The organism is Thalassospira lucentensis, from assembly GCF_001613805.1.
Classification (GTDB): Bacteria; Pseudomonadota; Alphaproteobacteria; order Rhodospirillales; family Thalassospiraceae; genus Thalassospira; species Thalassospira lucentensis_A.
In genome coordinates this window covers 1-56,331 of sequence record NZ_LPVY01000021.1, presented here as the reverse complement: position 1 = coordinate 56,331, position 56,331 = coordinate 1, and the positions used below count along the sequence as shown (strand labels likewise).

Annotated in this window: 57 protein-coding genes and 3 tRNA genes (1 of these 60 only partly in view); 36 read left to right on the top strand and 24 right to left on the bottom strand. The window is 55.4% G+C overall.

Annotated features, from left to right (window positions below; genetic code table 11):
• Together AUP42_RS15885 and AUP42_RS15880 are read left to right on the top strand one after the other, a co-directional pair.
• On the top strand, positions 1–294 hold the final stretch of the coding sequence (locus AUP42_RS15885; protein ID WP_062952580.1) for a carbohydrate ABC transporter permease. The gene continues 534 nt to the left of window position 1, outside the view; the window shows 294 of its 828 coding nt (coding positions 535–828); the start codon falls outside the window, past its left edge; its stop codon occupies positions 292–294.
• An 88-nt stretch (positions 295–382) separates the two neighbouring features.
• Positions 383–1,306 (top strand): ArsR/SmtB family transcription factor, encoded by a 924-nt coding sequence (locus AUP42_RS15880; RefSeq protein ID WP_062952579.1) that lies wholly within the window; start codon positions 383–385, stop codon positions 1,304–1,306.
• 129 nt (positions 1,307–1,435) lie between these two features.
• On the opposite strand, the gene AUP42_RS15875 is transcribed toward AUP42_RS15880, so the two are convergent.
• The gene (locus tag AUP42_RS15875; RefSeq protein WP_062952578.1) at positions 1,436–1,900 is read right to left on the bottom strand and encodes a c-type cytochrome; all 465 of its coding nucleotides are present in this window, start codon (positions 1,898–1,900) and stop codon (positions 1,436–1,438) included.
• Between the two features lie 216 nt (positions 1,901–2,116).
• Here AUP42_RS15875 and AUP42_RS15870 point away from each other — a divergent pair, with 216 nt between their 5' ends.
• The 5 genes from AUP42_RS15870 to AUP42_RS15855 all read left to right on the top strand — a co-directional run bounded on the left by AUP42_RS15870 (position 2,117) and on the right by AUP42_RS15855 (position 6,652).
• On the top strand, positions 2,117–3,631 hold the full coding sequence (locus tag AUP42_RS15870; RefSeq protein WP_231858313.1) for an NAD-dependent succinate-semialdehyde dehydrogenase: 1,515 nt from the start codon (positions 2,117–2,119) through the stop codon (positions 3,629–3,631).
• A gap of 524 nt (positions 3,632–4,155) precedes the next feature.
• Positions 4,156–4,314: an RSP_7527 family protein gene (locus tag AUP42_RS21430; RefSeq protein WP_156484639.1), complete on the top strand. Its 159-nt coding sequence runs from the start codon at positions 4,156–4,158 to the stop codon at positions 4,312–4,314.
• A gap of 167 nt (positions 4,315–4,481) precedes the next feature.
• Entirely contained in the window at positions 4,482–5,267 is a 786-nt protein-coding gene (locus AUP42_RS15865) for an alpha/beta fold hydrolase (RefSeq protein WP_062952577.1), read from the top strand.
• Between the two features lie 13 nt (positions 5,268–5,280).
• Positions 5,281–5,895: an NUDIX domain-containing protein gene (locus tag AUP42_RS15860; RefSeq protein WP_062952576.1), complete on the top strand. Its 615-nt coding sequence runs from the start codon at positions 5,281–5,283 to the stop codon at positions 5,893–5,895.
• Between the two features lie 28 nt (positions 5,896–5,923).
• Positions 5,924–6,652 (top strand): class I SAM-dependent methyltransferase, encoded by a 729-nt coding sequence (locus AUP42_RS15855; protein ID WP_062952575.1) that lies wholly within the window; start codon positions 5,924–5,926, stop codon positions 6,650–6,652.
• A 10-nt stretch (positions 6,653–6,662) separates the two neighbouring features.
• Here AUP42_RS15855 and AUP42_RS15850 read toward each other — a convergent pair whose 3' ends face one another.
• Positions 6,663–7,403 carry an SDR family NAD(P)-dependent oxidoreductase gene (locus tag AUP42_RS15850; RefSeq protein ID WP_062952574.1) on the bottom strand — a complete coding sequence of 247 codons (741 nt, stop codon included), beginning with the start codon at positions 7,401–7,403 and terminating at the stop codon, positions 6,663–6,665.
• A 142-nt stretch (positions 7,404–7,545) separates the two neighbouring features.
• Between AUP42_RS15850 and AUP42_RS15845 the strand changes: the two genes are divergently transcribed.
• On the top strand, positions 7,546–7,929 hold the full coding sequence (locus tag AUP42_RS15845; RefSeq protein ID WP_062952573.1) for a hypothetical protein: 384 nt from the start codon (positions 7,546–7,548) through the stop codon (positions 7,927–7,929).
• A 95-nt stretch (positions 7,930–8,024) separates the two neighbouring features.
• On the opposite strand, the gene AUP42_RS15840 is transcribed toward AUP42_RS15845, so the two are convergent.
• The 3 genes from AUP42_RS15840 to AUP42_RS15835 all read right to left on the bottom strand — a co-directional run bounded on the left by AUP42_RS15840 (position 8,025) and on the right by AUP42_RS15835 (position 11,390).
• Positions 8,025–9,314 (bottom strand): polyhydroxyalkanoate depolymerase, encoded by a 1,290-nt coding sequence (locus AUP42_RS15840; RefSeq protein WP_062952572.1) that lies wholly within the window; start codon positions 9,312–9,314, stop codon positions 8,025–8,027.
• A gap of 654 nt (positions 9,315–9,968) precedes the next feature.
• Positions 9,969–10,100 (bottom strand): hypothetical protein, encoded by a 132-nt coding sequence (locus AUP42_RS21980; protein ID WP_255356831.1) that lies wholly within the window; start codon positions 10,098–10,100, stop codon positions 9,969–9,971.
• 306 nt (positions 10,101–10,406) lie between these two features.
• On the bottom strand, positions 10,407–11,390 hold the full coding sequence (locus AUP42_RS15835) for an AraC family transcriptional regulator (RefSeq protein ID WP_062952571.1): 984 nt from the start codon (positions 11,388–11,390) through the stop codon (positions 10,407–10,409).
• 274 nt (positions 11,391–11,664) lie between these two features.
• Between AUP42_RS15835 and AUP42_RS15830 the strand changes: the two genes are divergently transcribed.
• The 10 genes from AUP42_RS15830 to AUP42_RS15785 all read left to right on the top strand — a co-directional run bounded on the left by AUP42_RS15830 (position 11,665) and on the right by AUP42_RS15785 (position 23,557).
• The gene (locus AUP42_RS15830) at positions 11,665–12,939 is read left to right on the top strand and encodes an ABC transporter substrate-binding protein (RefSeq protein WP_197468297.1); all 1,275 of its coding nucleotides are present in this window, start codon (positions 11,665–11,667) and stop codon (positions 12,937–12,939) included.
• Positions 12,940–13,073: 134 nt separating this feature from the next.
• The gene (locus AUP42_RS15825; protein WP_062952570.1) at positions 13,074–13,997 is read left to right on the top strand and encodes a carbohydrate ABC transporter permease; all 924 of its coding nucleotides are present in this window, start codon (positions 13,074–13,076) and stop codon (positions 13,995–13,997) included.
• A gap of 1 nt (position 13,998) precedes the next feature.
• Complete coding sequence (locus tag AUP42_RS15820) at positions 13,999–14,838, top strand: carbohydrate ABC transporter permease (protein WP_062952569.1); 840 nt, start codon at positions 13,999–14,001, stop codon at positions 14,836–14,838.
• A gap of 37 nt (positions 14,839–14,875) precedes the next feature.
• Positions 14,876–16,504 carry an alpha-glucosidase gene (locus AUP42_RS15815; RefSeq protein ID WP_062952568.1) on the top strand — a complete coding sequence of 543 codons (1,629 nt, stop codon included), beginning with the start codon at positions 14,876–14,878 and terminating at the stop codon, positions 16,502–16,504.
• 26 nt (positions 16,505–16,530) lie between these two features.
• A complete protein-coding gene (locus tag AUP42_RS15810) occupies positions 16,531–17,661 on the top strand; it encodes an ABC transporter ATP-binding protein (protein WP_062952567.1) in 1,131 nt (376 codons plus the stop codon).
• 146 nt (positions 17,662–17,807) lie between these two features.
• Positions 17,808–19,313 (top strand): glucose-6-phosphate dehydrogenase, encoded by a 1,506-nt coding sequence (gene zwf, locus AUP42_RS15805; protein WP_062952566.1) that lies wholly within the window; start codon positions 17,808–17,810, stop codon positions 19,311–19,313.
• A 4-nt stretch (positions 19,314–19,317) separates the two neighbouring features.
• Positions 19,318–20,112: a 6-phosphogluconolactonase gene (gene pgl, locus AUP42_RS15800; protein ID WP_062952565.1), complete on the top strand. Its 795-nt coding sequence runs from the start codon at positions 19,318–19,320 to the stop codon at positions 20,110–20,112.
• Between the two features lie 5 nt (positions 20,113–20,117).
• On the top strand, positions 20,118–21,956 hold the full coding sequence (gene edd / locus AUP42_RS15795; protein ID WP_062952564.1) for a phosphogluconate dehydratase: 1,839 nt from the start codon (positions 20,118–20,120) through the stop codon (positions 21,954–21,956).
• On the top strand, positions 21,956–22,894 hold the full coding sequence (glk, locus tag AUP42_RS15790) for a glucokinase (protein WP_062952563.1): 939 nt from the start codon (positions 21,956–21,958) through the stop codon (positions 22,892–22,894). Before edd ends, glk begins: the two co-directional genes overlap by 1 nt.
• Before the next feature lie 21 nt (positions 22,895–22,915).
• Positions 22,916–23,557, top strand: coding sequence for a bifunctional 4-hydroxy-2-oxoglutarate aldolase/2-dehydro-3-deoxy-phosphogluconate aldolase (locus AUP42_RS15785; protein ID WP_062952562.1), 642 nt, complete (start codon positions 22,916–22,918; stop codon positions 23,555–23,557).
• Positions 23,558–23,632: 75 nt separating this feature from the next.
• On the opposite strand, the gene AUP42_RS15780 is transcribed toward AUP42_RS15785, so the two are convergent.
• The gene (locus AUP42_RS15780; protein WP_062952561.1) at positions 23,633–23,866 is read right to left on the bottom strand and encodes a hypothetical protein; all 234 of its coding nucleotides are present in this window, start codon (positions 23,864–23,866) and stop codon (positions 23,633–23,635) included.
• A 150-nt stretch (positions 23,867–24,016) separates the two neighbouring features.
• Between AUP42_RS15780 and AUP42_RS15775 the strand changes: the two genes are divergently transcribed.
• Positions 24,017–24,886 (top strand): LysR family transcriptional regulator, encoded by an 870-nt coding sequence (locus tag AUP42_RS15775; protein WP_062952971.1) that lies wholly within the window; start codon positions 24,017–24,019, stop codon positions 24,884–24,886.
• Positions 24,887–25,017: 131 nt separating this feature from the next.
• On the opposite strand, the gene AUP42_RS15770 is transcribed toward AUP42_RS15775, so the two are convergent.
• Positions 25,018–25,239, bottom strand: coding sequence for a DUF1127 domain-containing protein (locus tag AUP42_RS15770; RefSeq protein WP_062952560.1), 222 nt, complete (start codon positions 25,237–25,239; stop codon positions 25,018–25,020).
• A gap of 124 nt (positions 25,240–25,363) precedes the next feature.
• On the opposite strand from AUP42_RS15770, the gene AUP42_RS15765 reads away from it, so the two are divergent.
• The 4 genes from AUP42_RS15765 (at position 25,364) to AUP42_RS15750 (ending at position 28,207) form a co-directional block, all read left to right on the top strand.
• On the top strand, positions 25,364–26,233 hold the full coding sequence (locus tag AUP42_RS15765) for a LysR family transcriptional regulator (protein ID WP_062952559.1): 870 nt from the start codon (positions 25,364–25,366) through the stop codon (positions 26,231–26,233).
• Positions 26,234–26,372: 139 nt separating this feature from the next.
• Complete coding sequence (locus AUP42_RS15760) at positions 26,373–26,927, top strand: sigma-70 family RNA polymerase sigma factor (RefSeq protein ID WP_062952970.1); 555 nt, start codon at positions 26,373–26,375, stop codon at positions 26,925–26,927.
• The gene (locus AUP42_RS15755) at positions 26,924–27,640 is read left to right on the top strand and encodes an anti-sigma factor (protein ID WP_062952558.1); all 717 of its coding nucleotides are present in this window, start codon (positions 26,924–26,926) and stop codon (positions 27,638–27,640) included. Before AUP42_RS15760 ends, AUP42_RS15755 begins: the two co-directional genes overlap by 4 nt.
• Before the next feature lie 132 nt (positions 27,641–27,772).
• Positions 27,773–28,207 (top strand): DUF7282 domain-containing protein, encoded by a 435-nt coding sequence (locus AUP42_RS15750; RefSeq protein ID WP_156484638.1) that lies wholly within the window; start codon positions 27,773–27,775, stop codon positions 28,205–28,207.
• Positions 28,208–28,263: 56 nt separating this feature from the next.
• Here the strand turns inward: AUP42_RS15750 and AUP42_RS15745 are convergent, their stop codons facing one another.
• The 4 genes from AUP42_RS15745 to AUP42_RS15730 form a co-directional block, all read right to left on the bottom strand.
• Entirely contained in the window at positions 28,264–29,268 is a 1,005-nt protein-coding gene (locus AUP42_RS15745) for a nickel/cobalt transporter (RefSeq protein ID WP_231858312.1), read from the bottom strand.
• Positions 29,192–29,854: a DUF1007 family protein gene (locus tag AUP42_RS15740; protein ID WP_062952967.1), complete on the bottom strand. Its 663-nt coding sequence runs from the start codon at positions 29,852–29,854 to the stop codon at positions 29,192–29,194. The genes AUP42_RS15745 and AUP42_RS15740 overlap by 77 nt, the downstream gene beginning before the upstream one ends.
• A 16-nt stretch (positions 29,855–29,870) precedes the next feature.
• Entirely contained in the window at positions 29,871–30,983 is a 1,113-nt protein-coding gene (locus AUP42_RS15735; RefSeq protein ID WP_062952557.1) for a zinc ABC transporter substrate-binding protein, read from the bottom strand.
• A 265-nt stretch (positions 30,984–31,248) separates the two neighbouring features.
• Positions 31,249–32,220, bottom strand: a complete 972-nt coding sequence (locus tag AUP42_RS15730) for an amino acid ABC transporter permease (RefSeq protein ID WP_231858311.1) — start codon at positions 32,218–32,220, stop codon at positions 31,249–31,251.
• A gap of 68 nt (positions 32,221–32,288) precedes the next feature.
• Here AUP42_RS15730 and AUP42_RS15725 point away from each other — a divergent pair, with 68 nt between their 5' ends.
• Positions 32,289–33,125, top strand: a complete 837-nt coding sequence (locus AUP42_RS15725; RefSeq protein ID WP_062952556.1) for a transporter substrate-binding domain-containing protein — start codon at positions 32,289–32,291, stop codon at positions 33,123–33,125.
• A gap of 69 nt (positions 33,126–33,194) precedes the next feature.
• On the opposite strand, the gene AUP42_RS15720 is transcribed toward AUP42_RS15725, so the two are convergent.
• The 8 genes from AUP42_RS15720 to AUP42_RS15685 all read right to left on the bottom strand — a co-directional run bounded on the left by AUP42_RS15720 (position 33,195) and on the right by AUP42_RS15685 (position 43,237).
• A complete protein-coding gene (locus AUP42_RS15720; RefSeq protein ID WP_062952555.1) occupies positions 33,195–33,806 on the bottom strand; it encodes a hypothetical protein in 612 nt (203 codons plus the stop codon).
• Positions 33,803–34,426 (bottom strand): hypothetical protein, encoded by a 624-nt coding sequence (locus AUP42_RS15715; RefSeq protein WP_062952554.1) that lies wholly within the window; start codon positions 34,424–34,426, stop codon positions 33,803–33,805. The genes AUP42_RS15720 and AUP42_RS15715 overlap by 4 nt, the downstream gene beginning before the upstream one ends.
• Before the next feature lie 68 nt (positions 34,427–34,494).
• A complete protein-coding gene (locus AUP42_RS15710) occupies positions 34,495–36,039 on the bottom strand; it encodes an ABC transporter substrate-binding protein (RefSeq protein ID WP_062952553.1) in 1,545 nt (514 codons plus the stop codon).
• A 10-nt stretch (positions 36,040–36,049) separates the two neighbouring features.
• On the bottom strand, positions 36,050–36,919 hold the full coding sequence (locus AUP42_RS15705) for an ABC transporter permease (RefSeq protein WP_062952552.1): 870 nt from the start codon (positions 36,917–36,919) through the stop codon (positions 36,050–36,052).
• Complete coding sequence (locus AUP42_RS15700; RefSeq protein ID WP_062952551.1) at positions 36,920–37,858, bottom strand: ABC transporter permease; 939 nt, start codon at positions 37,856–37,858, stop codon at positions 36,920–36,922. It abuts the gene before it with no gap.
• 333 nt (positions 37,859–38,191) lie between these two features.
• Positions 38,192–39,799 carry a SpoVR family protein gene (locus tag AUP42_RS15695; protein WP_404969443.1) on the bottom strand — a complete coding sequence of 536 codons (1,608 nt, stop codon included), beginning with the start codon at positions 39,797–39,799 and terminating at the stop codon, positions 38,192–38,194.
• Positions 39,796–41,145 (bottom strand): YeaH/YhbH family protein, encoded by a 1,350-nt coding sequence (locus tag AUP42_RS15690; RefSeq protein WP_062952550.1) that lies wholly within the window; start codon positions 41,143–41,145, stop codon positions 39,796–39,798. Before AUP42_RS15690 ends, AUP42_RS15695 begins: the two co-directional genes overlap by 4 nt.
• Before the next feature lie 145 nt (positions 41,146–41,290).
• On the bottom strand, positions 41,291–43,237 hold the full coding sequence (locus tag AUP42_RS15685; protein ID WP_062952549.1) for a PrkA family serine protein kinase: 1,947 nt from the start codon (positions 43,235–43,237) through the stop codon (positions 41,291–41,293).
• Between the two features lie 665 nt (positions 43,238–43,902).
• Between AUP42_RS15685 and AUP42_RS15680 the strand changes: the two genes are divergently transcribed.
• The 7 genes from AUP42_RS15680 to AUP42_RS15650 all read left to right on the top strand — a co-directional run bounded on the left by AUP42_RS15680 (position 43,903) and on the right by AUP42_RS15650 (position 49,755).
• Positions 43,903–44,238 carry a rhodanese-like domain-containing protein gene (locus AUP42_RS15680; protein ID WP_062952548.1) on the top strand — a complete coding sequence of 112 codons (336 nt, stop codon included), beginning with the start codon at positions 43,903–43,905 and terminating at the stop codon, positions 44,236–44,238.
• 308 nt (positions 44,239–44,546) lie between these two features.
• Positions 44,547–45,092, top strand: a complete 546-nt coding sequence (locus AUP42_RS15675) for a helix-turn-helix transcriptional regulator (protein ID WP_082824803.1) — start codon at positions 44,547–44,549, stop codon at positions 45,090–45,092.
• 22 nt (positions 45,093–45,114) lie between these two features.
• Entirely contained in the window at positions 45,115–45,654 is a 540-nt protein-coding gene (locus tag AUP42_RS15670; RefSeq protein ID WP_062952546.1) for a GNAT family N-acetyltransferase, read from the top strand.
• A gap of 296 nt (positions 45,655–45,950) precedes the next feature.
• Positions 45,951–46,949 carry a TRAP transporter substrate-binding protein DctP gene (gene dctP / locus AUP42_RS15665; protein WP_062952545.1) on the top strand — a complete coding sequence of 333 codons (999 nt, stop codon included), beginning with the start codon at positions 45,951–45,953 and terminating at the stop codon, positions 46,947–46,949.
• Between the two features lie 165 nt (positions 46,950–47,114).
• Positions 47,115–47,603: a TRAP transporter small permease gene (locus tag AUP42_RS15660; RefSeq protein WP_062952544.1), complete on the top strand. Its 489-nt coding sequence runs from the start codon at positions 47,115–47,117 to the stop codon at positions 47,601–47,603.
• Complete coding sequence (locus AUP42_RS15655) at positions 47,600–48,868, top strand: TRAP transporter large permease (RefSeq protein WP_007092235.1); 1,269 nt, start codon at positions 47,600–47,602, stop codon at positions 48,866–48,868. Before AUP42_RS15660 ends, AUP42_RS15655 begins: the two co-directional genes overlap by 4 nt.
• A gap of 5 nt (positions 48,869–48,873) precedes the next feature.
• On the top strand, positions 48,874–49,755 hold the full coding sequence (locus AUP42_RS15650; protein WP_062952964.1) for an isocitrate lyase/PEP mutase family protein: 882 nt from the start codon (positions 48,874–48,876) through the stop codon (positions 49,753–49,755).
• 83 nt (positions 49,756–49,838) lie between these two features.
• On the opposite strand, the gene AUP42_RS15645 is transcribed toward AUP42_RS15650, so the two are convergent.
• Together AUP42_RS15645 and AUP42_RS15640 are read right to left on the bottom strand one after the other, a co-directional pair.
• On the bottom strand, positions 49,839–50,231 hold the full coding sequence (locus AUP42_RS15645) for a RidA family protein (RefSeq protein ID WP_062952543.1): 393 nt from the start codon (positions 50,229–50,231) through the stop codon (positions 49,839–49,841).
• A gap of 76 nt (positions 50,232–50,307) precedes the next feature.
• Positions 50,308–50,700 (bottom strand): RidA family protein, encoded by a 393-nt coding sequence (locus AUP42_RS15640; RefSeq protein ID WP_062952542.1) that lies wholly within the window; start codon positions 50,698–50,700, stop codon positions 50,308–50,310.
• Between the two features lie 171 nt (positions 50,701–50,871).
• Between AUP42_RS15640 and AUP42_RS15635 the strand changes: the two genes are divergently transcribed.
• Both AUP42_RS15635 and AUP42_RS15630 read left to right on the top strand, forming a co-directional pair.
• The gene (locus AUP42_RS15635) at positions 50,872–51,468 is read left to right on the top strand and encodes a TetR/AcrR family transcriptional regulator (RefSeq protein WP_062952541.1); all 597 of its coding nucleotides are present in this window, start codon (positions 50,872–50,874) and stop codon (positions 51,466–51,468) included.
• A gap of 84 nt (positions 51,469–51,552) precedes the next feature.
• A complete protein-coding gene (locus tag AUP42_RS15630; RefSeq protein ID WP_062952540.1) occupies positions 51,553–52,371 on the top strand; it encodes a LysE family translocator in 819 nt (272 codons plus the stop codon).
• Between the two features lie 254 nt (positions 52,372–52,625).
• Here the strand turns inward: AUP42_RS15630 and AUP42_RS15625 are convergent, their stop codons facing one another.
• From AUP42_RS15625 to rlmB, 3 genes are all read right to left on the bottom strand, one after another.
• Entirely contained in the window at positions 52,626–54,443 is a 1,818-nt protein-coding gene (locus AUP42_RS15625; protein ID WP_062952539.1) for an acyltransferase family protein, read from the bottom strand.
• Positions 54,444–54,615: 172 nt separating this feature from the next.
• Positions 54,616–54,692: transfer RNA gene (locus tag AUP42_RS15620), tRNA-Thr, on the bottom strand.
• A 154-nt stretch (positions 54,693–54,846) separates the two neighbouring features.
• Entirely contained in the window at positions 54,847–55,725 is an 879-nt protein-coding gene (rlmB, locus tag AUP42_RS15615; RefSeq protein WP_062952538.1) for a 23S rRNA (guanosine(2251)-2'-O)-methyltransferase RlmB, read from the bottom strand.
• A gap of 193 nt (positions 55,726–55,918) precedes the next feature.
• Between rlmB and AUP42_RS15610 the strand changes: the two genes are divergently transcribed.
• The 3 genes from AUP42_RS15610 to AUP42_RS21240 form a co-directional block, all read left to right on the top strand.
• Positions 55,919–56,003: transfer RNA gene (locus AUP42_RS15610), tRNA-Tyr, on the top strand.
• A gap of 36 nt (positions 56,004–56,039) precedes the next feature.
• Positions 56,040–56,113: transfer RNA gene (locus tag AUP42_RS15605), tRNA-Gly, on the top strand.
• Between the two features lie 76 nt (positions 56,114–56,189).
• On the top strand, positions 56,190–56,331 hold a 142-nt coding region (locus tag AUP42_RS21240; RefSeq protein ID WP_231858298.1), incomplete at its 3' end, for a GTP-binding protein.

Sequence of the window (56,331 nt, the reverse complement as noted above, 5' to 3'; positions counted from 1 at the left end):
CAGATTCTGTTCAAGCTTTATCTGCCGTTGAATTGGGGGATTACAGCAGCACTTTCGATCATCACCTTTATCATGTCCTGGAACAACTTCCTGTGGCCGTTTCTTGTTACCACTTCCGAAGAAATGATGACGGTTACTGTCGGTATTACGCAGGTCGGTGATTCGTTTGGCGTCCAGTATGCGCGTGATATGGCGGTTGCCGTGATGGCAGCGATGCCAGTGGCTGCTGCATATCTGGTTTTCCAGCGCCGCGTGACGCAGGCGATCATGTTGTCATCGGGGATCAAGGGATAAGTTGGCCGTCGCCATTCCTGGCTATATGTACAGTCCGCATATGCATTGGCCGATGGATCGGAAAAGCTGAAGGGAACAATAAAAAGTCATGCAGACAAAATTACTGACAGTCGATCCGGTGAAAGACGCCGACATTGTTCAGGGGCTGGCATCGAAAACCAGGATTGATATCCTGTATCTTCTGCGCAAACACGGCCCGCAAAATGTCAATGAAATCGCCGACATGATGGGATTGCCGCAATCGACTGTTGCAACCAATATCAAGACGCTTGAAAAGGCCGGATTGGTTGAAACCCAGACCATGAAGGCCAAGAAGGGCAATCAGAAAGTCTGTTCGGCAGCTTACAGTGAAATCTATATCCGCTTTGATGCGGATAAAACCAGCTCGGACGATGATCGGGTTGTCGTGAGTATGCCAATTGGCCTGTTCACCGAATTTGATGTGGGGCCACCTTGTGGGATGTGTTCGATTGAACGGATTATTGGTGTGCTTGATGTGCCCAATGTGTTTCTGGAGCCGCAACGGATGCAGGCGGCCCTTCTATGGTTCACGCGCGGACACGTCGAATACAAATTCCCCAACAATGCCAAGGTCACCGGACGGTTGCCAAAGCGGATCGAGATCACTGCCGAGGTTAGTTCGGAAACCCCGGAAACCAACGCCGAATGGCCATCGGATATTTCGATCTGGATCAATGGGGTCAATGTCGGCATATGGACTTCACCCGGCGATTTCGGTGATCGGCGTGGCCTGTATTCCCCCGGTTGGTGGAAGCTGGAAGGATCGCAATATGGTCAGCTCAAGACCTGGGTGATCGATGAAAAGGGTACTTGGATCGACGGGCAGAAGATTTCTGATCAAACGATCCATACGCTGGAAATCATGGATCATCACTCGATCCGGTTCCGGATCGGGGTTGATGACAACGCCAAAAATCCGGGCGGGGTAAATATCTTTGGTCGCGGGTTTGGCGACCATGATCAGGATATTACCATGACCCTTTATTTTTAGGCTCGGCATCGCGGGTTAAAGAAATCCCCGAAAGGCTTTTTCTGTCGTGCTGCCGGGGGAGGGTAGCAGGGGGGGGGCAGGGCCTTTCGGGGATGTCCGAGCTTGCTCGTGCCCGGTATCTTCGATCTGTTACTTCGAACGGTATTCGTCGTGGCAGCCTTTGCAGGATTTGCCAAGTTCGCCAAGGGCGGCACCCATTGCGCCCTTGTCACCGGCTGCGGCCGCAAGGTTCATCGCTGCGGTTTTCATTTCCGGAAAACGGCCCGAAAAATCGTCCCAGTTTGTCCAGACATCCGGTTTGGCGGTTGTTTTTACCGATGCGTCGGCTGTATTGGGTTCGAACGCGGCCGGGGCGGCAGTGGCGGAAAACGCAATGCCATTGGCAAGGTTGCGGATCACGCCATCAGGCAGTTCGCACTGGCCCTTCATGTAGCAGCCAAGTGTCCCCATCGCTCCACCGATGCCATCCATCAGCATCTGACGGGTTTGAACGGTTTCGTTATCCATCGCCTCGTCGGCCTGTGCAGTATCAAATACCCCCAGACCAAGGGCAAGGGATGCGGTCATCAAACCGGCGGTCACAATATGCTTCATGGCTCTCTCGTTGGTTGTCTCTCTGAAACTCTCTGACGGATCGGGGTGTTGCGAGCGACCCCGGGTCTTTTATTTCTTATATTAAGGTCACAAGCATTGTTGCCTATGACTTGTCGGAGCGCTTAGTCTCCCAATTGCGCCCCGAAATTCGGAATCACAACCGCGTGATCACCGAATAAATTATTGTAAATGACGTGCACAAGGAAACGCCCCCAAATGTCCGCTGTGTCCAACGCCGCCCCCGATGCCAGCCAAACCGCCATTTCCAATGGCAGATCGCGCGCCCGCAGGCTGATCGCCGACTGGAACCTTGATAAGGCATTTATCAATGGCGAATGGGCACGTGCTGATTCGCGCGAAGCCATTGATGTGTATGATCCGGCAACCGGCAAGGTGATCGGCGATGTGCCCTTCATGCGGACATCCGAGGCACGGCGCGCGATTGATGCGGCGGATGCGGCGTTTCCGGCATGGTCGCGCATGCTGGCAAAGGAACGTTCCGGCTACCTCAAACGCTGGCGCGATCTTTTGGAACAGTATCAGGATGATCTGGCCGCCCTGATCACGCTTGAACAGGGTAAACCCTATGATCAGGCATTGCGCGAAGTGGTCGGCGCCATTGCCTATGCCGAATGGTATGCCGAGGAAGCCAAGCGCGCCTATGGCCAAACCATGCCCGCGACCCAGCGTGACCGGCGTGTGGTTGTGCAGAAACATCCCGTGGGTGTGGTGGCGGCGATCACGCCATGGAACTTCCCGCTGACCATGGTCGTGCGCAAATGTGCCCCGGCGCTGGCGGCGGGGTGCACAATTGTTGTCAAACCGGCCGAAGATACCCCGATTTCCGCCCTTGCCGCCGCCAAACTTGCCGAAATGGCCGGCTTCCCGGCGGGGGTGTTTAACGTCGTTACCGGCCAGCCCATGCCGATTGGCGAGGCCCTGACAGGGGATCCGCGCGTGCGGATGCTGTCCTTCACCGGCTCGACCGAGGTCGGCAAACGGTTGATGGTGCAATGTGCGCCGACGGTCAAGAAACTGTCGCTGGAACTGGGCGGCAATGCGCCCTTCATCGTGATGGATGATGCCGATATTGATGCCGCCGTGGCCGGGGCCATGATTTCCAAGTTCCGCAATAGCGGTCAGACCTGCGTCTGTGCCAACCGCATTTTCGTGCAGGACGAGGTTTATGAAAGCTTTGTCGAAAAATTCATCGCCGCAAGTCATGCGCAGACCATCGGCAACGGCTTCATTCCCGGTACGGATATTGGCCCGCTGATCAATCGTCAGGCGGTCGCAAAAGTTGAACGATTGATCGATGACGCGAAAAAACGTGGCGCGCCCCTGCATTACGGTGCTGACCGCCCCGAAGAAGGCCATTTCATCCGACCGCTGGTGATGACGGATGTGTCCCTTGATACTGACTGCTTTAACGAGGAACTGTTTGCCCCGGTTGCGCCGATCTATCGTTTCAGAACCGAGGCCGAGGTGATCGAACTTTCCAACCGGGTGCGTGCCGGTCTGTCGTCTTACCTTTTCAGTCGTGATATCGGCCGTATCCAGCGGATCGCCGATGGGCTTGAAACCGGGGTGGTTGGTATCAACGATGGCACCACGTCCCACGAAGGTGCGCCGTTTGGCGGTGTGAAGGAAAGCGGGCAGGGCCGCGAAGGCGGTCATTGGGGGCTGGAAGAATATCTTGAACCCAAATATCTGAATTATGCCCTGGGCTGAACCCGCGAATATTCGCTGACTTTCGTGCGATAATTCGAAGATCGCAGAGCGGCAATTATGCGCACCACTATTGCCGTTCTCCGATTTCTTAATCAGCCATGCAAAATTGAACGGTGTGCAGTTCCCGGAATCGAGTCTGCAATTTAAAACCGTTTTGTCGGCAAATTGCCATTTAAGACCCCGTCTGAAGCATCAGAATCGCCCTGTTTGATCTACCTCAATCCCTTTATATGCAAAGGATAGAGGTCTAATTGATCCGGCCTGTTCGGATTGTGTTTGATCTGTGTAAAACAGTGCCGGGAAAATTTCGTTCAAGTTGAATGGCTTATTTGTCATGAGACAATCATGCGTCTTTCGCATGAAATGATTGTGACGGACTTGTGTCTGGATATGCACCAAATGCATGGGTGAGGTGAAAAAACTCGTCTCGTAGGATCGAATAAACAGGCGTACACCGGCTTCAGAACAAATCAACGCGAAACCGGAGCGCACATAGCTCCGCCTGTTATGGAAAGGATAAAGCCATGCGTCGTTATGGTGATTACGATCTGACCACGCTGCAGCGCGAAGCCGAAAAACTCCGTGCTCAGGCGATCCGCAAAGCCGTTGTTACTTTGGCCCGCAAAATTGCTTCCCTGTTTGGCGGTAACCGCCTTCCGGGTGGCCGTCCGGCTGGTGCCTAAGCTTAACGCTTGGCGATGAATACCGGGTCGAATGACCCAAGAAACACCCCCGCATTCCTCCCATGCGGGGGTGTTTTGATTCCCATCCCCACCACAGGGCTTCACGCCACCGTCCGGTCCCGCTATTAAAGGGAATAACCAGATAACCCGATTGCGGAGCGTGCCTGATGAAACTTGCCCATTATGCCTTTGGCGAAGAAAACCGTGACAATGGCACGCTTGTGATCCTGCACGGCCTGTTCGGGCAGGCGCGTAACTGGACCGCCATCGCGCGCCGTCTGGCGGAAAAGTATCATGTGGTCACCGCTGATCTTCGCAATCATGGCCGGTCCGACTGGGACACGAACATGACCTATCCGGCGATGGCATCGGACATCGCCGAGCTGATCCGGGATGTTGCCAATGGCCCGGTCCACCTGATCGGACATTCGATGGGGGGCAAGGCATCAATGGTGCTGACCCTGTCACAGGATGCGGATCTGGTTGCCGATCTGGTTGTGGTTGATATTGCGCCTGTAACCTATGATCATGACTATACCGGCTATATCAGTGCCATGAAGTCGGTGGATTTCGATGCGGTATCGCGGCGCGCCGAAGTCGAAGACGCACTTGTCAGTGGCGTTTCGGAAAAGGGCGTGCGTCAGTTCCTGGCGCAGAATGTCGCGACCGACAAGGAAACCGGCAAAATGTCATGGCAGGTCAATATCGATGCCATGGACAACCACCTTTCCGACATTACCGGCTGGCCCGAAACGGTGGGGGGCAGTTTTGATCGCGATGTGCTGTTCATATCCGGTGCCAATTCGCATTATGTCGACCCCAAGGATCGCGATCATATCAAATCGCTGTTTCCCAAGGCCGCCTTTACCAGCATCAAGGGCGCAGGCCACTGGGTCCATGCCGAAAAACCCGATGCGGTATTGCTGACCCTGTCTGCTTTTCTGAACCGCTGACGGATATTTTGACATGACCGAGCTTCCCAAAGGTTGGAACTTGCCGGAAAACGACGATATACGCGTTCAGAATATCGAATGCCTGTCGGATAACTGGTATCACCTGTATCGCGTCAGCTTTGATCTGCGCCGAAGCAACGGCGAATGGCAGTCCCAGCAACGCGAAGCCTATGACCGGGGCAACGGGGCGGCCATCCTGCTTTATAACCGCGCGGCTGGCACCGTGATCCTGACACGGCAATTTCGTCTGCCATCCTTTGTGAATGGCAATGAAAACGGCATGCTGATCGAAGTTCCAGCAGGGTTGCTTGACGATCGTGATCCGGCATCCGCCGTAATTGCCGAGGTCGAAGAAGAAACCGGGTATAGGATCGGCAAACCGCAAAAGGTCTTCGATCTATTCATGAGCCCGGGTTCCGTCACTGAGCGCCTGCATCTGTTTGTGGCCGAAGTCACAAGCGATCATCGCGCGGGCGAGGGCGGTGGTTTGCATGAAGAGGGCGAGGACATCCACGTGCTTGAAGTGCCCTTCAGGGACGCACTGGCCATGATATCGGATGGCCGCATCCGGGACGCCAAAACCGTCATTCTGTTGCAGCATGCCGTGTTAAACGGCCTGTTTGACTGAGATTCCCGAGAAGCCAAAGGAGAAACAGATGTCCGGTTTTCGCAAGGATCATGTTCATTGGTCCGATATCGCTCAAAACTGGATCGCCTGGGCGCGTAAACCGGGGCATGATGCCTTTTGGCAATTCCGCAAAAATTTTGCTGACTTTGTCGGCCCGGGAACCGGCATTGCACTTGATGTCGGTTGTGGTGAAGGGCGCGGTTCACGGCTTCTGGCCGAACTTGGCTATGACGTCACGGGTATTGACCCGGTAGCTGACCTTGTTCTGGCGGCGCGTGAAGCTGCCACCGATAGCAGATCGTCCTATCATATTGCACCGGGCAATGATGTGCCCTTTGACAATGAAAGCTTCGATCTTGTGCTGGCCTATAACGTTCTGATGGATGTGGATGATCTTGCGGGGACGCTGGATGAAATTCGCCGTGTCTTGCGTAAGGACGGGGAATTGGTGATTTCGATTGTGCATCCATTCAGGGACCGTGGCCGCTTTGACGGGACGGCTCCTGATGCCCCCTTCGTCCTGACGGGCAGTTATTTCGGGGAACGCCGGTTTGAAGGCAGCGAAGAACGCGATGGCCTGATCATGCATTTTGCCGGATGGTCGCGGCCGCTTGAGTATTATATCAATGCGTTGGGCGAGGCCGGGTTTGGTGTCTCGGCCATGCGTGAACCGGCTCCCGATCAGGCCGATCGTGACATGCTCAAACAATGGTCGCGTGTGCCGCTGTTCATGTGGCTCAAGGCCCGTCCTCTTTGATCATTGCATCTCACCACGGCAACTCATTGCCATCATAGGCAAAGAAGCCGCCGCTTTGTGATGGCTGCAATCCGTCAATCACCATCAACATATTTGCTGTTGCCTGATCGGGGCTTTGTACATTGAGCCCCGATTTGGCAAACGGCCCCGAAAGACCGGTATCGACCGTGCCGGGATGAAGGGCGACGCAGATCGCATTGCGTTTGCTGCGTCCAAGCTCGATGGCGGTGCATTTTACCAGCTGGTTCAATGCGGCCTTTGCCGCCCGGTAACTGTACCAGCCGCCCATCCGGTTATCGCCAATGCTGCCGACCTTGGCCGACAGGGTGGCAAAGACCGATTTGCCCTTACGTGGCAAGAGTGGCGTGAAATGCCTCATCAGCAAGGCCGGACCTATGGCGTTGATCAGAAAAGATTTCGCCATGTAATCGGCATCGATCTGGCGCAATGATTTTTCCGGCTGAAATACCTCATCATGCAGATAGCCGGTGGCATCGATGATCAGACGCACGGATTGGTTCTGTGCGGATACCTGATCGCGAACAAAGGCAGCGGCATTTTCGATGCTGTCGGGATCGGTGAAATCAATGGCGGGTTCGGTGCCGCGCGACAGTTCAATCACACCATCAAACCGGCCACAATCGCGAAGATGTTTCACAAAGGCCCGGCCAATGCCCCCTGTCGCCCCGATGACGATTGCGATGCCGGCTGTATCGAAGTTTTGCAATTTGGGTGCTGGCGTTCCCGGCATGATCTGATCCCCGATCCGGTTTGATGTCCTGCCTGTTTTACGCGGGTAAAATTGCGTCGGTTCAGGGATTGTCACAGGGTCGGATACCACCCGTCTCTGATGCGTCAGTTATCTTTTATCTTTCGCAAATCAGGACAATCCAATGCCATATGTTTTCAGTCAGGCCGCCAACCCGCTAGCTATCGCCGAATGTGAATATGCAAGTGCCGCCGAAATCCGCTTCTCGACTTTCACAAGCTGTATCGGGATCGTTGGCATTCGCAATGGCGAGGTTTTCGGCATCCATTTGCCGCTTGCTGTCGACGATTTCGTCACCAACGCCGATATTGATGCCGCGCTGGTGCATTGCCAGGGCTTGGCACAGACAACAATTACCGGGGTGATCGGGGCGTGGACCTCCTCCCGTCCGACTGTATATGCCTATCTTGTTGCCCAGTTGGGCAATCCGGCAATTGGTGTGGATCATGACGAGGGCGTTTACGGCGCGCGCGTGAACAATGGCAATCTGGTTCTTTCCTATCCCTGATAACCCGCCATAATCACATAGCTGTCAAAGCCAAAAGCCGCCCCGGATAAGGGCGGCTTTTGAATGTTCTATTCATCCGGGGATCGGGGCGCTGCCTATTCGGCGGCTTCGATCCGGGTCATGTCAGGCGCGCTTTTGCGGCCCTTGCCCTGCTGATCGTGGCGACGGATGAAATCCTTGATCCGCGGACTGATCTGTTCGCGCCAGCGACGGCCGTTAAACACGCCGTAATGGCCAACACCCTTCTGGATGTGATGCATGCGCATATTATCGGGCAGATTGGCGCAAAGCTTATGGGCTGCGCGTGTCTGACCCATACCGGTGATATCGTCGCGTTCGCCTTCGACCGTCAGGAGGGCGGTCCTGGTGATGGCCGACGGTTCAACCGGAACCCCCTGCCAGCGCATCGTCCCTTCGGGCAACTGATGTTCGTGGAACACGGCTTTCAGCGTCTGAAGATAGAACTCGGCACTCATATCCATGACGGCCAGATATTCGTGATAGAAATTTCGCTTGGCATCGGCACTTTCGCCGTCCCCCTCGACAAGATGGGTGAACATCTCGTGATGGGCGGAAACGTGCTTGTCCCAGTTCATGCTCATGAAACCGGCAAGCTGCATGAAGCCCGGATAAACGCGGCGCATCACCCCGGCATGGGGCAATGGCACATGCGTAATGACATGGCGTTCAAACCAGTCGAGGCTGTGCTGCTTGGCAAAGTTGTTGACCTCGGTCGGGTTTTCACGTGTATCGACCGGGCCGCCCATAAGGGTCATCGATGCCGGCTGGCAGGGCTCGTTCCCGGCGGCCATCAGCGATGCGGCCGCAACCACCGGAACCGATGGCTGACACACCGCCATCAGGTGGGTGTTCGGGCCAAGCTTGCGCAGGAACTGCATGACATAGTCGATATAGCTATCAAGGTCGAAATGACCCTGATGCACCGGAACCATGCGGGCATCGATCCAGTCGGTGATGTAAACATCATGATCCGGCAGCAATGCCTCGACCGTGCCGCGCAGCAGCGTTGAAAAGTGACCCGACAGCGGGGCCACGATCAGAAGCCGCGGATCATCCGGCTGATTTTTAAGGTGATCGGTTTCGCGTTTGAAATGCAAAAGATTGCAGAACGGTTCGCTATGGACGATTTCCTCGGTCACGGCGACGGTTTCACCATTGATGACCGTGGTATCAAGGCCGAATTCCGGTTTGCCATAACGGTGCGTGATATGGGTGAACACATCAAACGCGGCGGCGGCCGCACGGCCCTGATGGGTATAGGATAGCGGGTTGACCGGATTGCGCAGCCACTTCTTGCTCGCATCCGCTGCCATGCGCAACGGGCTGATGGTGGCGTGCTGCAATTCATAGAGATGGTACAGCATTAATCTCTCACTCCCCGGCGATGCAAAGGTTCGGTGTGGGGTGCATCGACCGTGTTGGTCCCCGGCTGCATTTTTCCGAAAGAATTTCCGGTGGGCAGGCCTTCTGTTTTTCGTAAATCCCGGGCCGGCTCATGCGGGCGACCGGCGGGACGGGGTGATCATCGCGGGTTAACATCCCGCAATATCACGATAAACAGAAATCCTGCATTCATCAGAACCCTACGATACTTCAGGTTTCAATCAATAACCTAAAAGTATGATGAATTTCCAAACTTTCGTGTTTCACCTTGATTCAAACCAACATTCAGGGTGCTGTCGAGTGAAATTTTGCGATGCAGCGTAAGTTGTTGCGTTGCAACAATAGTTCGCGGTCCGAAAGGCGGGGGAAAAGTATTTCGACCTATACATAGGGTTAGTTTTTTAGGGACTCGGCCCGTTTGCGGGCCGAACAAAGAAAAACGCTGCCGTCGGGGAAACAGCAGCGTCAAGTAGCGCGGAATAGCGAAGGTAATATGCAAGTTACAATTCACGAAATCCGGATTGATGGATGAGGGACGACCGACAGACGGGACAGGGTATGGGTGCGGGGTTGCCTGCCGGTCGTCACCCTGGATGGGAAGTCCATCCGGGTCTCGTAAAAGGTATGAGCTTTGATCAGATCAGACCGCGAAGGGTTTGCGCCATTCCCAGTCCGATAACGAACAGGAAAAATCCGGTGCTTCCGACCACGGCAACCGTGCTGCAAAGCTCGTTCAGGCGGTTCGGATTTTCAAGCAACTTCATCATGGCTGTGTCCTCCTCAATCTGTCTGAAGAAACCATACTGATCCTGTTTTGTTCTCACAAGAACAAAATTAGAACAAAAGCCGATAAAATATTTAAGTTATTGATTTTTAACGAAATTTATATGGTCTCGATGTTCTTGTCTTTCGAAGGAAAATGAGAACATCGGCGGTGCATGACCGGTATCAGGTTGAATGAAACCCGCAGAAATCAGCGCTTTTGCGCGAGTCTTCCGAAGTGATGAACCGCAGGGGAATGAAAAACGGAACATCATCGCATTCCCGATGTTCTGTCGTGCGATGGCGGTGGACTATTCTGCGGCGGATGCCGGAATGGCGGTGCGTCGGTCCGGAACACCGTCTATCTCGCTTGGCAGCGGACGGGCCGGAACGGCACCGATACGGGCATCGGGCATTGGCGGGTGATCGGGGAACTGGCCGTGAATGCGAATATTCTCGCGATAGTCGCTGGCCGATTTCCCACGATACTGGCGAAAACGCCGGTTGAAGTTCGAAAGATTGCTAAAGCCGTTATTTTCGGCGATCTGATAGATCGGAAGATCAGTGCGCGACAGCTGCACACAGGCCCGCGAAATCCGGTATTCGTTCAGATATTCGACAACACTGCGCCCGGTATAACGTTTGAACAGCCGGTAAAAACTGCTTTCACTGACCCCTGCCACATCGGCAAGCGACGATACCCGAAGCGGTTCGGCGTAATGCGCGTGAATGAAAGCCAGTGCGCGATCCACCCGGATAGATTCACTGTTCTTCCCGGCTTCGCCGCCAAAATTGGCCGATGCCAGCGGTTTGTCGATCCCGGCAAGCAGGGCTTCAAGCAGTTCGATCATCAGGATAAAGCGCCGCCGCGGTTTGGCATCATCAAGGTGCGGGCAGATTTCCCGAACGCGTGCGACGGCGTCATCGGTAAAGGAAAGGCCGCGACGTGCACGGGCAAACAATTCGTGAAAATCGGCAAATTCAACAAAATCCCGCGTCAGGTTTTCCACCCATTCCTGCGACAGCCAAAGCACATAAACCTCGATCGGGCGGGACGGATCAATGCGTTTGCATTCCCAAAGATGGGGCAGGTTGGGGCCGACCATGGCGAAATCCAGCCCGTCAAACGCCTGCCGATGATCACCAATCAACCGCGATCCTTTGGCATTCAGCGTCAGGGTCATCTCATATTCGGGGTGCTGGTGCCAGTTGCAGCGAAAATCATCCCAGACATAGTGAAAATAACCCCAGCTATATCCCTGTGGATTCGTGATCCGTTCCTGGATGATCCGCATATCGTCCTACTATTCGTGTCGTGATTGCCGCGAATTTGCAGAATAGTATCATCCTTTGAAGGATATGACACTTTGAAAAGGTGCGATCAGGCGTATCCTTTTTCAATCGGGCGGCTCCGCGCCGGGAAGCAATCACCAAATCAGATTGCAGCCGGTGATTGCACCTGGGGTTCCGGTACGGGCGCCCGACCCGGACAAAAAGACTAATCAAAATGAATAAAAGCAGTTGCCAAAAGCTGCATGGGAAAACCGATAACATCCTAGGGAGGTCTATATGACCTTGATGAAAAAACTGCTCGCAACGGCGGGCGTTCTTGGCGCGACTTTTGCGATGGCCGGATCGGCCAATGCCGCAAAGATTTCTATTTCCTGTGGTGCCGTCGGACAGGAACTTGCGCTTTGCCAGGAAGGTGTCGATGCATGGGCAAAGCAGACCGGCAACGAAGTCGCGGTGATTTCCACCCCGAACTCCACCACCGAACGACTGGCCCTTTATCAGCAGATTCTGGCCGCCGGATCGTCCGATATCGATGTGTTCCAGATTGATGTGATCTGGCCGGGGATCCTGGGCAACCACTTCATTGATCTTAACGAATACATGGCGGACGAAGCCAAGCAGCATTTTGAGGCCATCGTCACCAACAACACCTTTGAAGACCGGCTGGTCGCCATGCCGTGGTACACGGATGCGGGCGTGCTTTATTACCGCAAGGATTTGCTGGAAAAGTATGGCGAAACTGTTCCTGAAACCTGGGAACAGCTGACAAAAACAGCGCAGAAAATTCAGGAAGGCGAACGCAAGGCCGGTAACGACAAAATGTGGGGCCATGTGTTTCAGGGCCGTGCCTATGAAGGCCTGACCTGCAATGCGCTGGAATGGGTGGTTTCGTTTAATGGTGGTTCGGTGGTCGAACCGAATGGCGATATTTCGATCAATAACGATCAGGCCAGAAAGGCGATTGAAACCGCTTCAAACTGGATCGGCACCATTTCCCCCGAAGGTGTTCTTGGCTATGCCGAGGAAGAAGCACGCGGTGTGTTCCAGTCTGGCAATTCGGTCTTCATGCGCAACTGGCCCTACGCCTGGGCGCTGGCCAATTCGGCAGACAGCCCGGTCAAGGGCAAGGTCGGTGTTGCTGCCCTGCCCAAAGGCGGTGAAGACGGCCGTTCTGCCGCAGCCCTTGGTGGCTGGCAGCTCTCGGTTTCGAAATATTCGGAAAATCCCGAACTTGCAGCCGATCTTGTGAAATTCCTGACCTCCTACGAAGAACAGAAACGCCGTGCGATCAAGGGTTCCTATAACCCGACCATTGCCGATCTCTACAAGGACGAGGAAGTCCTTTCTGCCAATCCGTTCTTTGGCGATCTGTACGAGACATTCACCAGTGCGGCACCGCGCCCGTCAACCGTGACCGGTTCGAAATACAATCAGGTATCAAGCGAGTTCTGGCAGGCGGTACATGCATCCTTGTCGGGATCGCAAACCGTCGATCAGGCGGTTGCCGGGCTTGAACGCAACCTGAAACGTGTAAAGCGTTCCGGCTGGTAAACGGACCTCGCAGTACCGGGGACGAGGGTCGCCCGGTACTGCCCCGATCCTGTTTTCGTACCGGTTTGCTTAGGCCGGTTTGATGGATGGCGGTCATAACCGAACATCCCCCTTCAAGATCAAGAGCGGTTCCCATGGCGCAAGCTTCGTCCCTGACGCGTGCAAGACGGCGTTCGGCATGGCTGTTTTTAACACCGATGCTGGTCATTCTTGCCGCAGTGGCCGGTTGGCCGTTGCTGCGGACTTTCATCTTTGGCTTTACCGATGCCAATCTGTCCGACCTTGGAAATTATGGCTTTATCGGCTTTGAAAACTTCTATGCGGTTTATGATGGCGAGACGTTCGGCCTTCTGGCCGATCCGGAATGGTGGCAGGCGGTCTGGAATACGATTTACTTCACCGTGATTTCTGTTTCGCTTGAAACGGTGCTGGGGATCATCGTGGCCCTTGTCCTTAATCAGGAATTCAAGGGGCGCGGTCTGGTGCGGGCGGCGGTTCTGATCCCGTGGGCGATCCCGACAATTGTATCGGCCAAAATGTGGAACTGGATGCTGCATGACCAGTTCGGCATCATCAATGATCTTCTGATGTCGCTGGGGCTGATTGCATCGCCGATCGCCTGGACGGCCAATCCGGATACGGCGATGGTCGCTGTGATCATGGTTGATGTCTGGAAAACCACACCGTTTATGGCGCTTTTGACACTGGCAGCCCTTCAGATGCTGCCAAGTGACTGTTACGAAGCCGCCCGTGTTGATGGCATCCATCCGGTCCGGGTGTTTTTCAAGGTAACCCTGCCGCTGATTAAACCGGCCCTGATGGTGGCCGTGATCTTCCGTGCCCTTGATGCATTGCGTGTGTTTGACGTGATTTATGTTCTTACGCCAAACAATCCGAATACCATGACCATGTCGGTCTATGCCCGGCAGCTTCTGGTCGATTTTCAGGAAGTCGGATATGGCTCGGCGGCATCAACGCTGCTGTTTCTGGTCATCGCCTTTTCGATCATGGCCTACATGATGATCGGCCGGGTCCGGCTTGACGAGGGGGGACATTAACATGAACCGCAATGTCAAATCCCTGATGATGAAGGCAGGGTTCTATCTTCTGGTGGCGGCGATCGTGATCTTTGCCGTCTTCCCGTTCTACTATGCGATCCTGACCGCGTTCGAAACCGGATCGGCGTTGTTTGACGTCAATTACCTGCCGGAAAGTTTCAGTTTCTCGAACTATCTGTCGGTGTTCGAAGGGCAGCCGTTCGGTCGCAATATCTTCAATTCGATCTTTGTCAGTGTGATGGTTGTGGCCCTGTCGCTTTTGATGGGGGTAACGGCATCCTATGCGCTTGCGCGGGTTAAATTCGCCGGGCGCGGATTGTTGCTGGTGACGATCCTGTCGGTGTCGATGTTCCCGCAGGTCGCGGTGCTGTCGGGCATGTTCGAACTGATCCGCGCCGTCGGGCTTTATAATTCGATGTTCGGGCTGGCGATTTCATACATGATGCTGACCCTGCCATTCACGGTCTGGATCCTGACCGCCTTCATGCGCGAACTGCCCCGTGAACTTGAAGAAGCCGCCGTGATGGACGGGGCCAGCCCGTGGACGGTGATAACGCGCGTGTTCCTGCCGGTTATGTGGCCTGCCATGGTCACCACCGGGCTTCTGGCCTTCATCATGGCCTGGAACGAATTCCTGTTTGCCCTGACCTTCACCCTGACCAATGAACAGCGCACCGTGCCGGTTGCCATCGCCCTGATTTCCGGGGCCAGCCAGTTTGAAATGCCATGGGGCAATATCATGGCGGCATCGGTGATCGTGACGGTTCCGTTGATTGTTCTGGTTCTGATTTTCCAGCGTCGCATCGTTTCCGGCCTGACCGCCGGGGCTGTCAAAGGCTGATGCGGCTTCTCGTCCCACATGACCTAAGGTGACTTAAATGGCTTTGGCCGGAAATCCTGACTGGTGGCGCGGTGGCGTCCTGTATCAAATCTATCCGCGCAGTTTCTTTGATTCCAATGGCGATGGCATTGGTGATCTGCCCGGCATTACCCAGAAACTCGATTACATTGCCGATCTGGGCGTCGATGGCATCTGGCTGTCGCCGTTCTTTACCTCGCCCATGAAGGATTTCGGCTATGATGTGGCGGATTACCGCGATGTCGATCCGATGTTCGGAACATTGGCCGATTTCGACCATCTGGTTGAAAAGGCCCATTCGCTTGGCCTGCGCGTCACCATAGATCAGGTTCTGTCGCACAGTTCCGATCAGCATGCCTGGTTCAAGGAAAGCCGGTCATCACGCGATAATCCCAAGGCCGACTGGTATGTCTGGGCTGATCCCAAGCCCGACGGCACGCCGCCCAATAACTGGCTGTCGATCTTTGGCGGTTCGGCATGGAAGTTCGATACCACCCGGCAGCAATATTACATGCACAACTTTCTGGTCAGTCAGCCAGACCTGAATTTCCATAACCCGGATGTACAGGCCCAGTTGCTTGACGATGTCGAATTCTGGCTGCGCCGCGGGGTGGATGGTTTCCGGCTTGATACCGCCAATTTCTATGTCCATGACGCGGAATTGCGCGATAACCCGCCATGGGTTCCGGGTACCCACCGGCCCGAAGGCGCGCCAAAGGAAAACCCCTATACCCGCCAGATGCATGTCTATGACAAAACGCGACCGGAAAATATCGCGTTCCTTAAAAAGCTGCGCGCGGTTCTCGATAAATATCCGGGGGCAACGACGGTCGGTGAAATCGGGTCGGACAATTCGCTGGCGACCATGGCGGAATATACCGCCGGGGGCGACAAGCTTCACATGGCCTATACGATCAATCTGCTGGAAAGCCCGCTTGAAACGCCTTTGATCCGCGGGATGTTGCGCAATGTGTTTGACGTTCTTGGTGATGGCTGGCCGTGCTGGGCGGTGTCGAACCATGACTTCGTCCGGGTTGCGACCCGCTGGGGCAGGGAAAAGGGCGGCGATAACGATGCGCGCCTTCGCATGATCCCGGCCCTTTACACCACATTGCGTGGCACGCCCTGCATCTATCAGGGGGAAGAACTTGGTCTTGAAGAGGCCGTCGTCCCCTATGAATTGCTGCAGGATCCTTACGGGATTGAAATGTGGCCGGAATTCAAGGGGCGCGATGGTTGCCGGACCCCGATGCCGTGGATGAATGCCAATATTCCGCATGGCGGTTTCACGGCAAGCGACGCGCCGTGGCTTCCGGTCCCACAGGATCACAGCGCGCTTGCGGTTGCCGAACAGATGGATGACCCCAATTCACTGCGCAGTTTCTATCGTGATCTTCTGGCGTGGCGCAAAATCCATCCGGAAATCATCGATGGCGATATCGAGATGCTCGATATCGATGACAATGTCATCGCCTATGCCAGGATGGCGGGCGTGGTCCGGACCATCTGCGTGTTCAATACGACACCCGATGCCCGAACCGTGACCTTGCCCGGGCGTTCGGATGCGAATTTCGCCCTTAACAGCGGATCGGTTACCGGCAATCAGCTTTCGCTGCCGGGTTGGGGCTTTTATTTCGGAACGATATAAATCGACAAGTCGAGGGAGGAACCCGCATGTCTGAAGTGGTTCTTAAGCAGGTTAAAAAACGTTTCGGTCCGATCGAAACCATTCATGGTGTCGATCTGAACATCCGCGATGGCGAATTTTGCGTGTTTGTCGGCCCTTCGGGGTGCGGCAAATCGACCTTGCTGCGCCTGATTGCCGGGCTCGAAGATATCAGCGACGGCGAACTTTCCATTGGTGGCGAGGTCGTCAATGACAGGGCGCCAAAGGATCGTGGTGTGGCCATGGTGTTTCAGTCCTATGCGCTTTATCCGCATATGACAGTCTATGAAAACATGGCGTTCGGCCTTGATCTTGCGAAAAAAACCAGGGACGAACAACGCGAACGTGTGATGGCTGCGGCCAGGGTGCTGCAACTTGAAGAATTGCTGGACCGCAAGCCAAAGGAACTTTCGGGCGGGCAGCGTCAGCGTGTTGCGATTGGCCGGGCGATTGTGCGCAAGCCGAAAGTCTTCCTGTTTGACGAGCCGCTGTCAAACCTTGATGCCGGTTTGCGCGTGCAGATGCGCATCGAATTGACAAAACTTCATGAAAAATTGAAGTCCACGATGATTTATGTGACGCATGATCAGGTCGAAGCCATGACAATGGCTGACAAGATCGTGGTTTTGCGGGCGGGTTCGGTCGAGCAGGTCGGGACCCCGCTTGAACTCTATCATCATCCGCAAAATCAATTTGTTGCGGGCTTCATCGGGTCGCCTAAAATGAACTTTGTTCCGGCGGTTGTGATGGGGGTTTCGCAACAAACTGTTACGGTTAAACTGGATTCCGGTAAAGAGGTGACGCTGCCTGTTGATGGCAGTGGTCTTGACGCTGGAGATCGTGTAACAGTGGGCATCAGACCGGAACATTGCAGCCTTGCCGATCAGGACACGGCATTGCTGTCAGGAACGGTCGAAGTGGTTGAACATCTGGGCGAGGCGGGTCTCGTCTATGTGCAGGCCGGTGGTGATGAACTGTTCGTTGCCCGTGTCACGGGTGACACGGCAATTGTAACAGGATCATCCATTGGCATTCATGCCCGGGTGGAAGATTGCTATCTGTTCGATCAGAACGGACAAGCCAGACGGCGCCTTGATGTGGATAACGAACCGCTCAGAGCCCAGCTGGCAACAGGATAGGCGGTGACGGGGCGAAAACCCGGCGCCGGCCAACACGGTAAATACCGTGGCCCGGTCGTTTGCCAGAGCCCTTCGGGCTCGGGATCCCACCTTTACGACGGGGAGGAAACGAGTGAGAGCAGTTCGCTTGGAAGGCTTAGGGCAAGATGACACAAACGACGACGCAGCGCCAACGGCTGAAGCATCGTATCGCTGATATCGTGATTTTCGGTGGGACCGGAGATTTGGCGTTACGCAAACTTTTCCCCGCACTTTACGAAATGGAACGTACCGGGCGTTTCGATGATTCCACCCGCATTTTCGGCGCCTCGCGCAGCGAACATTCCGATGACGAATTCCGCACCAAGCTGGAAGAAGCCGGAAAAAAGTACATTCCCAAAGGCGAATTTGACGCCAAGGTCTGGAAAAAGTTTGCAGCCCGCATCGCCTATGTTCAGGTTTCCGCCGGGGATGAAACTGGCTTCAAAATCCTGCATGAAAAGCTTGCCGATCAGCCGGATCGGGACCGCGTCTATTATTTCTCGACCAGCCCTTCGCTGTTTGCCGATATGGCCTTTAACCTTGAGAAAGCCGGTCTGGTAACGCCCAATTCGCGCGTTGTGCTTGAAAAGCCGCTGGGCCACGATCTTGAAAGCTGCCGTGAAATCAACGGCCAGATTGGTGAAGTCTTCGAAGAACACCAGATATTCCGTATCGACCATTATCTTGGCAAGGAAACGGTGCAGAACCTTTTGATCCTGCGCTTTGCCAATGCGATGTTCGAACCATTGTGGAACAGCGCGCATATTGATCACGTGCAGATCACGGTTGGCGAGGAAGTCGGCGTCGAAGGGCGCTGGTCCTATTATGACGATGCCGGTGCGATGCGCGACATGGTTCAGAACCATATGTTGCAGCTTCTCTGCCTTGTCGCGATGGAAGCCCCGCATGTTCTCGATCAGGACGCGGTGCGTGATGAAAAGGTCAAGGTGCTCAAGGCGCTCAAACCGATCAATGATTCCAATATCGACAGCGCAACCGTGCGCGGCCAGTACCGCAATGGTGCCGTCGGCGGCAAGGAAGTCCCGGGTTATCTTGAAGAAGAAGGTGCCAATATCGACAGCACCACCGAAACATTCGTTGCCATCCGGGCCGAACTGAATAACTGGCGCTGGGCTGGTGTGCCGTTCTATCTGCGGACCGGTAAACGCTTGCCGAAACGCCATTCGGAAATTGTCATCCAGTTCCGCGATGTGCCGCACCAGATTTTCCCGCTGGCAAAATCCATGACCAATTATCAGGCCAACCGCCTTGTTCTGCGTTTGCAGCCTGATGACGGCATCCATCTGGTTCTGAATACCAAGAATCCGGGGCCGGGTCTTGTGCGCCTGCGTCCGACGGCGCTTAACCTGTCCTTTGCCGAGGCGTTCGGCGGTCGCAGCCCGGATGCTTACGAGCGTCTTCTGCTGGATGCGATTGATGGCAATAACACGCTGTTCGTCCGCCGCGATGAACAGGACATTGCCTGGCAGTGGGTCGATGCCATTCAGGAAGCATGGCAAAGCAATCACATCACGCCCAAGGGGTATACCTCGGGCACGTGGGGGCCTTCGGCGGCCATCGCGCTGATCGAGCGTGACGGCCGGACCTGGAACGAAGAAGCCGGATTCTGATGACATGCGGGTCGCAACACCTTTTGGTGTGGCGGCCTTGCGTGACGATGAACCGGTTCCCAATTTTCTGGACGAAGACATGACAAACGAACGCATTTTCCAAAGCGGCGATGACATGCTTGCGGCCATGGTCAAGGAAACCGTGGAACGCCTTGAATTCGCCATTGCGACCCGCGGCCATGCCAGCATGGCGGTGGCCGGTGGCCGTTTCCCCAAACCGCTCTTTGAAAAACTCTCGACCGTCAAACTGGATTGGTCGAAAGTCACCGTCACCCTTGGCGATGATCGCTGGGTGGGGCTGGATGACGATCAGTCAAACGAAAAGCTGGTTCGCGATCATTTCCTGATCAATGAAGCCCAGCATGCGCGTTTTGTGTCGCTGAAAACCGGCGATGCCAATCCCGAAGACGCGATTTCAACGGTTTCAAGCCGCCTTCGCACCGATCTGAACTGGCCGCTTGATATCGTGTATCTGGGCATGGGTGATGATGGCCATACGGCATCCCTGTTCCCGTCATCCGCGCCCGATGCCCTGCAAAAGGGACTGTATCCCGCCCATGGCGAACTGGTTGCCGCCGCGCGCCCGACCGTATCCCCGGTCCCGCGCATCAGCATGACTTTGCCCGCCATCCTTAATGCCCGGTATATTGGCATCCATATTACCGGACAATCCAAATGGTCGACCTTTGAAACCGCGAAAAACGGCACCGAGATCGAAGAAATGCCGGTTCGCGCAATCTTGCAGCAGACTGACATCCCCGTCGATCTGTGGTGGAGCGCCGAGAACCCGAAAGGCTGAACCCCATGAAACGTGAATTAGAACAGATTACCAAACGCATCATCGAACGTTCCAAGCCGACCCGCGAGGCATATCTGGAACGCATCGAAGCTGCCGCGTCCGACCGTCCGCATCGCTCATCCCTGTCATGCGGCAACCTTGCCCATGCGTCTGCGGGCTGCAGTGCGGCAGACAAGGAACGCATCAATGGCGACGAAGGTGCCAATCTGGGCATCGTGACATCCTATAACGATATGCTGTCCGCCCATCAGCCTCTTGGTGTCTATCCCGACCGCATCAAAAAGGCCGTGTTCGAAGCCGGCGCAACCGCACAGGTTGCCGGCGGCGTGCCCGCCATGTGCGATGGCGTGACGCAAGGCCGCCCGGGCATGGAATTGTCCCTGTTTTCGCGGGATGTGATTGCGATGTCGACGGCGGTATCGCTGTCCCATGATGTGTTTGATGCCGCCCTTTATCTTGGTGTCTGCGATAAAATCGTACCGGGTCTGGTGATGGGCGCACTTGCCTATGGCCATATTCCGGCGGTGTTTGTCCCGGCCGGTCCGATGCCGTCCGGTTTGCCCAACAATGAAAAGGCCCGCATCCGGCAGCTTTACGCTCAAGGCAAGGTCGGCCGCAAGGAACTGCTCGAAGCGGAAACCGCGTCCTATCACAGCCCGGGGACCTGTACCTTCTATGGTACGGCGAACTCCAACCAGATGCTGATGGAAATCATGGGTCTGCATTTGCCCGGTGCGGCGTTCGTCAATCCGAACACCGATCTGCGTGATGCCCTGACCGAAGAAGCCGCCCGTCGTGCGCTTCAGATCACCAAACTTGGCAATGATTACCGTCCGGTTGGCAAAATTCTCGATGAAAAGGCATTCGTGAACGGCATTATCGGTCTGCTTGCGACCGGTGGGTCGACCAACCATACCCTGCATCTTCCGGCGATGGCACGTGCCGCAGGGATCGAACTTCGCTGGGAAGATTTCGATGAATTGTCGCGTCTGATCCCGCTTCTGTGCCGGGTTTATCCGAACGGGCAGGCCGATGTGAACCATTTCCACGCCGCGGGCGGCATGGGCTTTGTGATCAGCGACCTTCTGAAAAACGGTCTTCTGCATCCTGATCTTCAGACCATCCATACCGGCGGCATGGCGGCCTATGGCACCGAGCCGTATCTGGACAATGGCAAATTGTCGTGGCGTGATGCCCCGGCCACCAGCCATGACGAGGAAATCCTGCGTCCGGCCGAAAAGGCGTTCAGTGCCGATGGCGGCCTTCGGATGCTGTCGGGCAACCTCGGCCGTTCGGTGATCAAGGTATCGGCGGTGAAACCGGAAAACCGTGTGATCGAAGCCCCGGCTGCGGTCTTCACCTCGCAGGAAGAAATGATGCAGGCGTTCAAGGACGGTAAACTGCATCGCGATGTTGTCTGTGTTGTCCGTTTCCAGGGGGCCAAGGCCAATGGCATGCCGGAACTGCACAAACTGACCCCGCCGCTTGGCGTGTTGCAGGACCTTGGTTACAAGGTCGCCCTTGTCACCGATGGCCGCATGTCGGGCGCATCGGGCAAGGTCCCGGCGGCAATCCATGTCACCCCCGAAGCCATGATGAATGGTCCGATTGCCAAGGTGAAAGACGGCGATATCGTGCGTCTGGATGCCGAAACCGGCGAACTGATCCTGAACGTGACCGAGGCCGAACTGGCCAAGCGTGACTTCGCAACCTTTGATAACAAGGCCGAACATCAGACCGGTTTCGGTCGTGAATTGTTCGGTGTCTTCCGCGAACATGTCGGACTGGCCGAACTGGGAGCCAGTGCGGTGCTTCCGGGGGCAGCCGAGGTCGAGGTAGCATAATGCGGCTGGTTGGTGATATCGGCGGTACCAACGCCCGCTTTGCCTGGATTGACGAAAGTGGAAACCCGCAATCACCGATGACATTGCCGGTCCGCGATTATGCGACCATCGGCGATGCCATGCGGGATTTCATGGTGAAAACCGATTGTGCGGATCTGAATGAATTTGCGGTTGCCGTGGCCTGCCCGGCATCCGCAGACATCATCAAATTCACCAACAACCCGTGGGTGTTTTCCAAGGACGCGCTCAAGGCCGAATTTGGTCTTGATCGTCTGGTGGTGGTCAATGACTTTACCGGCCTTGCGATGTCCGTACCCTATCTTGGCGACGAAGACCTGATCACGCTGTTTGATGGTCCGGGGCGCCCGGGATTGCCATTGGCGGTGATCGGGGCGGGGACCGGGCTTGGCGTTTCGGGGCTTCTGCGCCATGACGATCACTGGATTCCGATCCAGGGCGAAGGCGGCCATGTGTCACTGCCCGCCGTCGATGATCTCGATTATGAAATCGTCAAGTTCCTGACGGCTGAACTGGGCCGCGTGTCGGCCGAACGTATCCTGTCGGGGATGGGGCTTGAAAACCTCTATCGCGCGCTTGCCGCCATTGACGGGATCGACGTGGCACCGCTCAGTGCCGCTGAAATCGTTGAAAATGCCATGCAGAAAAACGATCCGCTTTGCCTTAAGGTGCTGGATCGGTTCTGTCTGTTCATGGGCGGGGTGGCCGGTGATCTGGTCCTGACGCTTGGCGCATTCGACGGCGTATTTATCGGTGGCGGCATTGGTCCGCGCATTGCCGACTTTATGAAACAAAGCGGCCTTAAGGATCGTATGATCGCCAAGGGCCGTTTCCATGATTTGATGAATGATGTGCCGGTGCGCCTGATGACGGCGAAATACCCGGCCCTGATCGGTTGTGCCAAGATTTTGACGGCCTGACCGAAAACTGGAGGATACCCAATGAGCCTTTCGTCACGCGAAATTCTGTCCAAGGCCCCGGTCGTACCGGTTCTGGTGATCGAAGACGCCAATGATGCCGTTCCGCTTGCAAAGGCGCTGGTGGCCGGTGGCTTGCCGGTGCTTGAAATCACCCTGCGCAGTGCCGCAGCCGAAGAAAGCATCAAACGCATCATCGCCGAAGTGCCAGATGCCATTACCGGTGCGGGCACCGTGATCAATGCCAAGCAGATGGAACGCATGGCAAAAATCGGCTGTGCCTTTGCCGTGTCGCCCGGCCATACCAAAAGCCTTCTGAAGGCGGCCAAGGATACCGGCGTGCCGTTGCTTCCGGGGGCCGGAACCCCGTCAGAGATCATGTATCTGCTTGAACATGGTTACGACATGTTGAAATTCTTCCCCGCCGAACAGCAGGGCGGTGTTTCGATGCTCAAAGCCCTGTCCGGGCCGCTGCCGCAGGTCAAATTCTGCCCGACGGGTGGTGTGTCGCTGGCAAATCTTGGCGACTATCTGGCCCTGCCAAACATCATTACCGTCGGTGGTTCATGGGTGGCACCCAAGGATGCGGTCAAGGCCGGTGACTGGGCAACCATCACCCGCCTTGCACAGGAAGCCTCCGACAAGGTTGCCGAACTGCGCGGCTGATTGCCCCTGATAGACGACTGCAAAAAAGGAGCCCGTTACGGGCTCCTTTTTCATTGGTGGGGCGGGGGATCTTCATCAGACAATGCGCGTAACGCGCCATTGGTTGCCATCAAATGTGCGTTGCAGTCCGACATCGCGAAGCTGATCGTCGCTAAGATGCGCCATCACTTCGCGTTCGTTCTTGCGTTTGCGGGCGTCGGCCGAATAGTTGGTGATCTTGTCGATCAGACGGCCAAACGGCACGCGGTTGGCGATCGGGTCGGTACGGATGTCGAAGTCCTGTGCTTTGGTCGGGGGCCGATAGGTCATGGTGTCCTCCTGGTTTCCAAAAAACCGTATTCCGTCGATGAACTGATCCTCTCATATGCAAAATAAAACGGGAATTTGGTTGTTTCGCAGATTTAATGTGCAAAAATAAACGGAACTGATGATCCCCGATCATATGAACTGGTCATGCACATGAACTGGAACGACCTGCGCTATTTCCTGATCCTTGCCGAGGAAGGCAGCCTTTCGGGGGCTGCCCGACGGCTGCGCAAGGAACACACCACCGTCGCCCGCCGGATCGAGGCGCTTGAAGACGCGGTGGGAACCAAGCTGTTTGACCGTCTCCCGCGCGGCTGGCAATTGACCATCGCCGGGCAGAACCTTGTGCCGGTGGCCGAACGGGTCGAGGCCGAGGCGCTTGGCTTTGAAAGGCAGGCCAAAGGCGACGAAGCCGCCCACGGTGTGGTGCGCATATCGGTTCCCCCGGTGGCAGGGCGGGTTTTGTTTGCCCCGCGTCTGGCGCAATTGCTGACCGCGCACAAGGGGCTGGAATTTGAAATTATCGGGGCGTCCAATGTCGTCAATCTAGCCCGGCGCGAGGCCGATCTGGCGGTGCGCATGGTCACCCCGCGCGAACCCGGCCTGATCACCCGCAAGCTGGTCGAGCTTGGCGTCGGCCTTTATGCCGCACGGGGATATAGCGCGCGCGTGCCTGAACAGGATTGGGAATTTTGCGGCTACGAGGATACATCCTATGGGGCCGCCAAAAAGGAATGGGTGCGCAATATTATGGGGCGTGAACTGCCCTGCCGTTTCCGGGCCGATGATACGGAATCCGTGCGCCAGTTCATCGCCGCCGGGCACGGGGTGGGGGTGTTGCCACGCTATCTGGCGGACGGGGACGAACGGCTTGAACTGATCCGGGCCGATACGGCGGGCGAAAGCCGCGAAACCGCATGGCTGGTGGTGCATCCCGATATGCGCCGCTCCCCCGGTGTGCGGCTTGTCATGGATGCCCTGATCAAGGCCGCCGACAGCATTTCGGCAGAATTTCAGGTGTGAAAAACAAAAAGAGACCCCGTGCTGTGTATCTGCGCGGGATCTCTTTTGCTGCCTGAGGGAGGCATATCAAAGCGTGTCGATTGCCAGAATGAAAGGGTCAGGAACCCCGATCAGGCACCGCCTTGAATCTTTTAATAATTGTCACGCGGGGTGTAACCGCTTTCGCTGCGTTCCAGTCCGATATCGCACAGTTGATGATCCGACAGCCGGTGAAGTGCTGCGCGGCTTTGATGGCGTTTGTACGCGGCCAGCAGGACATCAATCGCAGTCGTCGCAATTTGCGAGACGGTGGGGCGCGAGGGGCGGTTCAACCGGACATTGGCATCGCATTCGATATGATGGGAGACGGCCATGTCGAAATCTCCTTGTTCGGGGGCTCGTTTGATATGGCGTGATCATGACATGCGCATAAATCTCATGTAATTCCGATAAAATGCGCTATGATTGTGCAAATTTGCGCAAGCGGGATAAGCCACCATGAACTGGAACGATCTGCGATATTTTGTCGTACTGGCAGGTGAAGGCACGCTTTCCGGTGCCGCCCGAAAGCTCGGCAAGGATCACACCACCGTTGCAAGACGGATCGAGGCCCTTGAACAGGATGTCGGGGCGCGGCTGTTTGATCGGCTGGGGACGGGATGGTCTCTGACCGATGCCGGTGAAAATCTTGTACCCGTCGCGGCAAAGATCGAGGAAGACGTTCTTGCCTTTGAACGTCAGGCACGTGGCGATGAAACCGCGCACGGTGTGGTGCGCATTGCCGTGCCACCAGTGGCAGGTCGCATATTGTTTGCGCCGCGCCTTGCCGAACTTCTGAAAGACCAGCGCGATCTGGAATATGAAATCCTTGGTTCCAGCGTGATTGCCAATCTGGCACGGCGGGAGGCCGACGTGGCGGTGCGTATGGCAACCCCGGATCAAAGCGGGCTGATCGCGCGCAAGCTGACCGATATACGATATGCGGTTTACGCCGTGCGCGGTTACACCGCCAATGTGCCGGAAAGGGATTGGGAATTTTGTGCCGACGGGCGCAATAGCTTTGGCGACTATCAGCAGGGCTGGGTATGGGATCAGCTTAACCGCAAATTGCCGATGCGGGTCAAATCCGACGATACCCAGACCGTGCTGGCCTTTGTTGCTGCGGGATACGGGCTTGGCCTTCTGCCGCGTTATCTGGCGGACGAGGATGACAGGCTGGAACTTGTCACCGATGACGTGACCAATGAACTCAGCAAACCGGTCTGGCTGGTCGTTCATCCCGATATTCGCCGCTCGCCCGCGGTACGGATGGTGATGGATGCCCTGATCAAGGCAACCGACGCCATCCCTGACCAGTATAAATGCTGATGGATACAGGTTTTTCTGATCGGATAACTGATCAACCTTGCCAATCTGCACGTATGAATTGATGGCTCGGGATCAAATATCCCGGAAAATGGTACATTGGTTCGTCGCAGGGTTGCGGCGGCGATATTTGGCGGATGGCATGGGGACATCAACCCGGGATCTGGAACAGTTTCTGGCACGTGCGGCCGACGGCGATATGGACGCCTTCGGACATCTTTATCATGCGACATCGGCGAAACTTTTCGGCATTGTCCTGCGTATCTTGAAAAACAGGGCCCAAAGCGAGGATATCCTGCAGGAAATCTATGTGCGGGTCTGGGAACGTGCCGGTGATTTCGAACCGGGCCGTGCGTCGATCATTACCTGGATGGCAACGATTGCGCGGAACCGGGCGATTGATGCGCTGCGTCGTGACAAACGTCATGACGCGGTGGTTGATGATTTCGATATCGATCAACTGGCCGATCATGACGATCTGTCGGTTGCCGATGATGCCGAACGCAATGATGACCTGCGCCAGCTTGAAATCTGCCTTGGCGGGCTTGATGATGATCGCCGCACAATGGTCAGGCTGGCCTATCTTGACGGATTTTCGCGTGCCGAACTGGCAGAACGGTTTGCCCAGCCGGTCGGCACGATCAAGACATGGCTGCATCGCAGCCTGAAACAATTAAGGGAATGCCTCGGATCATGACCGACCGGGAAGATATCGACATGCTGGCCGCGGAATATGTGTTGGGAACACTTGATCCCGACATGCGCCGCATTGTCGATGAACGCCGGTCGCACGAGGATGACCTGGAGGCCGCGATTGCCGATTGGGAAAAACGCCTGTCGCCATTAAACGCGCATTACCGCGATGAAATACCGTCGCGCGATCTGTTTCCCGGTATCCGTGCGCGGATAGAAGGGGCGCGTGTGCAGGCGGATAATATTGTCGAAATCGATCTGCTTAAACGCAAACTCGCCCGCTGGCGGATCGGGACATTTGCTACCGGCGCACTGGCGGCAAGCCTGATGGTGGCCGTTCTGGTATCAGATTTTGCCACCCCGGTTCAGGACCGGCAATTTGTCGCCGTCTTCCATCGTGACGATACCCAGCCCGCCTTTGTCATGAGCATCGATCTTGATACCCGTGCCGTGATCATCCGTCCGGTATCCGCGACCCTTCCCGAAGGCAAGACCTATCAGTTATGGATCGCATCCGATCAGTTGGGCCCGGCACCAAAATCGCTTGGGCTGCTTGAAAACGCGTCCGTGCCAACAATCCGGTCGCTGGGGGAATTTGATCCGGCCCTGCTGCGCAATGCGACCTTTGGCATCAGTCTGGAACCCGAAGGCGGATCGCCAACCGGGCGTCCGACGGGGCCTGCCATTCATGGCCGTCTGATCCCGGTCGAACACTGATTTCAAAAAAAAGTTTCCCGATCTGAAACCCGGCCGGTCTGGTCTGCGTAGCTTCGATGTGCGCAACAAAGCGCGACACGAGCGGACGGCAGACAAAAGCCTGTCCCGGTTCAACAGACAAGGAGACTTCAAATGCTGGTGACCAAAAAGATGTTCGGTATTCTCGGCGGGGCGCTGATGGCCGGTGCCCTGACTGCCGCCATTCCGACGGCTGCCAACGCCATGGGGCCGATGGTCGATGCGATGGATCAGGATGTTTCGGGCGGAACCGTCAGTGCATCAAAAATCATGGCTGACGAAAATGGCTGGCTGGTGGTGCATCGCACCGATTCCGCGATGAAGCCGGGCCCGGTTGTCGGTTATGCGCCGCTGAAAAAGGGCGAGAACATGGACGTTACCGCCATCCTTCAGGAACCGGTCAAATCCGGTGAAATGCTGATGCTGATGATCCATTCCGAACAGGGCGGTATGAAAACCGGCTATTTCGAATATACGCTGGGTGCCAAGGAAGACGGCCCGATCAAGCCGGATGGCAAACTGGTGATGAAAATCGTGACCGCCGAATAACCGGGGTGGTCCTTTAAATTAAACGGCCCGCAGGCAATCTTGCGGGCCGTTATCTTTTAGATCCAGCCAAGCTGCCGGGCCGCAGACAGCAATAACAACAGGCCAAACAGGGTAATCAACGCGGCCCCCGCCAAGCCAACCCCGCGGCGAAGCAAGCCCGATGTGCTTTCCGAAACACTGAAAAGATGCTGGGTGCCGGTCCGAATGCCGATGGCCGCCAGCCCGATCAGGCTGATGGTCAGCGCCACACCGGCCGCCATGGCAAAGGCCGAGGCAATCCCGATCAGGAACAATCCATTTGCCAGCGTAAACAGCAACACCAGTATCGACCCGGTACAGGGACGCAGGCCGACCACAATCCCGCCCGCAATCATCTGCCAGCGGGACTTGGTGATGGCGTGATCATGGTCATGATGATGTGAGTGATCATGTGAATGGTGGTGATGGTCATGCCCGCCGTGATCGCAACAATCATCGCGTCCCTGCAAAATACGGATACACATCAATCCGCCCAACCCGGCAATCAGGGCATAGGACACGGCTTCCAGAACCAGTCCGTTCTGCGTAATCGCCGCCGGGCCAAGATTAAGGATCAGGGTCAGCGACCCGACAAGAACGATGGCCGTTACTGCCTGAATGCCGGCAATCAGGCTGCCCATGGCAACACCCTGTTTCCATCCGGCATCACGCGACAGGAAATAGGTGGTTGTGACCATCTTGCCATGGCCGGGGCCCGCCGCATGAAACACGCCATAGGCGAATGAAAGCGCGATAATGGTCAGGCCCGGCCACCACGCATCGCCAGTTTTGGCACTGCGCAATGTTGCTGTCATCTGCCGGTTAAGCTGTGTCTGGATCACCACCACCTGACCGACAATATCCGATAGCCATCCCGGCAGGCTGATCAGGCTCTCGCCGTCATTTTGTGTCGTCTGATCGGGAGTATTCGGGGCCTGTTCGCTGCTTGTGCCGCGACCCAGAAGGTTACTGGCTTGTGCTGCGGCCTGATTGCTCGGCAGAAACGAAATCGCCAGCAGAAAGGCCATGATCAGAACCGGCATCCGCAACCTCGTTCTGGCAGGCAAGGTCGGCGCGTATTGGCGAAACCAGATCAAAATAGATGCGGTTCTTTTCATCTTCGCTCATTTCATAGTGGCATTTGAGATGGCGGTTGCCCTTGAACAGGATCGGATCAACCTGGGTAAAGGCAACATCAATATAGAATTCCGCATCATATACCGACAGGGCAACGGCATCTTTTATCGGGTCAAGCGGCTCTTTAAGCGTCAGGGTGAAATCGTAACTCACCCGACGGTCATCGGTAATATCGGCCTTGAAGTCCGTTGCCCCGGCAAAGGTCACAAGCTCCTCGTTCCGGCGCAGATGCGTCAACCATGAAACTTCGGAAAGCAATGCAAACGCATTGTCGTGAACATCGGTGTTTTCTTCATCAAAGAACCGCAAATCATGATTTTTGTCGAACTGGTCAATCAGCGTCAGACTGAACAGGTCATCAAACACCCAATGCAGCCGGATGGCGGTGATTTTGTCGTCTTCAAAAATCATCTGCGCATCGGCATCGATCCAGACATGCGGATGTGCCGATGCCGGCATGCCTGATCCGACCCAAAGGGCGGATGCAAGCATACCGGCAACAAACGTCTTAGGACTGCGACAGGCAGTCCGCCAACGCGCCAGCATTCTGGCGCAGGATGTTCTGATAGGCATCCGGTCCTGCCGGAATATCCGCGCCCAGCGGATCAAGCGTTCCGATATGCGCGCCGGTATCGGCAACCACGGCTTCGACAATCGCCGGGCGGAATTGCGGTTCGGCAAAGACACAGACAGCATTGCTGTCCCGGATTTTGTCTTCGATCTCATGCAGGCGCTTTGCTCCGGGCTTCTGTTCCGGTGAAACAGTAATCGAACCAACCGCATTCAGGCCAAATCCCGCTTCCAGATACTGATAGGCATCATGGAAAACGACAAACGGCTTGCTGCGGACCGGTTCCAGTTGACTGTCCAGATCATTCCCAAGTGCATCAAGGCTTGCAAGGAACTTTTTCAGATTGTCCTGATAGGTGCCTGCATGGTCCGGATCAATTTCACCCAGTTCAGCGGCAATCGCCTTTGCGATAGATGCGCCATTGGCCGGATCAAGCCAGAGATGGGCATCAATACCGTGTTCATCATGATGGTGACCTTCTTCACCTTCGTGCTCGTGCTCGTGCTCATGATCATGGTCATGGTCATGTTCTTCGGCATGGGCGTGATCTTCATGCCCGTCATGGTCATGGTCGTGGGCATCGTGATCATGGGCATCGTGATCATGTTCGTCATGATGTTCATCTTCGTGATCATGATCGTCGTGATCATGGCCGCCATGGTCATGGCTATGGGCTTCCCACGCGCCGCCTTCACGCATTGCCAGGATGGTCAGGCCTTCAACATCGGCCAGTTCAAGCTGATGGGCACCGCCCGACAGGGTTGCCAGCGGTTTTTTCAGAAACCCTTCAAGACTGTGCGACACATAAATCACCAGATCAGCTTCCTGAAGCGACCGGGCTTCGCTGGGACGCAGCGAATAGGCATGCGGTGATGAGGCACCATCAAGCAGCAGAACCGGTTCACCAACGCCTGCCATGATCGCGCTGGCAATGCCGTGGATCGGCTTGATCGATACAACGACCGACGGATTTTCGGCTGCCTGCACCCCATAGGGCAGGGCAAGCAACGGCAGGGCAAGCAGGGCGCGACGAAGGGCAGAAATTGGCATGACATCAATCCGGTTCGAAACGGGGGAATGGCTATTGGTGAGGTATTATTTGTTATGTTATATCATAACGATTCGTCAAGCGATAAATCCCCTCGTGATCCGGTTATGCCTGTTTGAGCCTAATAGGGTTTTCTGTTTGATCCCGATAAGCAAGTTTCGAGTTCGTAACAAAAAATCCGCATCCGTAGTTGAATGCGGATTTTGGGCGGATTTCGGCGCAAAACCAACGTTGGGGAATGGCAATGATATTAACGGGCGGGCCTGATCAGACCCGCACACCCTTGCCGAGCTTTTTCTCGATCCGGCTTTGGATGAATTCGAAAATCCCCGAAAGCGCCCAGTAAATCAGCGCTGCCGAAATCAGCATTTCCATATATTTGAACTCGGACCGGCCATGGGTCCGCGCCAGATACATCAGCTCCCACACGCCCATCACGGATACCAGGGACGAATCTTTCAGCATCGAAATGAACTGGTTACCGGTTGGCGGGATCACCAGCCGCAAGGCCTGTGGCAGGATCACCAGACGCATGACCTGATAGGGTTTAAGTCCGAGTGACAGGGCGGCCTCGGTCTGGCCTTCGGGAACGCCTTCGATACCCGCCCGGAAAATCTCGGCCATATAGGCCCCGTAACAAAGCGACAGGGCGATGATCCCGGCCGGGACAGCCGAAAGGACAATGCCGACCTGCGGCAGGCCGAGATAGATCAGCATGACTTGAAGTAACAGCGGTGTTCCGCGAAAGAACGACGTGTAAAAGGTCGAAATCCCGTAAAACACGCCGTTCTTCGACAAACGCCCAAGGGCTGCCGCCAGGGCCAGCACCGTCGCGCAAAAGATCGACACCAGCGAGATGAAAAGCGTCAGCACCGCACCCTGAAGGAACTCGCCTTCAAGCCTGAGCCCCAGCAGGAAGGGCAGGCGCGAGCCGATGAAATCAAAGCTGAGATCAAAGCTGTAAAAGAACAGGGCAAAGCCCAAAAGAAGCTCCGCCCAGATGATCGTGGTCTGCACCCGGAACGGCAGATTATGCAGCAGACGAAAATTCAGCCAGATCAACCCGCCTATAGCGAGGGCCACGATGACATCGCCAATCATGTTATCCATGCCGATCCAGATGCCCGGCTGGGTCGCCATCAGGATCACGCCGCAAATCCCCGAAAACAGCCCAAGCGGCCAGCCGGGGCCGGTCTTCGTTCGGGGGCGGGATGCGTTTTCAGGCAGGGGCGTGGTCATCGGCGCTGACATTTTCATGAAATTGTATAAAACTGCGTCAGAACTACACAAAAAGAGAGTTTTAGGAAATGGGCTTTCACAAAACCGGGATGCTTCTGGCCGGGGTCACCTTTGCAATTATGCCGTTTGCCAACGGGATGGCGGGCGAAACCCTTGATCGCGTGATGGAAACCGGAACGCTGGTCGGTGCGACGGCCGATGGCTATCCGCCGGTTGCCTTTACCGATGAAAACAATCAGCTAACCGGTTTTGATGTCGAAGTCGCGCGTGAAATCGCCAAACGGCTTGGCGCGGAATTCAAGCCGGTGACACCCTCTTGGGAAGCACAGGTTGCCGGACGCTGGGCCGGGCGGTGGGATATCGCGGTCGGTTCCATGACCCCGACAACCGCACGCGCCGAAGTCCTTGATTTCCCGGCAGTCTATTACTATACCCCGGCAATTCTGGTCACGCATAAGGACAACACAACCTATCAGTCCGCATCCGATCTGGATGGCAAGGTGGTCGGGGCCTGTGCCGCCTGTTCGTATGAAGATTACCTGCGCCATAACCTTGTGATGGATGTCGAGGGCGTGCCGCCCTTCGACTACGAAGTCACACCGGGCCGGATCCAGACCTATGAGTCGGATGGCATGGCCTTTGACGATCTGCGTCTGGGGGACGGTGTGCGCATTGATGCGGTTCTGTCCAACGTGCCGACAGCAACCGCCGCAATTGAAAACGGCATGCCGTTCCGCATGGTGGGCGAGCCGCTGGTCTATGAACCGCTCGCCATCGCAACCGACAAGGGGGATGTAGAATTCAACGCCAAAATCACCGAAATCGTCGATGCCATGCGGGCTGACGGAACGCTAGGCGCCCTTTCGGAAAAATGGTTCGGGGTTGATCTGACCACGGTGAAATAGCCGATCCGACTGCCCGATAAACAAAGCCGCCCGCAACCAAACGTTCGGGCGGCTTTTTGCTATGACTGCTCAGGACGGCGTCATGCCCTTTAACCACGGCAGGAACCCGTCAAGAAACCGTGTCGTCGCGGGCATGAAATGGCTGCCGTGATGATACATCGGGTCCAGCGTGGTGACGATCATCCGGCCCGGCGTGGTGACCGTGTCGTCATAAAGAACCGATCCCAGATCACCGACATCAATTAGCGATACCGCACCTTCGGGCACGATCAGATGCCCGTGATGATGCCATGTCGCATCGGCCAGCGTGATGTGATCAAATAACGGATGATCGGGCGCGGTTACGTGAAGGCCAAGGCTGCCGCCTTCCTTCCACCACCAGAAATTGGTCGGTGTGAAATGCCATTCGATCCCCGAAATCCATTCCGCCGGTCCGGTCGATCCCATGATCACGAGCGTTCTGCCGCTTTCAAGAAACTGCCTGAACTTTTCACGGTGCGGCCGCAACACGGACGGATCGGTACGGCATGACACAATCAGCGTGTCATAATCCTCAAGCACCGTATCGCCCAGTTCACGGGTATAGATCACACCATCAAAAAAGTCGCGATAACGCGGCTCATAAAGCGTTCTGTGATGGTAATAGGTCCCGCCATCAAGGGCTGCAATCCTGCTGGTCATGATGCGCCTTCCTGTCCGTGATCATCGCCACCGGCCCAAAGGCAAAGCTGCGGCACGATCCGTGCGGTGCTGTCTTTTGATCCGGCATACATCCATAAATCATTGCCTGCATGCATCAGGATGCGTCCGCCCTCGGAGCGATGATAAACCCAATCGCACGGCAACCGGTCCGGGCCAACCCCGTGCAGGGCAATCGCGCCCTTGGGTGGCGGATTGTAACCGCGGGCATAAAACCCCGCCACACCGCGCCGGAATGTCAGATGCTGCGTATCCACGCCCTCGAAAACCGGATGATGGGCAAGGCGATGAATGATCAGATTTTCAAGCGACTGGCTTTCAAGCGGAACAAAAGTCTCAAATTCCGGCAACATCGGCCATGCGACATGCCCGTTAAACACAAGCGTCCCGCCCCTGGCAAGGAACCCCTCGATCTTGGTCGTCAGCGTCCCGAAAAAACGCTGATCAAGATGGGCGGGTAACATCAGGGCGGCATAGGGTGAAAGATCGATATCGCTCAGGTCGTAATGATCGATCTGTGCGATATTGGGCGCGTGATCACCCACATCGGGCAAATCATCCCCGGCCCCCTTGATCGGATTGATAAACAGGCAAAGTCCCATGGCTGTTTCCTGCAAGAAAAGCGCGTAAAATCCCGTCCCCGGCGATAATGCCGGGGACGGACAGACCGTCAGTCTTTCGACACACTCTTGAAGTCATAGAAGAAGCCGGACGGATGGATGCGATAACCTTCAACATCCTTGGCCGAGGCCCCGACCGAAACCTTGTGCACCAGCGGAATGATCGGTGCATCGTCATGCAGGATATTTACCGCCCTGCGATAGGTTTCGTCCTTTTCCGCACCGGGCGAAAGGGTCCGTCCGGTATCGACGGCCTCGTTAAAATCGGCATTGTTCCAGAACTGGTAATTCAGCCCGGCCTTCGAATGGAACTGCGATTTAAGGTGCAGGTCCGGATGGCCGGTCATTTCCGGGGTCCAGAACACGACCGAAATGTCATATTCACCGCGCTTGACCAGATCAAGCATCCCTTCCCAGGTATACATCTGCACATCGGTGGCGATGCCGTTCTGGTTCAGAAGGGCGGCAAGTGCCTCGGTAATCGCGGGCATTTCGGTCCGGCTGGAATAGCTGAGGATACGAAGTGTCAGCGGCGCGCCATCCTTTTCCCATTTGCCGTCATTCTGTTCATATCCGGCGTCGTTCAGAAGCGACGTCGCCAGACCGGTATCAAGCTTGAACGGTTCATCGGCCTTGGGCGCCCAATCAAATTGCGGTCCAAAGAAATCCCATGCCGGTTCGCCAATCCCGTCAAGCGCGCCCTTGACGATCAGATCGCGATCCACCAGCGCATTGACCGCCTGACGAATGCGCACATCCGAAAGCGGGCTTTTGTCCCCGGCATTGAACGCACCGTAATAAAGCCCGGCAATCGGTTTGGAATAGACCTTGAAGTTTTCATCGCGTGACAGACGTGCCACATCGGATGGCAGCATATTGTCGATAAAATCAACCTCACCGGCCTCAAGGGCCAGCGTGCGCGAATTGTGATCGGGGATGAACCGGTATTCGACTTTCGAAAGGGCCGGTTTTTCACCCCAATACCCATCAAAACGCGTCACGATGGTACGGTCCTGTTTGCGGTATTCCTCGAACTTCCAGGGGCCGGTGCCGACCGGTTTGACGAACTCACCCGCATCATTGAACGATGCCTTGGCATAAATGCCGGTGATCGCGTCGGTCAACTGGTTGGGAAGTGCGGCAAACGGCTCGTTCGTCTCGATTTCCAGAACCAGCGGTTCGGCCACCGACATCTGCTTGATATTCAAAAGGTCGGCAGCATAAGGCAGCAGCGCAATCACCCGTTCGAGCGAGAATTTGACCGCCTCGGCATCAAGCTTTGTTCCGTCATGGAAGACGACATTTTCACGCAGGTTGAAATGCCAGACAGTCGGTGAAACGCGTTCCCACGATGTCGCAAGACCCGGAATGGTATTCAGGTCATAATCCAGTTTGACCAGCGTATCGAGGATCTCGCTTTCATTGAAAAAGCGTGACCGGCGCGGCTGCATCGCCAGCGGAAGGGCTTCCCACATGGTGCCGACAACCAGCGTATCCTGTTCGGTTGCCGCTGCTTTCTGTGGTGCGGTTGCGATGGCACCGATTGCCAGTGTTGCAAAGGCAAAAGTGCAAAGGGTCTTCCTGAATATCGTCATAATGATCCTTCTAGTGAAGATAGTTGATCTGACTGAGCCGGAAACGATCGCCAAGCGCGTCTCCAAGCAGGTTTACGGCAATGACAAACCCGGCAATGGTCAGGCCCGGCGCCAGAACCAGCCGCGGGTAATCGCGAAGATAGTTGCGGGATTCAGCAATCATCAGGCCCCATTCCGGCGTGCCCGGTTCAACGCCAAGCCCAAGGAAACTGAGCCCGGCAAAGGACAGGATCACCCAGGACATGGAATAGGCGCCAAGCGTCAGAAGCGGCCCGACGATATTGGGAAGGATATGCCGTCTTGCGATCCGGTGATGCGGTGCGCCAAGTGCCTCGGCTGCCATGACATAGGGCTTGGCCCGTTCGACAATCACCGCATTTCGAACGATCCGGGCATAGTCGGTCCAGTGAATGGCAATCAGGGCAATAATAACGGCGTTAAGTCCAAGCCCCAGCACCCCGGCAATGATCATGCTGATTGCCAGTGCCGGGAAAACCGAAATGCCCTCGCAGAACCGCATCAGGATGCGGTCCGGTGTCCCGCCGATCATTGCCGCAACCGTGCCAAGCAGGCTGCCAAACAGCGATGACGCAATCACCACGACAATCGCCGATGCGGTGGTAAGCCGTGCGCCATAAAGCAATCGCGAAAACACGCAGCGTCCCATCGCATCCGTGCCCAGCGGATAATCCAGACTTGGCGGCTGCAACCGAAACAGGAATTGCGTCTGATAGGGATCATGCGGCGCAAAGAACGGCAGGATCAGGATCGCCACCATCACCGATACGACAATGGCGGCATACATATTGCCATTCCGGCCAAGAAGGGTGGCCAGCTTTTCGTGGGCGACGGATTTGGGAACAAAGGACCGCGCCAGCATTCAGACGATCTCGCGCGTGCGGGGATCGTAAACCGATATGGTGATATCGACGATCAGATTGACCAGAATGTAGGATGCTGCAATCAGCAGGAAACAGGCCTGTATCGCCGGATAATCACGATTAAGCAGCGATTCCACCAGATATCGCCCGATCCCCGGCCACGCAAACAGCGTTTCGACAATGATCATGCCATCAAAAATCCGGGCAAATTGCAGCCCGGAAAATGTCAGAAGACCCGGCACGATATTGGGAATGGCATGATGCAGAACCACGCGCCGCCGTCTCCCGCCCTTGGCGCGTGCGGTGCGGATATAGGGTTTTGACAATTCTTCCAGAAGACTGCTGCGCACGAACCGCGACAGAACGCCGGTGATGGATGTCGCAATCACAAGGGTCGGCAAAACGGTATGCTGCCATGTGCCGTGCCCTCCGGTTGGCAACCAGCCAAGTGCAAGCGAAAACAGCAGGGCAAGCAACAGCGAGTACCAGAAATTCGGGATCGACATGCCGATCACGCTGATGATCCCCGCAATCCGATCTATTCTGCTGTCGGGATAAACCGCACACACGATACCGATCGGCACCGCAAGCAACAGGGCAACCGCCAGCGCGCAGACCGCAAGGATCAGCGATTGTTCAATCCGCAACAGAATGTCGGTGATAATCGGTTCGCGGGTCACAAGCGAAAGACCAAGATCGCCCTGCATCAATCCGCCCAGCCAGCGCAGATACTGCAACGGCAATGGATCATTCAGACCATGCGTATCGGCAAATCGCGCAACCTGGGTGGCATCGGGCAGGGTGCCATCCATCTGCGCCATCAACAGGACTTCGGCAAAATCACCCGGCATCAGCCGAAGCAGGGCAAAGCCCGCAACCGAAACGGCAAGCAGCAGAACAAGAGCATGTGCAATGCGGGCTGCCAGGCGGGACGCCATCGGATCGATTTTCCATCTTGCGCTATGAACCGGGAATTCGAAACCGCACCGGGTGCGGCACGAATTAATACCGCAAGTAATATGCAGTTGCATGAAAGTGATGCAACTGATTTCCATTATTAATTAAGGGGCCCGTGAATAAATCGATTGTACCTGCTGATAAAGCACAATCTTTGGGGGTGGTTGTGCCGAAGTCACGGTTTTAGATGGATAGGTTCGTGGCCTGATACAGCTTCAGGTTTTCTTTGGTGCGCAAAAATACAAATCCTGTTCCGCCGTATTTCAACGATACGGATCGGATTCTGGATCGGCTAAACTGCCGCAGAGATACGGTCAGGCGTTGGCAAGGTCTTCGGGGGTGTAGTCCATTTCATGCAGGATTTCGCCGGTTTCATGGTCGACGGCCTGTAACGTTACGCCATATCCCCACAACTGCCCGATATAGCCCAGCGTCATTTCCGCTTCGGACTTTTCAAGCCGGATGCCGTCATGTTCGGTATGCTGGATGTAAAGTTGCCGGTTGCCACGAATATCAACATCAACCACCTGCATGTCCGGTTCGCGGACCGAAATATCATGCATACGCGCCAACGCGCGGCGCACCTTGCGATATCCGTTATCGTCATGGATGGCGGCAACTTCCAGATGCGGGCTGGAACTCAGATCCTCGATCAGGAACATCCGCATGTCGCGCATCAGTTTGGGGGACAGGAATTGCAGGATGAAGCTTTCATCGCGGTAATGTGCCCATGCCTCTTTCAACGTTTCAACCGGCTCATTATTGCCTGCAATATCGGGGAACCATTTGCGGTCTTCCTCGGTCGGGTCGACACAGATGCGGTGAATATCCTGCATCATGGCAAAGCCAAGCGCATAGGGGTTAAACCCGGAATAGCGCGGATCATCATATTCGGCCTGAAACACGACGCGCGAATGGTAATCGATGAATTCCATCATCGCACCCTCGGAAATCAGACCCTTGTCATACAGACTGTTCATGATCGCGTAATGCACATAGCACGCGCAGCCTTCATTCATCATCTTGGTCTGTTTCTGCGGATAGAAATACTGCCCGATATTGCGCACGATCCGCAAAATCTCGCGTTCCCACAACTGCATGGACGGGGCATTTTTCTCCAGGAAATAAAGCAGGTTTTCTTCCGGCAGGCCAAACTGGGCCCGGCGTTCTTCCATCCGCATTTTCCGGCGCATTTCATCAAGGTCTTCATCGTCCTTTTCGGCCTGGGGCAGGGTGCGCCACAGATCGTTATAGGTCTCGTCCTCGTATTTCGCGCGTTCGCGTTCGCGTTCAAGTTCCTCGGCCAGATTGGGTTTTTCCGGGTGTGAATACCGGTTTACCCCCTGTTCCATCAGGGCATGTGCCGCATCCAGAACCCGTTCGACCGCATCAAAGCCGTACCTGTCCTCACACTTGGCGATATAGCGTTTGGCAAATTGCAGATAATCGAGAATGCCTTCCGCATCGGTCCATTGCTTGAACAGGTAATTGTTCTTGAAAAAATGGTTATGGCCAAATGCTGCATGGGCAATCACCAAGGCCTGCATGACGATGGTGTTTTCTTCCATCACATAGGAAATGCAGGGGTTGGAATTGATCACGATCTCATAGGCAAGACCCTGATATCCCTTGCGATACATCACATCGTCGCGCACGAACCGTTTGCCGAACGACCAGTGGTGATACATCAACGGCATGCCGATGGATGAATAGGCATCCAGCATCTGCTCGGACGTGATCACCTCGACCTGATTGGGATAGACATTCAGCTTCAGCTCGTTGATTGCAATATCCTCAATCGCGTCATAGGTGGCTTTCAGGGTGTTGAAATCCCAATCCGCACCGGAAAACAGAAGTCCGGGCGCGCTATCGGATGCGGCGGTTTTTTCCATGTCCGCTTTGGTCGTGCGTTTCTCGGTCATCCTTTGACCCCGCTTAGTTTTTCTGCACGGTTCTTGGCAAACAGTTCCCGGAATACCGGGAAGATATCGGCGGCCTTGGTCACCCGTTTAAGGGCAAATCGCGCATTGGTGCGTGCAACCGGGGCATAGGCCTTCCAAAGGGCGGTTTCCCCTTCGGCGGACGAGAAAATCTCGGCCTCGCGCTCGTCGGTGATTTCGATATAGGCGTAATACTGGCATTTCGGCAAAAGGTCCTCGGCCAGCAACGCCGTGCATTTCGCCCCGTCATTGGAATAGTTATCCCCGTCCGATGCCTGTGCGGCATAGATGTTCCACTGATCGGTCGGATAACGATCCTTCAGCACGCGTTTCATTTCCTCTAACGCGGTTGAAACGATGGTGCCGCCGGTTTCACGCGAATAGAAAAACGTTTCCTCGTCCACTTCGGCGGCGCGCGATGTATGGCGGATGAACACCACATCGACATGCTCGTATCTGCGGTGCAAAAACAGATGCAGCAACATGAAGAACCGTTTGGCCAGTTCTTTCATCTGCTCGGACATTGATCCGGACACATCCATCAGGCAGAACATGACCGCCTGGGTGTTTGGATCGGGGATTTGCTGGAACTGGTTGAACCGTGTGTCGATGGGGTCGATGAAGGGGATCGCCTTCATGCGGCGCTTGGCTTCCTCAAGTTCGGCCAACAGAATGTGAAGCGTGTCTTCATCCGTCTTGGTCAGTTTGCCGGATGGGCGTTTTTCCGCCTTGGCCTGAAGGGCGGCGATCCTGTCTTCAAGATCACGAACCTGTGCCGTTTTCGGGCGTCGCAAACCGATCCGGCGCGCCAGCGAATTGCGCATGGTGCGCACAAGGCTCAGGTTTGATGGCGTACCCTCGACCGAAAAACCGGCCCGCGCCGTACGATAGGCGGTGGTCTGTTTCAGACTTTTTTTCAAAAGGTCGGGCAGTTCCAGATCTTCGAAAAAGATATCCAGAAACTCGTCACGTGTCAGACTGAACTGAAATTCGTCCTCGCCATCGCCGTCAGGGCTGGCCTGTGATCCGCCGGCACCACCATCGCCGCTTTGCGGGCGGGCAATCCGGTCGCCGGGGACAAACTTTTTATTGCCGGGCAGGACATAATTGCGATCCCCGCCGCGGCGTGCGTGATGGAAACCCGGTTCATGCAGGGTCTTTCCCGGAATGGTGATGGAATCGCCGCTATTGATATCGGTAATGCCGCGGGTGCGAATGGTGTCTTCTACCGCCTTTTTGATCTGTGCCTTTGCGCGCCGCATAAAGCGCTGCCGGTTGCCAAGGCTTTTGCCTTTCGGGTTCTTGCGGCGGTCGACGATATAAAGCATGGGCCATCATATCCTTGCTTGCGCACGTATCGTTTCGAGAACCCCGGCCGACGCTCGTTGGAAAACCGTCGGCCGGGAACTCGGTGCACCGGGCGGACAAGGGGACAAACCGCCCGGTGCGGGTCGGCAAAGCCGCAGCTTGGGCTTAACCGGCCTTGTTCACACGCATATACCACTCGACCAGACGACGGGTCTGACGTTCGGTATAGTTACGATCAATCATGCGTTTGACGAACTCGTTATGCTTCTTCTCGGTGTCGCTGTCTTTTTTCGACCCGAAGGAAATCACCGGCAGCAGGTCTTCGACCTGGCTGAACATCCGTTTTTCGATGACTTCGCGCAGTTTTTCATAAGACGTCCATGCCGGGTTCTTGCCCTTGTTATTGGCACGTGCACGCAGGGCAAACTTGACGACCTCGTTGCGGAAATCCTTCGGATTGGCGATGCCCGCCGGTTTTTCGATTTTCGACAGTTCCTGATCGATGATCTTGCGATCCAGCAACTGACCGGTATCAGGATCCTTGAAGTCCTGATCCTCGATCCATGCGTCGGCATAGGCGACATAACGGTCAAACAGGTTCTGGCCGTAATCGGAATAACTTTCGAGATAGGCCTTCTGGATTTCCGCCCCGATGAACTCCGCATAGCGCGGGGCCAGTTCGGATTTGATGAAATCCATATAATCCTTCTCGCGTTCCTCCGGATATTGTTCCCGCCGGATTGCCTGTTCCAGCACATACATAAGATGGACCGGGTCGGCTGCAACCTCGTGGGTGTCGTGGTTAAACGTTTCCGAAAGCACCTTGAAGGCAAACCGTGTCGAAATGCCGTCCATGCCTTCATCGACGCTGGCGGTATCGCGATATTCCTGCATCGATTTGGCTTTGGGGTCGACATCCTTCAATGTCTCGCCGTCATAGACCCGCATCTTGGAATACAGGTTTGAATTCTCGTGTTCCTGCAAACGCGACAGGACCGAAAACTGTGCCAGCATCTTAAGCGTACCGGGCGCACATGCCCCCTGTTCCAGTTCGGACCCCTGCAACAGCTTGTCGTAAATCTGGGTTTCCTCTGTCACCCGCAGGCAATAGGGGACCTTGATCACGCTGATACGGTCGATAAAGGCTTCGTTGTTTTTATTGGCCTTGAAGGTTTGCCACTCGGCCTCGTTCGAATGCGCCAGAATAAGGCCCTGGAACGGGATCGCACCAAGGTTCTCGGTGCCGATATAGTTGCTTTCCTGTGTTGCCGTCAGCAACGGATGCAGCATCTTGATCGGGGCCTTGAACATCTCGACAAACTCAAGAAGCCCCTGATTGGCGCGGTTAAGTCCGCCGGAATAGCTGTACGCATCCGGATCGTTCTGGCTGTAATATTCAAGTTTGCGGATATCGACCTTGCCGACCAGCGACGAAATATCCTGATTGTTTTCATCGCCTGGCTCGGTTTTGGCAATCGCAATCTGACGCAGGCGCGACGGGATCAGTTTAACGACCGAGAATTTCGAAAGATCGCCGTTAAATTCATCAAGCCGTTTCACCGCCCATGGTGACATAAGCCCGGTCAGGCGGCGTTTGGGAATGCCGTATTTGTCTTCGATCGCATCACCCATCTTGGCCGGATTAAACAGGCCAAGCGGGCTTTCGAAAACCGGGCTGATCTGATCGCCGGCTTTCAGCACATAGATCGGTTCGACCTCCATCAATTCCTTCAGCCGTTCGGCAAGCGAACTTTTGCCGCCGCCAACCGGGCCCAGCAGATAAAGAACCTGTTTGCGTTCTTCCAGTCCCTGGGCAGCATATTTGAAGAAACCGACGATGCGTTCGATGGTTTCTTCCATGCCGAAGAAATCCTCGAAGGCGGGATATCGCTTGATGGTGCGGTTCAGGAAAATTCGGCCGAGACGGGAATCGGTCGAGGTGTCGATCATTTCGGGTTCGCCGATTGCCTTGATCATCCGCTCGGCTGCGGATGCGTAGGCCGATGGATCATCGCGACATAGATTAAGATAGTCCCGGATGGTTAGTTCGGTTTCGCGTTTTCCGTCATAGCCTTCCGCATACAGCTCGAAGATGTCCTTGTCTTCAGCCATGGCGCGGTCTCCTTTCCAACGTTATCGCACTTCTGTCAGATGTCGTTTCCTGTGTTCTTTTGATCTTGGGGCTTAACCGGCCTGATGGGGGCGGCGGGCCCGATCCTGTTGCAAGAATGCAGCGGGTTTGCTGCACTGCGGTGGCATTGAAAATAGCCGCCGTTCATTCTGTCTGCGCCCGAAATAAACATCTCGTTTAGTCGGGCGGTGAGTAAATAAACTAATGAACTTTATTTAAGGTTCGTTTAAAGGTCTGCCAGATATTGGCAAAGAAAACGGCTTTGATGACTTTTTAGAATGGCTTGCAATATTTGCAACCGATGATGGAAATTTTGCGGCCCCGGCACGCGGCAGCCCAAAGTCACTTTTTGTTGCGGGCAGACATTACCGGTGAATACACCCGGATAGGGTCTGCTCCTGTAACCTTGTCCCTTTGACGTGGGGCTTCCGGTTTCATTCCGCAATGGCCAACTTACGAATATTGTTGGTAAAAACGCATGCGAAACGATCACTTCAAAGTGACCGGCCCCGACATCGGGAATAGCCTGGCCGACCGACGAAAACATCCGCCGCACCCGTTTTGCAATTGCACAGTCAGGCTGCAAAATTATATCAGTCCACTATCGTCCACTGTGCGCCAAACCTGCCCCGAAGGGAAGTAACGAATGACCGATGGTAGTGTGACTTTCGTCGAAAGTGGTGAACTCGATCACCTGATCGCACAGGGCAATGTGACCCTGATTGATGTCCGCGAACCCGACGAATTCAAGTCCGGCCATATCAGCGGGGCGATCAATATGCCGACCTCGAATTTCGACATTCCGGCACTTGTCGACCTTGCCGACGATACAGAGACGGATCTGGTCTTCATTTGTGCCGTCGGACAACGATCTTTCGGCGCCGCCAACGCCGTTCTGCCCCACCTCGACTGTCAGGTGATGAACCTCAAGGGCGGCCTGCAAAGCTGGACCCGCGACGGATTTGACCTAACCCAAGCCTAACAAACGCCACGCGCCTTTCCCTCTATCCACTCTCGCATCCACAGCCCGAACACCAAGAATCGCAAACCAAACTGGAACAGGGGTCCTCTGCGCCAACACGCCAACCCGCAGACCCTCTTCCTTCCTCGCCCTCATCCTCATCCCTTCCTCGTATTCCCCCTTCCTTGTCTTTGTCCTTGTTCTCGCTCTCGCTCTCGTCCCTCCACTCCCGCTCCATACGCCTCCTCCTCCAACAACCACATCGATTCTCGTTGACGATTTCTCATATATGGGATTAATTCCCTGATAGTGGAATTTGAGGTGATGGGATGATGGATCGGAGGATTGCGGAGCGGTTGGGTGCGTTGCGGGCGGAGCGGGGATGGTCGCTGGAGGAGCTGGCCGCACGCAGTGATGTCAGCCGGGCCAGCCTGTCGCGGCTGGAAAATGGCGAGGTCAGCCCGACGGCGCATGTTCTGGGCAAGCTTTGTGCCGCCTATGGCCTGCCGATGTCACGCCTGATGCAGATGGTCGAGGACGAGTTCAAACCGCTTGTTTATCGCGGTTTGCAGCGGACCTGGGCCGACCTGGAAACCGGTTTTTTCCGACGGACGGTTTCGCCACCCGCGCAGGGGCTGATGGCGGAAGTCATCGAATGCGAACTCGATCCCGGTGCACGGATCGAATACGAGGGAACGCCACGCCCGGGGCTTGAACATCATCTGGTGATGCTGGCCGGGCAACTGCATATCACGGTGGAAGGCAAGGCCTATGTGCTGAATGTCGGGGATTGCCTGCGATACCGGCTTTCAGGCCCCAGCAGCTTTGAAGCCCCCGCCGATAAAGGCGCGATCTATCACCTTTTCATCGTATGAAAATATGAGGCCCCTAAAAAAAATGAGCGACCAGATTACCATTGCAAGCTTTGACGCCGATCAGCTTGAAAGCCACCTGGAGGCGTTTGGCGAGATGCTGCATGCCTGCGTTCAGGACGGGGCCAGCATCGGATTTATCGAACCGTTTGATGCCGCCGCCGCAATTGGCTTCTGGCGCGATATGGTCCTGCCCGCGATGCGGGGCGGCAGGCGCGATCTGTTTGTGGCGCTGCTGGGTGGCAGCAAGGTGGTCGGAACCGTGCAGCTTGATTGCGCCACCATGCCCAATCAGGTCCATCGTGGCGAGGTCTGCAAACTGATGGTGCATCCGCAATATCGCCGCATGGGCATTGCGCGAAAACTGATGGAGGCACTGGAAAAACGGGCGTTTGCGAAAGCACGTCATCTGCTGACACTTGATACGAGAACAGGCGACAGTGCCGAGCCGCTTTATGCGTCGCTCGGCTTTGAAACGGCGGGCGTAATCCCGGCCTATGCCCGTGATCCGTTTTCCGAAAAGCTGAGCGCAACGACGGTGATGTATAAGCGGCTTGCCAATTAACGCGCAGGTGAACGATTCCCGTATTCTGTATTCAAAACCGTTTTTCTGGCATGCCAGATTACGTAGAAAAAGTGAATAATCAGCCCGATTATTCACTTTTTGCATTGCAGCATGTGATTGCCGGGCAGGGCGCTTTCCCCCGGAACAGAAGACCTTCATGCTGCTGTGCAGCGCACTAAGGGTTAATGCGTGTGACAGTGGTATGACCAAAACATCTTGAATGCCAAACCGGGTTGAGCGCATCTTTGCGCCTGAAAGCTTTTGTATAAAATAAAAAACCCCGGAGGACGTTCGTCATGAAGAAATTTGCCCTTGCGGCGGCCCTGATGGCTGCCGTTGGTTTTACCGGCATGACCCATAGTGCCATTGCAGCCGATCTGACATTGCGGATTTCGCTGCAACTGCCGATGAAAAGCCACCTTGGTCAGAACCTTTTGATGTTCAAGAACGAGGTCGAGGAAAAATCGAACGGCGATATCGCGGTCGAGATTTATGACAGCGCGCAGCTTTATAAGGACAAGGAAGTTCCCGCCGCCGTCGGTTCCGGGGCGATTGAGATGGGTGTCGCATCGCTGACCCGTTATGTCGGTGATGTGCCGGCGGTCGATGTGTTCTATCAGCCGTTCCTGCTTGATTCCGAAGAGAAAGTCCGTGCCGCGGTTGCCAAGGGATCGCCGGTGCGTGGTCCGCTTGACGAGGCGATTGCCGATACCGGTGCGACCGTCCTGTGGTGGCAGGCTTACGGCGGATCGATCATGCTGTCGAATGGTGGCCCGATCAAAGGCCCGGAAGGTCTTAAAGGCCAGAAAGTCCGCGTGTTTTCCAAAACCCAGGGCGATTTCATTTCAGCGGCTGGCGGTGCGCCGACCCTTATTTCCGGGTCCGAGCAGTATATCGCCTATCAGCGTGGCACGGTTGATGTCGGCATGACCGGCATGTCGGGCGTCAAATCCCGCCAGCTTTGGGAAGTCATGGATACGGTGACCGCCACCAACGATGCCGATGTTGAATTCATCGTGGTGATCAATACCGATTTCTGGAACGGCCTTTCGGATGCGCAGCGCGACATCATTTCGACTGCGGCGATGAATGCGGAAAAAGACGTGCGTGACCGCATGTCATCGATCGAAGCCGAGGCCTACGAAGAAGCCAAAGCCAACGGCATGACCGTCTATACCCCGACCGAAGAGGAAATGGCGGCATGGCGTGAAGTTGCTAAACCGGTTTACGAGGAATTCCTTAACCATACCGGCGATCTGGGCAAGCAGGTTTTTGACGCGGCCAGCAAGCTTTAAGCCTTGCCCTCGGACGATAGACTGAACTGCCAATAAAGAAGACATCACCGCATTTTCGACGGCCCCGCCGTTGCGGTGATGTCTTTTCATCTATTCACCAGTCTCTCTTTTCAGGAGGCGGTCGCAACCGGAGGCCACCATGCCGGTACGGCCAGGATTTTTATCATGTTTGATCGTTTGATGCTTTTGCTGGCCTGGATCGCGGCCCTGCTGTTTGTCGCAGCGGGCGTGATGCTGACCTATGAGGTCGTGGCCCGGTATTTCTTTATTCGTCCCACCATCTGGGCGGCAGAGCTTTCGCAGCTTTGCCTGATCTGGGGATCGTTGCTTGGCATGCCCTGGGCATTGGCGGCACGGCGGCATATTTCCGTCGATGCGATCACCCGGCTTTGCAAGCCGGGGATGCGCCGCTTGCTTGAAATCATCGCGATGGCGGTGGTTCTGGTGTTTTCCGTCATGGTGACGTTCAAGGGCTGGGAAATCTTCCTTGAAAGTTTCGAGCGCGGCCGCACCAGCGGCACGATGCTTGACCTTCCGGCGTGGGTTGCGGAAATCCCGGTCGTGATTGGTTTTGCGCTTCTGGCTGTTCAGGCCGTCATTGAAATTGTCGGCGTGATCCGCGGCAAGGATATTCCGGAAGGGGCGCACGAATGACAATTATCCTGACACTTGCGGCAATGTTCGCCTTGCTGCTGATCCGTGTGCCGGTGGCCTTTGCGCTGGGCGGGCTTGGCCTTGGCATGCTGATCATTGGCGGGTTTTCGCCGCTGATGGCACCGCAGGCGATCCTGTCGACACTGGATGGGTTTATCCTGCTGTCGGTGCCGCTATTCCTTTTGATGTCCAACATCCTGCTGCGCGCCGGGGTCGGCAATGACCTGTTTGCCGCGGTCAGTGCCTGGGTCGGTCATTGGCCGGGCGGGCTTGCGGTGGCGACCATCCTGTCGTGTGGCGTGTTTGCCGCGATTTCGGGATCATCGGTGGCAACGGCGGCCACGATTGGCACGGTCGCCATCCCGGAAATGGTTCAGCGCGGCTATAACAAGCGTTTCGTCTATGGCCTGATGGCGGCGGGCGGCACGCTTGGCATCCTGATCCCGCCTTCGATCCCGATGATCATTTATGGCTTCGTGACCGAGGAATCCGTGATTGCGCTTTTCCTTGCCGGGGTCGGGCCGGGCATTGCGTTGCTGTTGCTGTTTATCGTTTATTCGATGATCTATGCCCGGTTTGGCGGGCAGGAACGCGAACCAAAACGCGGCTGGGATGAGCGCAAGCGCGCCACGTTAAAGGCCCTGCCTGCCGTGCTTCTGGCGGTGCTGATCATATCGGGGATCTATTCCGGGGCCTTCACCCCGACCGAGGCCGCGGCCATCGGCTTTGCCGCTGCCCTTCTGATTACGGCAGCGATGCGGGTTCTGACCTGGAAGGCGTTGAAGCTTGCGATTTTCGATACCATGGCGACCACGGTTGCGATCATTCTGATCATTGCCGGGGCCAAGGTGTTTGGCAAGGCGATCACGCTGTATCGCATCCCGCAGGATATCTCGATGATGATCAGCCAGGGAATTGATACCGAACTTGGCTTTATCCTCGTCGTGACGGTCGTATTGCTGATCATGGGACTGGTGTTTGAAGCACTTTCAATGGTGCTGATCATGACGCCGGTTCTGTTGCCAGCGGCCCTGGCCCTTGGCTTCGATCCGATCTGGTTCGGGGTCTATATGGTGATCATGGTTGAATGCGCGCTGATCACGCCACCAGTGGGGCTCAACCTTTATGTCATTCAGTCGGTGGCGAAAACGCGATTGGGCGAAGTGGCGCGCGGTGTTTTGCCGTTCCTGCTTCTGATGTTCCTGACGGCGGCCATTCTGTATGTCTGGCATGATCTTGCCCTGTATATCCCCTTTAAAATGTGACGCTTATGACCAAACAAATCACTCCTGCCGATAAACTCCGTGCGCTTCTGGCGACTGGCGATCTGATTACCATGCCGTGCTGCTTTGATGCGCTTTCGGCCAAGCTGATCGAACAGGAAGGCTTTGGCCTGACTTTCATGTCGGGCTTTTCGGCCGCGGCATCGCGGATCGGCGAACCTGATCTTGGCCTGATGTCTTATGGCGAAGTGCTTGATCAGGCGCGCAACATCACCGACGCGGTTTCCATCCCCGTGATCGGTGATGGTGATACCGGATATGGCAATGCGATGAATGTGAAACGCACCGTTGCCGGCTTTGCCAAGGCAGGCTGTGCCGCGGTGATGATCGAGGATCAGCTTGCGCCCAAGCGTTGCGGTCATACCAAGGGCAAGGAGGTCGTTGGCCGGGACGAGGCGTTTGACCGTATCAAGGCCGCCGTTGATGCAAGGGAAGCCGGGGCGGATATCCTGATCCTTGCGCGCACCGATGCCCGTCATCAGCATGGCCTGAGCGAGGCAATTGACCGGGCCGCGAAATTTGCCGAACTGGGGGCGGATATTCTGTTTGTCGAAGCCCCGAAAACGGTCGCGGAAATGCGCGAGCTTTGTGCCGCCCTTCCGGGGCCGAAGATGGCCAATATTGTCGAAGGCGGCGAAACCCCCGATCTGACACCCGAAGAACTGAGTGATATCGGCTATCAGATCGCGGCCTATCCGTTATCGCTTATGGCAGCGGCAATGAAGGCGATGGTTGAAACCCTGCAATTGATGAAAGCGGGCAAGCCACGCACCGATATGCTGATGGATTGGGGCCAGTTGCGCAATCGCATCGGCTTTGATGCCTATTACGAGGAATCGGAACGCTACGCGACCTCGAAACGCGGGTAGGGGCAGCACGTATTCCAATATTACGTCAAACGGCGCGCGAGGGTCTTCTCGCGCGCCGTTTTGCATTTCAGGTCCGGTGATCATCAGTCCGGAACGCGGGCGATGACCTTGATTTCGAAGTCAAACCCGGCCAGCCAATTGACGCCGATTGCCGTCCAGTTCGGATAGGGCGCTTCGGGGAAAACTTCGGCCTTTACCTTCATGATCGTTCCGAACTGATTTTCAGGATCGGTGTGGAAGGTCGTAACATCGACGATATCGTCAAGTGTGCAGTCGCCAGCCTTGAGCGTTGCTTCAAGATTGGCGAATGCCAGACGGACCTGTGCCTCGAAATCCGGTTCGGGCGAACCATCAGAGCGGCTGCCGACCTGACCGGAAACGAACAGAAGATCGCCCGATTTGATCGCCGCGGAATAGCCGTGTTCGGCATAAAGGGCGTGCCGGTTGGCGGGGAAAACGGCGTTACGCTGTGCCATGTGGATTTATCCTTTGTGTGGGTCTGGTATGTGTGTCTGGAAAATGTTGATGCCGGATTTTGTCCGGTTCAGGTCTTCAGCCCGGAATACGGGCAATGACCTTGATTTCAAAGTCATACCCGGCCAGCCAATTGACGCCGATTGCCGTCCAGTTCGGATAGGGGGCTTCGGGGAAAACTTCGCCCTTTACCTTCATGATCGTTCCGAACTGATTTTCGGGATCGGTGTGGAAGGTCGTGACGTCGACGATGTCGTCAAGCGTGGCGCCACCTGCTTTGAGCGTTGCTTCAAGATTGGCGAATGCAAGGCGGACCTGTGCCTCGAAATCCGGTTCGGGTGAGCCATCAGAGCGGCTGCCGACCTGACCGGAGACGAACAGAAGATCGTCCGACTTGATCGCGGCGGAATAGGTTTGATTTTCGTAAAGGTCATGCCGACCTGCGGGGAAAACGGCGTTACGCTGTGCCATCTGGATTTCTCCTTTTATGTGTGTCTGAAAATGCTGCCGACAGAGTTGTATCCGGCGTGCAATTTCACATACGATGGGTATATAGAACTCAGATACACGGCGTATGTCAAGTTTTATATACGTGACGTATGTGAAATGATATATGTCAGGCAATCAAAAAGGAGACATGCAATGGCTGTACGACGTCGCCAGGAAACGATGGAAGAAAACCGCGAAAAGCTTATTTCCGCGGGGCGCAAGGCATTCGGATCGCAGGGATTTGCCGCATCATCGATGGATGAGATGACGGCATCGGTTGGCCTGACGCGCGGGGCGCTTTATCACAATTTCGGTGATAAAAAGGGGCTGCTTGCAGCCGTGGTGGCGCGGGTCGATGGCGAGATGGTCGCACGCGCCCAGGCCGCCAGTGCTAATGCCGGGGACGAGTGGGAACAGCTTCTGGCCGAAGGTGCGGCCTATATCGCGATGGCGCTTGATCCCGAGGTGCGCAGGATCGTGCTGCTGGATGGTCCGGCCTTTCTGGGGGATCCGTCGCACTGGCCGAGCCAGAATGCGTGTCTGGAAGCAACGAAACAGGTGGTCGGGAAATTGATCGCGGACGGCGTTATGAAGCCAGTTGATATCGATGCGGCTGCGCGTCTTCTTTGTGGTGCCGCGCTCAATGCGGCCTTGTGGGTCGCAGACAGTGATGATCCGAAATCAGCCTTGCCCAAGGCGGTTGATGCCTTCAGCCTTATGGCCGAAGGGTTTCTGGTCGAGAAACGATAGTGTCCCCTGGCAGTGAGACGACAATGCCATCGTATTGAGTTTGTCGTACCGCTGACTGGATGCCCGCCTTCGCGGGCATGACGTTTGGGGGCCTTTACAAATCTGCCCGTCACTCCCGCGGAAGCGGGAAGCTATGGTGCCGCAGTTTCGGTGCCGGGGCAGGGAGAGATTGCAGGGAATTCCCGTTCCCGTGTTACCGAAAAACTGGCACTATCGCGCAAATCCCGCATGACGGCGAAGCCGCCAGTCACCATAAAATCCGAGGACGCGATGGAATATGTCCCCTATCTTCTGACCGCCTATGCGATTTTTGCCATGGCGGTGATGTCGCCCGGTCCGAATTTTCTGGCGGTGACCAGTGCCTCGATGACGGTGTCGCGCCGGGCGGGACTGGGGATTGCGCTTGGCATCGGTATGGGCACGATCTGCTGGTCAACGATGACGGTTCTGGGCCTGACCGCGATCCTTGCCGCGTCCGAGGAAGTGGCGATTGCCCTTCGCTGGATTGGCGGTGGGTATCTGATCTATATGGGGTTCATGGCGCTTCGCAGTGCCTATAAAAGCCGGGGGCAGGGGCTTGAGGTGCCGGTGTCGGATGCGAAGGCGGATCGTCCGTTATGGCGTTATGTCCGGCGCGGACTTCTGGTGCAGATGAGCAATCCCAAGGCTGCCCTTTTCTGGTTTTCGATCATGTCGATTGTGCTTCGGCCCGATGCACCGGGCTGGGTCGGGCTTGCGATTGTGCTGGGCACGACGACGTTTTCATTTGGTTGGCATCTAGCGCTGGCGTGGTTCTTTTCAACCGAGGCCGTCATGCGCGTTTATCGTCGCGCCTATCGCGCCATTCAGGGCGTGATGGGGACGGCGTTTGTTTTGCTGGGTGGACGGATGATCGCGAACTAGATCATCCATCAGCCAAAAGAAAACCCCGCAGCCAAAAAGGCGTGCGGGGTTTTCTTTTAATGGTGCCGGCAGAGAGGCTTATACTCCCAACCTTCGAATTACAAATCCACTTCTCTGCCAATTATAGCTATGTTTCTTTGCCTCAGGGAGATGGATTTGGTTGATGATCCGAAGTAATCCTTATGCATCATCAAATGGTTTCTAGATCAGAAACGAAAATTGCAAAAGTCACGTGCTGATCGGGCATCTGACTTTCACTGCTTTTGAAAGAACATCTTGTATAGGGTTTTGTTGACTGCGTCGGGCATTTTCTCGTTGAGATGATTGTAGTCTCTCATGATGAAAGTGCCACCGATCATGGTTGTGCATTTCTTATCGTCGCACAAGGATTTGTGGGTATCGATCAGCTCTATGGTCGATGTTGCATTATCGGACAGGGTTTCCCAATTCTCGTTTATCTGGTTTTTTATCTGAGAGATCGGAATTCCGTCCTTGATGTCAAAATCGCATTTCCTGAACAGCAACATTGAGTTTTCGGCCAGAAGACACGCCACCGGGTCGTCATGGAATGACGGGACATCTCGCAATATCGTCGTATGATATTTTTCAGGGATTTTGGACGCGCTGATCTTATTGATAAAGGTACGTGTGGCCGGAAGGTCTTTCCCGCCCCATTGGTAGGCGAAAATAATGCGATGTACCTTAAGCATTTTCAGCGCTTTTTGGAAGGTATACCAATATCCTCGTGCAACGGAGTTCGGTTGGATATCAATGCGATAGATATCACCCGCAAAGCCAGAGCTATAGATCGGCAAAATATGTTGGCCGTGGCTGTCGCCAACAATCAGCGTTCTTTGTGTCGGATCTGTACCATTCGTTTTGTATATATTCATACCTTCAATCGTGAGCACTTCATCATAATTCTCGAAATTGGTCATCTTCTCGGCCGAAGCGTATGGTTCGAGTTCGGGTGGAACCCGGAAAGATGCGCCGTCGGTCGCAAGAATAAAGCCGATCAATAAAAGGGCAACTGGCGTTAATTTCACAAAAAATCTGTTTCGTTCAATATACTTATAGGAGATGAAGCCTGCGATTATGCTGAGGGAAAAGAGGAGATATGCCTCGGTGGAATTAATGGCTGGATTTCTGAGATAGGTTAGTTCCAAAATGATTATCGGCCAGTGCCAAATATAAATAGAATAGCTGTAATCCCCGATTTTCTTGAAAAGTTTTGATATCGGGTCCGTCAGTTTTTTGTCTTTGAATGTCAGAATCAGCGTAGTGACGATTCCGGGGATCAAAAGAGTCGGGATTCCGGGCCAGATTCTGCGGGCTAAGTCGTCGTGGAATACCGTGAAAAGAAGACCGAGGGTGATGAGGAAGATAGCAACCGGTTTCCGGAGATACAGAGTTACGTTTCGGTCGCGGTAGGAAACGTTAAGGGAGATTAATAGTGCTTTTGAGAGGTGCTTGGAGATGTCTGGTTTACAGCACGAAATATAGAAGGACAGGAAGAAAACATACGCGCGCGGAACCGGATCGAAATAGTTAAGGTTGCCAAAGATTGCAAAAAACAGGGTATATGCCCCGCAAACGAGCGCCAGCGCCAGAGAGATCGGGCGCAAATTCTGCCTGCTTGCCGCAAGCATGATCGCCACGATCAGGTAGCATATGTATTCCGTGCCAAGCGACCATGTATGAAGAAGCGGTTGATACCCTTCAGTGAGATCAAAGTAACCAGTATTTAAATAGAAATAAAAATTGCTCGAGAAAAATAACGAAGACAGGGCGGATATGGAGACATTCTTGATGTCGCCAGGGTTCTGAATTGCGAGCCCGCACAGCAAAACAACAATTACCGCTGCAACAATCGCAGGGTAAAGTCGCAAGGTTCGTGCCTTTATGAATTCCCAGCATGTGTGCTTTTCGACAATAAGCGGCATCAGATAGCCCGATATCGCGAAAAACATGTCGACGCCAATGTAGCCGAAATCAAACGAACTGGCGCCCAGATGAAACATCAATACAAGCAGGACAGAAATTCCGCGTAATATTTGTATGATGTCGATCATCTGGGGGAGTGTGTCTCTGTCAGGTCGAGCACACCGGTGTGCGCATGAAATAAAAGAAGGCTTTTAACTGAAGTCAGGCATGAGGACGAATGTTCCATTGATTGAACATACGATCAAGTACTGTCATCTAGCAATAAGACCCGGTAAACGTTGTTGCGTTTACCGGGTCTTATGGTGCCGGCAGAGAGACTCGAACTCCCAACCTTCGGATTACAAATCCGCTGCTCTACCAATTATAGCTATGCCGGCCAAGCGGCGCGAAACATAATCCGGGCCGTTCGCGAATGCAAGACTTTGAAACAGGGAAAAGATCAGAAAATTGCATCCCTGAAAATCGCGGTCCTGTCGCGGATGTTGGCGGGCCGTGATGCCGGTTTGGCATCACGGGATTCGCCAAAGGTTTTCAGCCGCGTGTCCGATACAGTTCGTAAAGGGCAACCGCGGCCGCGTTCGAGACATTGAGGCTTTCGATGCGGTCCGACATCGGCAGTTTGACGAGGAAATCGCAATTTTCGCGCGTCAGGCGGCGCAGGCCGTCGCCCTCGGAGCCCATGACGATTCCGACACGGCCCTTCAGCTTGGCTTCGGCCAGGGTCTGTTCGGCGTAACCATCCATGCCCGCCAGCCAGAAGTGGGCGGCTTTGAGCTTTTCGATGGTGTGGTTGAGGTTGCCTGCATGGATATAGGGCACGGTTTCAAGTGCGCCACTGGCCGATTTGGCCAGAACGCCGGTTTCAGGCGGGGCGTGACGGTCGGGCACGATGACGGCAGCCGCGCCAAAGGCGGCGGCACTGCGAAGAATCGCGCCGACATTGTGCGGGTCGGTGACCTGATCAAGGATCAGGACCGTGCATTGTTCCTCGTCCCTGGTGTCGGCGATCAGTTCTTCGACGGAAATCTGGGGCAGGGGGGCGCAATGCATGGCCATGCCCTGATGGACGGTGCCCGGTGGCAGCATTTCATCCAGATCGGTGCGCCCGGCGGCGTCAAGCTGGACATCGGTGCGTTCGGTATCGGCAAGGGCGGCAACGATTTCATCGCGCACGGCCTCGGAAGCCCAAATTTTGTGAATCGTGCGTTGCGGATTGTAAATCGCGTTCAGAACCGGGTGACGGCCAAACAGAATCAGGCGTGAAGCGTTGCTTGCATTGCCGCCGTCACGACCGCGTTTTCGTCCGCGACGCGAATTGCCGTCACGTTTATCATCGTCTTGCGTGAAGCTGTCGCCCGGACCCGTTCCGGTCGAACGGTTGGCAGAACGTGAATTGTTGCGACGCGACATAATGGCGGAAACCTCCGGACGGTAAGGGTGTGAATGCACTTTGTTTCGCTTTGGAACGAAAGCATGGGGAACATATAGGAAAGGAAATACGATTTCGTGTTTTTTTTGCTGTTGACAAGGACAGGCCCTGCAACGTATTCCCTCCCTCGCCGAACGAAGCCGGGGGTAACCCCGACAACGTTTTGACCCTGATGGAGGGGTGGCAGAGCGGTCAAATGCAGCGGACTGTAAATCCGCCGACTTAGTCTACGCAGGTTCGAATCCTGCCCCCTCCACCATTCTCTCGCCCTCGCGAGAGCTCGCAAAGAGAATATGCGGGTGTAGCTCAATGGTAGAGCAGAAGCCTTCCAAGCTTACGACGAGGGTTCGATTCCCTTCACCCGCTCCAGATTTTATATGATCCCGTCGGCTCGTGCGGTGGGTTCTTACGTGTTTTTTTTGGTTCGGATTAGGATCTGAGTGTAATGGCTAAAGAAAAGTTTGCGCGTACAAAACCGCACGTGAACGTCGGCACCATCGGCCACGTTGACCACGGTAAAACCACGCTGACCGCAGCGATCACCAAAGTTCTCGCAGAGAGCGGCGGCGCATCGTTCCAGGACTACA

Bases quoted from the DNA above. Each gene is read 5' to 3' on its own strand.
- AUP42_RS15880 (WP_062952579.1), top strand. From the start codon at position 383: ATGCAGACAAAATTACTGACAGTCGATCCGGTGAAAGACGCCGACATT.
- AUP42_RS15875 (WP_062952578.1), bottom strand. From the start codon at position 1,900: ATGAAGCATATTGTGACCGCCGGTTTGATGACCGCATCCCTTGCCCTT.
- AUP42_RS15870 (WP_231858313.1), top strand. From the start codon at position 2,117: ATGTCCGCTGTGTCCAACGCCGCCCCCGATGCCAGCCAAACCGCCATT.
- AUP42_RS21430 (WP_156484639.1), top strand. From the start codon at position 4,156: ATGCGTCGTTATGGTGATTACGATCTGACCACGCTGCAGCGCGAAGCC.
- AUP42_RS15865 (WP_062952577.1), top strand. From the start codon at position 4,482: ATGAAACTTGCCCATTATGCCTTTGGCGAAGAAAACCGTGACAATGGC.
- AUP42_RS15860 (WP_062952576.1), top strand. From the start codon at position 5,281: ATGACCGAGCTTCCCAAAGGTTGGAACTTGCCGGAAAACGACGATATA.
- AUP42_RS15855 (WP_062952575.1), top strand. From the start codon at position 5,924: ATGTCCGGTTTTCGCAAGGATCATGTTCATTGGTCCGATATCGCTCAA.
- AUP42_RS15850 (WP_062952574.1), bottom strand. From the start codon at position 7,403: ATGCCGGGAACGCCAGCACCCAAATTGCAAAACTTCGATACAGCCGGC.
- AUP42_RS15845 (WP_062952573.1), top strand. From the start codon at position 7,546: ATGCCATATGTTTTCAGTCAGGCCGCCAACCCGCTAGCTATCGCCGAA.
- AUP42_RS15840 (WP_062952572.1), bottom strand. From the start codon at position 9,314: ATGCTGTACCATCTCTATGAATTGCAGCACGCCACCATCAGCCCGTTG.
- AUP42_RS21980 (WP_255356831.1), bottom strand. From the start codon at position 10,100: ATGATGAAGTTGCTTGAAAATCCGAACCGCCTGAACGAGCTTTGCAGC.
- AUP42_RS15835 (WP_062952571.1), bottom strand. From the start codon at position 11,390: ATGCGGATCATCCAGGAACGGATCACGAATCCACAGGGATATAGCTGG.
- AUP42_RS15830 (WP_197468297.1), top strand. From the start codon at position 11,665: ATGACCTTGATGAAAAAACTGCTCGCAACGGCGGGCGTTCTTGGCGCG.
- AUP42_RS15825 (WP_062952570.1), top strand. From the start codon at position 13,074: ATGGCGCAAGCTTCGTCCCTGACGCGTGCAAGACGGCGTTCGGCATGG.
- AUP42_RS15820 (WP_062952569.1), top strand. From the start codon at position 13,999: ATGAACCGCAATGTCAAATCCCTGATGATGAAGGCAGGGTTCTATCTT.
- AUP42_RS15815 (WP_062952568.1), top strand. From the start codon at position 14,876: ATGGCTTTGGCCGGAAATCCTGACTGGTGGCGCGGTGGCGTCCTGTAT.
- AUP42_RS15810 (WP_062952567.1), top strand. From the start codon at position 16,531: ATGTCTGAAGTGGTTCTTAAGCAGGTTAAAAAACGTTTCGGTCCGATC.
- zwf (WP_062952566.1), top strand. From the start codon at position 17,808: ATGACACAAACGACGACGCAGCGCCAACGGCTGAAGCATCGTATCGCT.
- pgl (WP_062952565.1), top strand. From the start codon at position 19,318: ATGCGGGTCGCAACACCTTTTGGTGTGGCGGCCTTGCGTGACGATGAA.
- edd (WP_062952564.1), top strand. From the start codon at position 20,118: ATGAAACGTGAATTAGAACAGATTACCAAACGCATCATCGAACGTTCC.
- glk (WP_062952563.1), top strand. From the start codon at position 21,956: ATGCGGCTGGTTGGTGATATCGGCGGTACCAACGCCCGCTTTGCCTGG.
- AUP42_RS15785 (WP_062952562.1), top strand. From the start codon at position 22,916: ATGAGCCTTTCGTCACGCGAAATTCTGTCCAAGGCCCCGGTCGTACCG.
- AUP42_RS15780 (WP_062952561.1), bottom strand. From the start codon at position 23,866: ATGACCTATCGGCCCCCGACCAAAGCACAGGACTTCGACATCCGTACC.
- AUP42_RS15775 (WP_062952971.1), top strand. From the start codon at position 24,017: ATGAACTGGAACGACCTGCGCTATTTCCTGATCCTTGCCGAGGAAGGC.
- AUP42_RS15770 (WP_062952560.1), bottom strand. From the start codon at position 25,239: ATGGCCGTCTCCCATCATATCGAATGCGATGCCAATGTCCGGTTGAAC.
- AUP42_RS15765 (WP_062952559.1), top strand. From the start codon at position 25,364: ATGAACTGGAACGATCTGCGATATTTTGTCGTACTGGCAGGTGAAGGC.
- AUP42_RS15760 (WP_062952970.1), top strand. From the start codon at position 26,373: ATGGGGACATCAACCCGGGATCTGGAACAGTTTCTGGCACGTGCGGCC.
- AUP42_RS15755 (WP_062952558.1), top strand. From the start codon at position 26,924: ATGACCGACCGGGAAGATATCGACATGCTGGCCGCGGAATATGTGTTG.
- AUP42_RS15750 (WP_156484638.1), top strand. From the start codon at position 27,773: ATGCTGGTGACCAAAAAGATGTTCGGTATTCTCGGCGGGGCGCTGATG.
- AUP42_RS15745 (WP_231858312.1), bottom strand. From the start codon at position 29,268: ATGCCGGTTCTGATCATGGCCTTTCTGCTGGCGATTTCGTTTCTGCCG.
- AUP42_RS15740 (WP_062952967.1), bottom strand. From the start codon at position 29,854: ATGCTTGCATCCGCCCTTTGGGTCGGATCAGGCATGCCGGCATCGGCA.
- AUP42_RS15735 (WP_062952557.1), bottom strand. From the start codon at position 30,983: ATGCCAATTTCTGCCCTTCGTCGCGCCCTGCTTGCCCTGCCGTTGCTT.
- AUP42_RS15730 (WP_231858311.1), bottom strand. From the start codon at position 32,220: ATGACCACGCCCCTGCCTGAAAACGCATCCCGCCCCCGAACGAAGACC.
- AUP42_RS15725 (WP_062952556.1), top strand. From the start codon at position 32,289: ATGGGCTTTCACAAAACCGGGATGCTTCTGGCCGGGGTCACCTTTGCA.
- AUP42_RS15720 (WP_062952555.1), bottom strand. From the start codon at position 33,806: ATGACCAGCAGGATTGCAGCCCTTGATGGCGGGACCTATTACCATCAC.
- AUP42_RS15715 (WP_062952554.1), bottom strand. From the start codon at position 34,426: ATGGGACTTTGCCTGTTTATCAATCCGATCAAGGGGGCCGGGGATGAT.
- AUP42_RS15710 (WP_062952553.1), bottom strand. From the start codon at position 36,039: ATGACGATATTCAGGAAGACCCTTTGCACTTTTGCCTTTGCAACACTG.
- AUP42_RS15705 (WP_062952552.1), bottom strand. From the start codon at position 36,919: ATGCTGGCGCGGTCCTTTGTTCCCAAATCCGTCGCCCACGAAAAGCTG.
- AUP42_RS15700 (WP_062952551.1), bottom strand. From the start codon at position 37,858: ATGGCGTCCCGCCTGGCAGCCCGCATTGCACATGCTCTTGTTCTGCTG.
- AUP42_RS15695 (WP_404969443.1), bottom strand. From the start codon at position 39,799: ATGACCGAGAAACGCACGACCAAAGCGGACATGGAAAAAACCGCCGCA.
- AUP42_RS15690 (WP_062952550.1), bottom strand. From the start codon at position 41,145: ATGCTTTATATCGTCGACCGCCGCAAGAACCCGAAAGGCAAAAGCCTT.
- AUP42_RS15685 (WP_062952549.1), bottom strand. From the start codon at position 43,237: ATGGCTGAAGACAAGGACATCTTCGAGCTGTATGCGGAAGGCTATGAC.
- AUP42_RS15680 (WP_062952548.1), top strand. From the start codon at position 43,903: ATGACCGATGGTAGTGTGACTTTCGTCGAAAGTGGTGAACTCGATCAC.
- AUP42_RS15675 (WP_082824803.1), top strand. From the start codon at position 44,547: ATGATGGATCGGAGGATTGCGGAGCGGTTGGGTGCGTTGCGGGCGGAG.
- AUP42_RS15670 (WP_062952546.1), top strand. From the start codon at position 45,115: ATGAGCGACCAGATTACCATTGCAAGCTTTGACGCCGATCAGCTTGAA.
- dctP (WP_062952545.1), top strand. From the start codon at position 45,951: ATGAAGAAATTTGCCCTTGCGGCGGCCCTGATGGCTGCCGTTGGTTTT.
- AUP42_RS15660 (WP_062952544.1), top strand. From the start codon at position 47,115: ATGTTTGATCGTTTGATGCTTTTGCTGGCCTGGATCGCGGCCCTGCTG.
- AUP42_RS15655 (WP_007092235.1), top strand. From the start codon at position 47,600: ATGACAATTATCCTGACACTTGCGGCAATGTTCGCCTTGCTGCTGATC.
- AUP42_RS15650 (WP_062952964.1), top strand. From the start codon at position 48,874: ATGACCAAACAAATCACTCCTGCCGATAAACTCCGTGCGCTTCTGGCG.
- AUP42_RS15645 (WP_062952543.1), bottom strand. From the start codon at position 50,231: ATGGCACAGCGTAACGCCGTTTTCCCCGCCAACCGGCACGCCCTTTAT.
- AUP42_RS15640 (WP_062952542.1), bottom strand. From the start codon at position 50,700: ATGGCACAGCGTAACGCCGTTTTCCCCGCAGGTCGGCATGACCTTTAC.
- AUP42_RS15635 (WP_062952541.1), top strand. From the start codon at position 50,872: ATGGCTGTACGACGTCGCCAGGAAACGATGGAAGAAAACCGCGAAAAG.
- AUP42_RS15625 (WP_062952539.1), bottom strand. From the start codon at position 54,443: ATGATCGACATCATACAAATATTACGCGGAATTTCTGTCCTGCTTGTA.
- rlmB (WP_062952538.1), bottom strand. From the start codon at position 55,725: ATGTCGCGTCGCAACAATTCACGTTCTGCCAACCGTTCGACCGGAACG.